Raw genomic sequence first — 57,671 nt, forward strand, 5'->3', positions numbered from 1 at the left:
AAGCAATCAATAAATACATCTTTTCTATTTATTCCATATTCCTCAGCTTTTTTTACTATTTTTTTAGCTATTTCAAATCTTTCTTCAGCTTTTTTAGGTATTCCTCTTTGGTCTAATGTAAGACCTATTACAGATGCTCCATATTTTTTTACTATAGGAAGTATACTATCTAAAACCTCATCTTCCCCATTTACTGAATTTAATATAGGCTTTCCATTATAATATCTAAGACCTGTCTCAATTGCAGCTCTATCAGATGAATCTATTTGAAGTGGTATATTAAGTATACCCTGAATTTCTTTTACAACTTTTCTCATAAGATATGGCTCATCTATTTCAGGAAGTCCTACATTTACATCTAATATATGAGCACCAGCATCATACTGGTCTATTGCCTTTTTTAAAATATAATCCATATCTTCATTTATAAGAGCTTTTTGAAACATCTTTTTTCCAGTTGGATTTATTCTTTCTCCAACTATTCTTACTCCATCTATCTTGACTACATTTGAAGGTGTACATACTGCAAAATACTTATTATCTTTTAAAGGTAGAATTTCTTTTCCTTTAACTTTTTCTTTAATTTTTCTTATATACTGAGGGTTAGTTCCACAGCATCCTCCAACTATTTTTACTCCGTAAGATACAAATTCAGAAATTGCATCAGAGAATTCTTCTTCATCTATATCATATACTGCTTCATTATCTTCATCTATCTTAGGAAGTCCTGCGTTAGGCTGAACCATAACAGGTATGCTCGAATTATCAAGTATTGTTTTTATAACAGGTTTCATTTCATTTGGTCCTAATGAGCAATTAATTCCAAGTGCATCTACTTGAAGTCCTTCAAGAACAAGAACCATAGCTTCAGGTGTACATCCTGTAAATGTACGCATATTTTCTTCAAATGTCATTGTTGCAAAAACTGGAAGATTGCTATTTTCTTTTGCTGCTAAAACTGCTGCTTTAAGTTCATAAAGATCTGTCATTGTTTCAAATAAAATCACATCAGCTCCAGCATTTTTTCCAGCTATTATCTGTCTTTTAAAAATATCATATGCCCTATCAAAACTTAAAGTTCCCATAGGCTCTATAAGCTCTCCTATAGGTCCTATATCAAGTGCAACATAAACATCTTTATTTTTAGCTGCATCCTTTGCAATTTCTACAGCACTTTTTATTATCTCTTCAACATTTAAATTACCGAGTTTTAATTTTAATTCATTTGCCCCAAATGTATTAGTTGTAATTACCTGTGCTCCACTTTCTATGTATTCTCTATGAATGCTTTTTATAATTTCTGGATGTTCTAAATTTAATCTTTCGGGATTATCTCCAAGTTTTAATCCTCTTTTCTGAAGCATTGTTCCCATTGCTCCATCAAAAATTAGTATATTATTTTTTATGTAATCTATAAGCTGCATTTATTTTCCCCCTCTTTTCTAAAAGTGCATGTTTTATAGTTTTTGCAATTTTTGCATTTATTATCACTTATTAATTGTTTTTTATTAGTAAAGCCTATTATCGCTGTAACTGATTTTCTAGGTATAAGAATATTTTTTTCAGATACTGTAAGTCCTATTCTCTTTTGTGCATTTAAAACGGCAAGAAACATCCCCTGAACATCAAGAGTAAGATCTCCATACCCAGGACTATATCTAAATGTTATATCCAAATTTTCTTTTAGAGCTTCATTTTTTATCCTTTCTTCTAATATGTCACATATTTTTTCAACAGCTGTAGTTGCGCATGAATCTAATATAAGAGCACGTGTAAGTTCAGTTTTTTCATAAAGCTTAATTTTATTTTCTATTTCATAACCAATAGTTACTGCCATAAAAGCTGCTTTTTTTGAATTTTTAAGAAGTTTTTTTATATCATTTCCTTCTAATATTAGATTAGTATCTTTAACACGTATGTTATTATCTAAAAATTCTAAGTTTCCATATTGAATAACATACCTCGGTTTTACTAAATTCAATGTTTCCTTTATACATTCATCTATAAGTTTTTCTATATAACTAGTCATACTCTGATTTTTATATCCAAGATATCTTAAAACTTCTTTTTTATCTATTTCAGTTAGTCTTATGTCATTTTCCATAATCATCTGCCCCTTTTGTGTTTAAAACTTTCTTATATCAATATAAATAATTCTCAAAAATTTTATACAAAAAAAGTTTAAAGGTATTTTCCTTTAAACTTCTTTAAAATACCTATCTACCAGTAACACTGCAGGATTTAGCACCTTATACTTTATTAAATATCGGTTGCTGGGTTTCACAGGGCCAGTCCCTCCGCCTCTCTTGATAAGTTTCAATATTTTATTATATAGTATCATAGATTAAAATATAAATCCACCATTACATATTATGCTTTTATATATAAAAGAAGAATTGAAATAAGACTAAATAATATACTTATTGACATAATATAAAATACAATCTGATTTATAGTAAAACCTTTTTCCTGAAGTCTAAAGTGAATCTGACTTCTATCTGCTTTATATACAGGTTTACCTTCAGAAAAACGCTTAAGAATTACAAATATATTATCAAAAATAGGTACTGCAAGTGCAAATAATGGAATAAAAAGGCTCATAACTGTAGCCTGTTTAAATGCACCATCAAGTGCAGTAATACTTAATAAAAATCCTAAAAAATTAGCACCAGAATCCCCCATAAATACCTTTGCAGGATATTTATTATATAAAAGAAATCCTAATATAGATCCACTAAGTATCATAGAAACTATAGCCGAATTGTCAGCCTGATTTAAAATAAGTGCTGCAATAAAAAATGTAATTGCTGAAACAAGAGATAGTCCCCCTGCAAGTCCATCCATTCCATCGGACCAATTAATTACCGTAGTAACTCCAAAAATCCATGTTATAGTAAGAAAAAATTGAAGCATTATATTAAGAGAAATATATTCTCCATTAAACGGGTTTGTAAAACCTACAAAAGCAATTCCTGATTTAAAAATTATGATTGCTGCAAAGAGTTGAACTACAAGTCTCGGAAAAATTTTAAATTCTTTTCCTCTTGTCTTATAATAATCATCAATAAGTCCTATAAGAAGTATCAAAGTTGAAGAAATAAATATAGTAAATCTCATTTTTATATTTTCATCAACAATAATAAAGTAGGGAATGAAAAATCCTATGTATAATGCAATTCCTCCACATAAAGGCTTTGGATTTTTATGTTTTTTTCTTTTATTTGGTTTATCTGTGAAGCCTACCTTTTTAAAAATCTTTATAAGCAGCGGCATTACTACTGCTGAAATGATAAATGCAATAACTGCACCTACAATATAGTTCATTCGTTTCTAGCTCCTTAGTTATTATTATCTTAAAATAAATCTTTTTTATTATACTATTATTCACAATTTATATCAATAATAATTAAATAATTAAAAAAGCTGCCGCAAAACGGCAGCTTCTATTCTATGCTCTTTCTTGAATCATAGACTTAACTTTCATAAGTCTAGTTGTTGCACCTCTCTCATTTTCTTCAAGCTTCATTTTTATATCTCTAATTGTTTCTTGAAGTCTTGGAATAGTCATGTATTCTAGTGCATTAACTCTTCTTCTTGTCTTTTCAATTTCATCAGCCATTAATTGACCTGATTTTTCAACTTCTGCTAGTTCAAGAAGTTTTGGAAGAATTCCATAAAGCTTAGCTATAGCATCATCAAGTTCAGATGATGTATTTGCAAATCCATAAGGATAGATGCTTCCTTCATCTCCTTCAAGCTGTCTCTTAAAGTTCATGACAGGAACATTTACACTCATGATATTTTTATTTCCTACATCAACTGTTATTTTTTCTTTTGGATAAACAATAGCTTCTTCAAGGAATTCAGAACTCATAACAGCCCTTGCCATAACAAAGTCTTTTAATGAGCCTGAAAGTTCATCTTCAACTTCTTTTCTGATTTTGTTATTATATTTTATCAAATTAATAAACTGTCTCATAAGCTCATCTTGTTTATCTTTTAAAAGCTTATGACCTTTGCTTGCTGTTTGAAGTCTCTTTTTTAGCTTTGTAAGCTCCATTCTTGTAGGATTAACATTTAGCTTTGCCATAGACTATTCTTCCTCTCCCTTAGGCATATACTTTTCAAGGTATTCATCTCTGATTCTCTTAAGTTCTGTTTTTGGAAGCATTTTAAGAAGTTTCCATCCTAAGTTAAGAGTTTCTTCTATTGATCTATTAGTTGTAAATCCTTGATTTACATACTGATCTTCAAATGCTTCTGCAAATTTAGCATACTTCTTATCAACATCAGATAATGCTGATTCTCCAAGTATTGCTGATAATTCTTTTGCTTGTTTACCTTGTGCATATGCTGAGAATAATTGGTTCATAGTATCTGCATGATCTTCTCTTGTCTTTCCTTTACCAATACCTTTATCTTTAAGTCTTGATAATGAAGGAAGTACATCTATTGGAGGCATTATACCTTTTTTGTATAAATCTCTTGATAAAATAATCTGTCCTTCTGTTATATATCCAGTTAAATCTGGAATTGGATGAGTTTTATCATCTTCTGGCATTGTAAGTATTGGAATCTGAGTTATTGAACCGCCTCTTCCTTTAATTCTTCCTGCTCTCTCATATAATGTAGAAAGGTCAGTATAAAGGTATCCTGGATATCCTCTTCTTCCTGGAACTTCTTTTCTAGCTGCTGAAACTTCTCTTAATGCTTCTGCATAGTTTGTTATATCTGTTAAGATTACAAGTACGTGCATATTCTTTTCATATGCTAAATATTCAGCTGCTGTAAGAGCCATTCTTGGAGTAGCTATTCTTTCAACGGCTGGATCAGATGCTAAGTTCATGAAAAGAACTGATCTATCTATTGCGCCTGTTCTCTTAAATTCTTCAACGAAGAACTGAGATTCTTCGAATGTAATTCCTATAGCTGCGAATACAACTGCGAATTTTTCTTTTGAGTTTAGAACTTTTGCCTGTCTTGCTATCTGTGCAGCAAGTTGTGCATGTGGAAGTCCTGATCCTGAGAATATAGGTAGCTTTTGTCCTCTAACTAATGTGTTTAGCTGATCAATTGCAGAAATACCTGTCTGAATAAATTCTGATGGGAAATCTCTGGCAGCTGGATTTATAGCTTCACCGTTTATATCTCTTCTCTCTTCTGGAATAATCTTTGGTCCATTATCAATTGGATTGCCCATTCCATCAAAGACTCTACCAAGCATATCTTCTGATACACCAAGTTCAAGTGGTCTTCCTAAGAATTTAGCTTTAGTACCTTTTAAATTAATACCAGATGATCCTTCGAATATCTGAACCATTGCTTTAGATCCATTAATTTCAAGTACTTTACCTCTTCTTTTTTCACCATTTTGCATTTCAATATCAACAAGTTCGTCGTACTTAACACCGCTAACACCTTCAACAATCATTAAAGGTCCAACAACTTCGGTAACTGTTTTATATTCCTTAGGCATCCTGAACCCCTCCTTCGCTGATTAATTTATCGATAGCAGCTTTTAAGTCTACGCCGATCTGATCAATTTTTGCTATATCATCTTCATGGATATACTTACTTCTTGCAATTCTATCCACGATATCATCTAATCCTTCAATCTTGTTTAAGTAAACTCCAGCATCTAATGCTCTGTTTCCTTCATCCATAACTGAAAGTATTAGTTTAAGCATCTTATACTGCTTACTAAGTGAAGCATAAGTATCAACTTCATGGAAAGCGTTTTGCTGAAGATAATCTTCTCTTAAAGATTTAGCAACATCAAGCTTTAATCTATCTTTATCTGATAATGCATCAATACCAACAAGACTTACTATTTCTTGAAGTTCTGATTCTTCTTGAAGAATAGTCATTGCTCTTGCTCTAAGTTTAGACCAATCTGGTGCTACTTCATCATTTAAATAATCATCAACAGTTTCCTGATATAATGAATATGAAGTAAGCCAGTTAATTGATGGGAAATGTCTCTTATATGCAAGTTGTGCATCAAGTCCCCAGAAAACTTTAACTATTCTAAGTGTAGCCTGGCTGACTGGTTCTGAAATATCTCCTCCTGGAGGTGATACGGCTCCAATTGCTGTAACTGCTCCTTCTCTTGCATCTTTACCTAAGCAAACAACCTTACCTGCTCTTTCATAATAATCTGCAAGTCTTGATCCTAAGTATGCTGGATAACCTTCGTCTCCTGGCATTTCTTCAAGTCTTCCAGACATTTCTCTTAATGCTTCTGCCCATCTTGATGTTGAGTCTGCCATTATGGCAACTGAATATCCCATGTCTCTGAAATATTCTGCAATTGTAATTCCTGTATATATAGATGCTTCTCTGGCTGCAACTGGCATATTTGAAGTATTAGCTATAAGAACTGTTCTCTTCATTATGCTTTCGCCAGTCTTTGGATCTTTTAATTCTGGAAATTCATTTAAAACATCTGTCATTTCGTTTCCACGTTCTCCACATCCAACGTAAACAACTATTTCAGCATCTCCCCATTTAGCTATCTGATGCTGTACAACTGTTTTACCAGCTCCGAATGGTCCTGGTACTGCAGCTGCTCCACCTTTTGCAACTGGGAAAAATGTATCTATAACTCTTTGACCTGTAGTCATTGGTTCTATTGGCTTTAACTTATTTTTATAAGGTCTGCCCTTTCTTACTGGCCATTTCTGCATCATTTGAAGATCCTTAGATCCCTTTTCTGTTTCAACAGTACAGATAGTTTCTACAATAGTGAAGTCTCCTTCTTTTATATCTGTAACTTTACCAGAAACACCATATGGTACCATAATTTTTTCTTCAACTATACTAGTTTCTTGAACAGTACCAAGTACATCTCCCTCTGATACCTCATCTCCTACTTTTACAGTAGGTTTAAATGCCCATTTTTTCTCTTTATCAAGAGATTCTACTGCAACACCTTTTGTTAAGAATGGTGATTTTGCAGCCTGCATAAATTTATCTAGTGGTCTCTGGATACCATCAAACATTGATTCGATTAATCCAGGTCCAAGTTCAACACTAAGTGGTTCTCCAGTAGTTAATACTGGATCTCCAGGTCCAAGGCCTGAAGTTTCTTCGTAAACCTGAATAGAAGCTTTATCTCCTCTCATTTCGATGATTTCACCGATAAGGCCTTTCTTTCCAACTTTACATACATCATATATATTAGCTTCATCCATACCTTCAGCAACAACTAAAGGTCCTGAAACTTTAATAATATTTCCGGTCTTCAACTTTTCTAACCTGCCTTTCTATAAAATATTAACGCCAACAGCTTTTTCAACGTTGTCACTTATTCTTTGCATTCCTATATTTAATGTTCCTTGATTACTTGGAATTAATATTACAGCTGGGAGTACTTCTCTATTATATCTTTCAATAGTCTCCCCTATAGTTTGTGCTACTTGCTCTGTTACAAATATTACTGCATAATCGTTCATGGCCATTTTATCAACAGTTTTTCTCGCTTCTTCAGCACCTATAACTGGAAATACATCTATTCCTAATGCTTTAAATGCTAAAACTGAATCTTTATCGCCAACTACTCCAATTTTCTTATACATAGATATCACGCAGCCTTTCTCTTATAACTTCGCCTGTAATATTATTAAGTTTCCCAACCATTATGATTCTGACAATTTTAATTTCTGTTTCTTTAGCATATATGTACGCTATTATAGGTTCAACTCCAAATGGAATAATCTTAGCTTCTTTCATCATATTCATGATAAAATTGTCTATAAGTTTTTCCAAAAGTCCTGCTGATCCTGTCTTTATATATGCTTCAATTCCTTCTTTAACAAACTCCGAATAATCTGACGATGAAAGTTTTGTAGAGATATTTTCAGGTACATCATTAAATAATGTAAGAAGTCTGTCTTTATCAATATATCCACCATCAATAATTACTGAATTAAAAAATTCTCTTTGTTTATTCTGTTTTTTAACTCTTAATAATGTTCTTATATTAGTTGAATCTATTGATGCAGATACATACTTATCTACAAATATATCATCTATTTTATTTTTTAAATCTGTTAATTCTTTAAACATATAATTATCTAAAATAATATCGACTCTTTGTGGATCTTTATTATTTTCGAAATCTTGAATTGTCTCTAAAACAGCTTCTTTTATAGTTTCAGGTAAATCCTGCATATCATCATTTAAAATTGCTCTTTTAATATCTGATACGTTAGCATTACCAATTGGAACTAAAAGATATGATAAATCTTTATTTAAAAATTTTCCCTTTAAAATTACTTTTATATTCTGATAAGTATATTTTATACTCATTAAATCTACAAGCATCTTTTCAGGACATATATCATACATTGTATTATAAAGTGCTTTAAGTGCTTCACTAAGCACTACTTCATAATCTTCAGCTCTTTTAGCACTGCTCATAACATTTGCATATTCTGTTTCCTGAAGCACTTTCATAGCTTCATCAGCAGAACTGGAATCAATCATTCTGTCAATTTTGGCTTTATCAAGGAGTTTTGTCTCATATACCCTAATTCTTGGGATTATTTGACCAAATTGCATCTTATCCATCGATTATCCTCCTTAATTAAATAGAACTTTTGCTACTTCAAACTCCAATTCATCTCTTAATGAATCTACTAAAGCTTCAAATGTATTGTTTATTTCAATACCATTCTTTTCTAAAATGAATCCACCTTTAAAATCAGAAGTTTCATCACTTATAGTAAGATTTCCTTTTTGTCCAAGCTCAGTATTTAATTCATTTAAAACATCTTTAGTTATTATTTTTTTACCTTCATTATTTAAGATGATTTTTTCGTCACCGTCAATTGCGGTATTTTTTATTGTCTCTTTAACAAACGATTTAAAATCTTCATCTGAAAGATTTGATAATTCTTCAACACTTTTTAAAAATACTTCATCAATTACATGTTGTTTTGCTTCAAGCTTATTATTTCTTGCTTTAAGCTCAGCTGATGAAATTATTCTTTCTTTTCTTGATGCTGCTTCTACTTTTGATTTTTCAATAACAGCTTCTTTAGCTTTTAGTGCTTCATCATTTTTCTTAGATAGGATTTTACTTTTTTGTTCGTTTGCATCTTTTAAAATATTTGCTTTCTTTTCTTCTGAATCATTTATAATTTTTGAAGTCAAATTTTTTATATTAGACATTACTCACACATCCTAATCCTAGAATAATTTAGTTACCATTAAGAATGAAACTACGAATCCTAATAATGCGTATGTTTCAACCATTGCTGCAAGAACCATACCTTTTGTATTATGTTCTGGTTTCTTAGCTAAAATTTGAATACCAGCTGCTGCTGCTTTACCCTGTGCAATTGCTGACCATAATCCTGCTATTGCAATTGGAAGGCATGCAAAGAATAAATAAAGACCCTGTGAAAGTGTTGTATCTGTAGAAAGTTTTAATAATACAACTAATCCAATAACGAATCCATAAAGACCCTGTGTACCTGGTAATAATTCAAGAATTAAGGCTTTACCAAATTTTTCTGGTTGTTCAGAAAGAAGTCCAGCTGCTGACTGACCAACAATTCCAACACCTTTAGCAGAACCTACTCCTGACATTCCAACTGCTAAGGCTACTCCTAAAGCACCAAAAATAAAACCTCCATTGTTTTCGAAAAAAAACTTAATCCAACTCATATCCATAATAAATTGTCCTCCTAATCTCTTTTTAAATTAATATATTTATTTTCAGTTTTAAACGGTTCAAAAGGTCTTCCCCCACCATCATAAAACTTAGAAAAATATTCTACATATGTTAATCTTAATGTATGAACATATCCACTTAATAATGATAATAGCAAGTTAATTGTATGTCCTATAACAAATATAAGTGGTCCTAAAATAATGAATCCAACACCTGGAATCATCTTCATGATCATATTCATAGCACCAGCGATTGATGCTCCTGAAAGTCCTATAGCCATAAGTCTTGTATATGATACAAGATCACTTACATAACTTGTAATACCATAAAGGCTATAAAGTCCTTGTGCAAGCTGTGCTGGTTTTGATTTCATCTCACGGCCTTGTGTAAGAATAATTACTATTGATCCAAAAATAGCCATAGCAATTGAGATATTCTTTATAGCTGGTGATACATTGAGCACAAAACTTGCACCGTATCCCATAAGTCCAACTAAAGCTAAAACCCATGAACCAACATCATAAAATGCATATAAATATTGATGATGTACTTTTATTAATATATATGCTTTCATTCCAAGTCCAAAGAATATCTGTATAAGACCAAATACTACTGACAAAACAAGTATTGTCATTACATCAGTATTAGTATCTATAAGATTTGGAAATTTTATAATATCTCCAAAAAATGATCCATAAATCAAACCAAATATAAAGCATGGAATACTTAAATATCTAAAGAACTTTAACATCTTTTTTGTTCCATCATTAAAATTAAAGAATTTCATTGCTAAAGTTAGTGCAACAAACATAACTATTCCATATCCCATATCTGCAACCATCATACCAAAAAATGCAAGATAAAATGGTGTTACAACTGGTGTAGGATCAATGTCATTATATTTAGGAAGGCTATACATTTCTGTAACGCTTTCGAATGCTGTATTTAAAGAATTATTTTTTAATTTTATTGGGACATCATCAATTTCTTCATCTTTAACATCTTCTAAATTTAAATAATAATCTTCTCCTGCAATTGTAGAAATTATACCTTCAAATTTTTTACTGTTTTCATCAGGAATCCATCCTTGAATCATAACAGTTTTTTTAGTTTTTAAAAATTTGTTACTTACAAATTTTCTTTTTGCAAGATTATTAAAATACTCATAAGCAAGTTCTAATACTTTTAATTCTTCTTCATAACCTGCAAGTTCTTCTTTTAATAGAAATTTATCAGAATCTAATAATGATACTTTTTCATTATAGTCCTGAATGAGTTTTAGTGGTCTTTCCTCTTCATTTGTTTTAAAAGGAGTAAAACCACATCCTCTTAATGACTCTTCGATACTATCGCTGTCATACTTGTTACATAATGCAAAAAAGTATGTATCCTGATTATCTTTTGAAATAATTTCAAGATAAGAATCATCATTTTGTTTAAAAATTTCTTCTAAAGTATCTGAATACTGATTTGCCATGCTTCCTAAAAATGCAACAGTATGCTTAAATCCATTTAAGCTTTCAAACGGTGCATCAAACTTTTCATAAGGTTTTAAACTTATGACAGCTGTCTGAAGTCTTGTTTTTTCATTTTCAATTTTAGAAAGCTTTTCTTCTTTTTCCTTCATCTTTTGACAAACCTGTTCCCAATTAGATGATAAGACTTTGTCTTTAAGTTCATCTATTGTATAAGAAGGAATCTCTTGACGAAGGCTCTGTATTAATGATTTTTTAGGTACATAATTTTCTAAAAACTGCAAGGCAAATTTTACTTTAGATAACTCGTCTTCACACTTAGCTAAATCTTCATCTGGTTCATCTTTTCTTAATTCTTTTAATTCCTCATTATTCTCAAGCATTGATTCATCTTGAAGATTAATAAACTCTGCATCAGAAAATGATTGAATTTTTTCAAGAAGTTGTTCCTTTTGAGATTCAAAAGCAAGGAGCGTGAATTTTTTCATTTTAACTATTGCCATGTAATTTCACTATCCTCTCAACCACTAATTTTACAGCATCTTTTTTCTTATTCTCAGATATATTTTCTATATCTGAAGAATCCTTTTTACCACCCTCAATTATAGGCTTAGCTAAAGATTCACCATCTTTTATAGCTTCGTTTATAATCTTTGTGGCCTCATCTTTCGCCTCATTTAAAGCAGAATCATAATTAACTTTTGCATCTTCTTTAGCTTTTTTAACAATTTCTTTAGCTTCATTAGTTGCATCTTTAACTGACTGTTCTGCATCAGCTTCGGCTTTTTTGATTTCTTCTATAGCTTCTAGTGCCAAAATATCACCACCTTTTTTCATTAAATACATGTAATAATATATATTAATACTTTATATAGTATTAATTACGTTGTTATTATTTATTATACACCAACATTCTATAATTTCAATTATATATGCCTATTTTCATATACATTTGAGTTTAAAATGTGCCTAAGTTTCCCTATTTCTTAGGTTTAACGAAATTTGTTAACATTTAGTGAACTTATATTTACATAACAATAATTAATGTTTATTTTGTATTGAATTACATCCTTTATTCGTTTCTTTTCTTCTTTTATACAATTATTTTTAACAAATTATAGGGCTTATCGTCTTTTATTATACAATAAATAAGTATATTTTGCTATTTCTTTTAATATTTGATTATTATTTAAATGCATTTAATATATTCAGTTTTATCATTAAATAAATAATACGTATCCTCTTCTACTATCTCTGAATCTTCTATATATTTTTCTATGTTAATTTTGAACTTTTCTAAATAATATTCTTTAAATGAATACTTTTCTTTTAGTTCTTCCTTTATACTCTTATCTTCTTCTTTTCCCATATCACTTCTTAAAAAATCTGGTAGTCCTCGTTTTTTATTAAATATTAAGTAATTAAATCTAAGTATTTCTTTTAAATATTTATTGCTTTCTTCTAATACAGTTTCATTAAAACCTAAAAATACTCTATAATATTCTGCATTTCCTATATTTTTATTGAAATATCCTTTCTTATCAAAATAAAGTGAAAGTAAATAATAAAAATCAAACGGCGTATCAAACTTATCTTCAAAATATTTAAGTATTAATCTAAATTTTTCAGAATTATAATATTTATCTACCATTTTTTCGACTTTTTTTAATTTTATCAGTTCCTCATACGAAATAGCATCTGTCTTTAGTATTTCATACGGTGGATATGGAGAAAATACCATGTTATATTTATAAGCTTCTTCTCTCATTGATGATCCTTTTAAAAGTTTTAAAAAGCCAAGCTGTATTTCATCTGGCTTTATTATATATAGATCATTAAATGATTTCTTAAAAGATTCATAGTTTTCTTCTGGAAGTCCAGCTATTAAATCTAAATGCTGTATTATATTTGTAAGCTTTCTTAATTCAATAACTTTTTCTTTTATATCTTCAAAATTTACATATCTATTTATATTATTTAATACTTTATTATTAGTAGTTTGAACGCCTATTTCAAATCTAAATCTTCCTTTTGGAGCTTTTTTTAGAAGTTCTATTTCATCATCTGTTAAAATATCTCCAGAAATTTCAAAGTGAAATTGTGTATTAGTATCTTTTTCTATAAGATACTTCCATATTGCCATAGCAAACTTTTTATTGCAATTAAATGTTCTATCTACAAATTTAACAAGTCTTACTTTTTTATTTATGAAATAGTCAAGTTCTGTGTAAACTCTATCAAGACTTAAAAATCTAACTCCATGGCTTGTAGATGAAAGGCAGTATTTGCAATTAAATGGACATCCTCTTGAGGCTTCATAATAAATTATTTTATTATTTAAATCCTCATCTTCTTCATACGGGAATTTCAAATCGTCCATAGACATAAGAGGCCTTTTTTCATTTTCAAATACTTCATCATTTACTTTGTAATAAAGATTTCTAACTTCATTAATGTTTAATTCTGATTTTTTGTATTTAATAAAATCTCTAAACGTCTTTTCCCCTTCACCCTGAATTACATAATCGCCACAGCTTTCTTTTAAAAATTTTCTTGAATCAAATGATACTTCAGGTCCTCCATAAAGTATTTCTATATTTTCATCAACTTTTTTTATAAGTTCTGAAAGTCTTTTTATAATCTCAACATTCCAAATGTAAACAGAAAATGCTACTACATCTGGTTTATTCTCAATAATCTTTTCTAGTATATGTTCTTCTCTATCGTTTATTGTAAATTCTTTTATCACGCACGTATAATCTATATCCTCTGTAAACTTTTTTAAAGATCTAACTGCTAGATTACTGTGAATGTACTGTGAATTTAATGCTGTAAGTAATATTTTCATTTTTTCTCTCCTGACAAAAATCTATTTATTAATGCATTTAATAAAGAAAATGTCTTCCCACATTTTAACTTCATCAATAACAAAATATTTTTGAACTATCTTTTGTGTTTCTTCTAAAGAAGAATCTATTAATATATTTAGATTTTTTAAGTCAAAATCCTTTATTTTTTTATTTGGTATGACAATTTTTATTTTATTATTAAATATTTTTCCTCTTGACTTATTTATATCCCATATATATAGTGTTCCATTTTGTTTTATATAATATTTAAGTTCTTTTAATATTTTTAATCTCTCACTATAGGTCCCTATTTTACTAAGCTGAAAAAACAATGTACAAATATCAAATTCTGATTTTTTCAAATTTCCCTTATTTTTTTCATCAACATAGTCTAATGAAATTTCTTTAGTTGAATCTTTACACAATTCATATATTATACCAGAATTCTTTTTGCCTACATCTAAAACATCCCCATCTATTTTTAAATCGTCCATTTTTATTACTAATGTTTTTCTCATACAGTTACCCCCTCTTATAACATATTACCATATTATGTAACTTAAAAGAATTATAAATAAAAGATGCTGCATAAATAAAACCATTTAAGTAGCATCTTTTATTTTACATATACTTTTTTAAATTATTTTCTATTTTTTTATTCTTATTATTTATAAGCATAATAATAAGTACAACTATAAAAAGTGTTCCGACTATTATAAGTGACGGAATTTTTAAATAATTTTTCATATAATTTCCTTCAATTTTAAATATATATCCATTACCACTATCTAATACATATATAGCTGAATCATCAGATATTATTTTTTTTATATCACTTTTATTATTAAGTCTTACTAAATTTAAAATGCTTAAATCATTATTTAAACATTTTATCATTTTTTCTTGTGTATCACAGAATATACATGAATCTTTTGATCCTATAAAACCTTCTCTATCAACTGCAAGAGATGATATTGATGAAAGATTGTAATACTCATAATATGGTGATGGAACTATATTTTGAGGCTGATTTAAAATAACCTTTTTTATATTTTTCCCTTCTTTTTCCCTAAATCTATCAGAGTCTATTGGATTTCCTCCAGAAAAATCTGGCCATCCATACCAAATACCTTTTTTTACTATATAGATATAATCACTATCATTATTTACTGGTCTATATCCTTCGTTATTCATTCCTTCTACAGCACATACAATTTCTCCACTACTATTAAAATCAATCCCCTTAACATTTCTTATTCCATAAGAATATAGTTCTTTCTTATTATCATTTAAATTTATAGAGTATATTGATGCATTTGCAATTTCATATGGTTCAACTTCTTGTCCTTTTATTGAAGAATTCCCATATGGCATGAACGCTCCAGTTTTTACATCTCCATAATTTTCTCCTGAAAGAGCTGCTTTAAATGGCATTTTATCATATGGTATTCTATTATCATCATACTCTTCACTTTTCTCTGCAATTCCCGAGTTTGTAACTGCTCCTATAGTAAGAAAAATTTTATTATCATTTATTTTTAATTTTCTGTCTAAATATCTTCCTTCTTCTGGTATTCCAGTTAATATTTCTTTTTTATCATTTTTATTTAAATCATATTTATAAAGCGCATCTCCATCAATAAAATAAATACAATTATCATAATATTCTATATCAGAAATTTGATTTGTATTTCCTGTATAGATAGTTTTTTCCCCTCTATCTTTATTATATACTTTAATTTTATCATCATAAGATATATAAAAATTATTATTTTCATCTCTGCAAAATGACTCTGCTTTTATACAGTTTTTCATTTCAATTCTTATTCTTATATCATCACTTAAAAGGTCTGTTTTATATTTAAATGAAATTTTTATCATTAAGAATGACAGAATTACTACAATTACAGTAATTATAGTCCATTTAATAAATCCTTTCACTAAAATGCCATCTCCTAAAAATTACTCCTTAATAATTTATATTCTATCATTTTACAATAATTACTATTAATAATAACATAATTTATTCATATTCAAATTGTTTTACGAATAAGTTTAACTGTAATATAAAGGAGTGGGATTCTTTGAGCAGAGATAACTTTTTTAAGAGTACTTTTTTACTTATTATATCAAATATTATAATAGGTTTTTTAAGTTTTCTTTTTTCAATATATATATCTAAAGTACTGTCCGCCGAAGGTATGGGCTTATACAATCTTGTTATGCCAATTTACAATTTATTCATATGTCTAATGTCAGCAGGTGTAGTAGCTTCGGTATCACAGATTACAGCTGTTTACATTCAAAAAAAAGAATACTGTAACATAAAAATGACGATAAGGACTCTATTATTTTTCAATATACTATGGGCTAGCATTATAGGAATTTCAGTTTTCTTTTTAGCTCCATATATAAGCAAATATGCAATAAAAGATGTTAGAACTCTTAAAGCTTTAAGAATAATATGTCCAGCAATGGTTTTTATTGCTTCTTCAAATATATTTAAAGGATATTTTTATGGTTCCTTAAAAATAAAAGTTCCAGCAGTTATTGATATTATTGAGAAATCAATGAGAATAGTAACTGTAAGTATATTTTTTCTAATTATAAAAAATAAAACTTTAGATAATTTAGTTGCCGCTGCAACTAGTTCTTTATGTTTTGGTGAATTTCAAAGTCTTATATTTTTATATATCTATTACTGCTATGAAAAATCTAAAATGCCTATTTCAAAATGCAGACATGAAAGCAGAATACAGCTTCTTTTTAATGTTATTGTAATTTCTGTTCCTCTTTGTCTTAATGGTTTTTTGACAAACATACTCGGCACAATTTCTACACTTATAATACCTAGAAGACTTATACACGCAGGTTTTACTTATTCTGAATCATTAAGCCTTATAGGACGATATAATGGAATGGCTCTTAATTTAATTACAATTCCTCTTATTGCAGTAAGTACTATTAATACACTCCTTATTCCCGATCTTTCAAAGTCGTTAAATGAGGGGAACAATATTAAGATTCAAAGAAGAATAAAAAAAGTAATTAAATCTGCATTTCTTCTAGGATTATGTACTGCAGTAATATGTAATATAATACCGCATGATTTAGGGTATTTATTTTATAAAAGGACTGATTTAGGAAACTATATAAGATTTGCATCATTGTCATCTCCAATTTTTTTTACTGCAACAACTATGTTTGGAATTTTAAATGGATTAAATAGACAAAAAATAATCTTAAGAAATTCTTTTATTGAAGCTTCTTTAGAACTTATATTATTGTATTTTTTTACAGGGATAAAATTTGTAAACATATATGGAGAAGTTTTAACTACAATAATCGCATGCAGCGTAGGATTTATTTTAAATATTCACGAAGTTAAAAAGCATGTTGATATAGACATAAATTTTACAAATGTAATAATCTATATTCTTCTTTCTATTCTTACTTTTGTCGTAATAAATATTTTTGCTAAAAATTTATTTTCTCAAATGATCTTTCTTAAAGTGTTATTTGTTACAGGAATAAGTGGATTTATATTTGTATACTTAAGCTTTTTTGGAGAAAATTAATTAAAAAGAGCTTATCACTATTTTGTCGTGATAAGCTCTTTAAATATATAATTCTATTTTAAATTCTTTCTTAAAAATCTAGGCATTATTCTATAAATTCTAGGCGAAACATCATATATGTCTTTCTTTTTTAACCCTTTTATTAATATGATCACATATAGATATGCTAACGCTCCAAATGATACCATTATGAGAGTTCCTATATCTTTTACTATAACTCCACAATTAAATACAACATACAACATAGATAAAGGATATCTTATAATACAAATCACAAATACCATTACAATAGATGCAATAAGTGGCTTTACAAAATATTTAATTAAGTGTGATTTTACTTTTAGTGATTTTCTAATTGCTATTTGATTTAAAACAAGCGGAATTATATACCACAAAAAATTACCAACTACTGCTCCTTTTACATTTATTGACGGAATTCCAACAAGAAAATAGTTTGCAGTTATTTTGGCTATAATACCTAAGCAGAATGTTCCAAGGACATAATATAATTTATTTATGCTCTGAAGAATAACACTCTGTATCTGAACAACCGACATAAGAATCAAAATAATAGATCCTATAAGCATAAGTTCATATCCTACATCAATAGTAAATAAAAGGATATAAATTTCCCTGCTAAGAACTGCTAATCCAAAAGATGCAGGTACAGTTATGATAAATACAAGTCTAAATATAAAATTAACTTTTTTTCTAATAGATTTTTTATCATGAACTGCCATAGCTGCTGACAATGCTGGCAAAACAGTCGTACTAAGGGCAGTTATTATTATAAGCGGAACTGATAACAATGTCTTATAACTACCAAGTATACCGTAAAGCTCATGACTCTTTTCACTTGAAAAGCCTGCAAAAAGCAATCTTGCATTTACGTTAACCATATCGACAAGACTTCCAAAATTCTGAAGTCCAGCACTTAATGTTATAGGAAATCCATATTTAAATAATTTCTTTATAATCTTTTTAGTTCTTGCTCTCTTTTTTACCTGATGAATTTTTTCTTTATGAATACATCTATCTCTTCTATATATAATCATCATATATAAAAAAGCAATAAGTGCTGCTATAGATGTTCCTACTGTTGCTCCAGCACTTCCGTATACAACACTTATTTTCATCAGTAAATATGCACATAAAAGGCTTACTACAATATTAACTATTTGCTCTATAACCTGTGATATTGCAATATGTGTCATACTATTTTTACCTTGAAAATACCCTCTATACGAAGATAACAAAGATGTTACAAATATACTTGGTGCAAGAAGTAATATTCCAAAAGATGCATCAGGATTATTTATTATCCTTCCAATAGGAAATGCAAAGGCCATAAGAAGTAGCGACAAAATACCACCTGCAAACGATAAAAGCATTTTAGATACTCTTAATGTATTTTCTGAATCAACTGGTCTTTCTAATGCATCAAATTCAGATACTATCTTAGCTATTGCTGGTTGAGTTCCTAAATTTGTAACTGCATATACAAATAAAAATACTTCATAACAGGTCTGGTATATTCCATATCCATCAAGTCCTATTATTCCTCTTAAAAAAGGTATATAGAATACAGATAATATTTTGCTTAAAATTCCTGCTATTGATAATAGCAAAAAACCTCTTCCAGCCGCTGATCTCTCTTCCATAACTTTCTCCTATCTAAAACTTAAATATATCATGCTTTATTTTTTTCAAAAATGGTGGAAGAGCTGCTGTTATAGTTTTATTCTGTAGATACTCTAATTTCCCACTCATAGCTCTAAAATTAAGCTTATATGCGTAAAGGAACTGATAATTGAGTCCATATTTATTTAAAAGGACTGAATTTATTTCTTTATCTCCATATTTAGAATCACCTGCAACTGGATTACCAAGATATGATAAATGTGCCCTTATCTGATGGCTTCTACCTGTAATAAGATTTATTTCTAATAGTGAATAAGCTCCATTACTCTGAATTGTTTTAACTTTCATAGTTATTTTTTTAGAATCTTCTACACTTTCTTTATATATTTTAGAAATATTTGTATCATGATTCTTTACTATATAAGCATTGTATACTCCATCAGATATTCTTCCTTTACATAAAGTATAATAGTATTTCTTTATTTTATCTTCTCTTATTGCTGCATTTATTTCTTTAAGTCCTTCATAAGTTTTTCCAAACATAACAATTCCAGATGTATTTCTATCTAACCTGTTACATGGTGATGGAACAAATGTTGTTTCTTTTTGAGGATCATAAAATCCTTTTTTGTAAAGATATGATAAAACATAATCTGTGAGAGATGGTTCCTCCTCATTTCCATCTGAATGTACTAAAATTTCTGGCCATTTTTCTACAATAATAATATTTTCATCCTCATATATTATTTTTAATCCATTAACCTCTACTTGTTCAAAATCTTTTTTGATATTCTGACTGTTTGTTTTTATGTATCTTATTTCTACAATATCTCCTTCTTCTAGAAAATATTTTTCATTCTTTTTACTTCCATTTACTCTTATGTCTTTCTTTCTTAATGCTTTAAATATAGCGCTTAACGGAACATCTTTAAGATACTTTCTTAAAAACTTATCAAGTCTTTGTCCTGCTTCATTTGGTCCTATCTTTATATTCAAATCTCTCACTCCCATATTGTGATATAATCTTAATTATTATAGACACATATATAATTTATTGTCAAATTTATTTATAATATATGTTTAAAATACTCCATAAATATTAAAAATTTAATCCTTTAATATCTATGGAGTACTTATTAAATCAAGATATAACGTTATTTCTTTTCTTTGTCATCTTTTTTATTCGATTTCTTTTGAGTACTGCTTTTGCTAGTACCTTCTTCTATTTTTTCATCTGTGTTTTCATTTTCATCCTTTTGAGGTGTTTGTGCTAATTCAGCTAAAGGGAGATCATATTTTGATCTTATTTTATTTTCAATTTCAAGTGCGACTTCAGGATTTTCTTTCAAATATGTCTTTGAATTTTCCCTTCCTTGTCCAAGCCTTATGTCTCCATATGAAAACCATGCTCCACTTTTCTGAACTATATCCTCTTTAACTCCTACATCTAAAATATTTCCATTTCTTGATATTCCCTCATTATACATTATATCAAATTCGGCCTGTTTAAATGGAGGTGCTACTTTATTTTTCATAACCTTAACTCTTGTTCTATTACCTATTATACTGTCACCTTGTTTTATAGAATCAATTCGTCTTATATCAAGTCTTATAGATGCATAAAACTTTAATGCTCTTCCACCTGTTGTAGTTTCAGGAGAACCAAACATTACTCCAACTTTTTCTCTAAGCTGATTTATAAATATAGCAACACAATTTGTCTTATTAAGTGTTCCTGTTAATTTTCTTAAAGCTTGAGACATAAGTCTTGCCTGAAGTCCTATATGGGAATCTCCCATTTCTCCTTCTATTTCTGCTTTAGGAACAAGCGCTGCTACTGAATCAACTATAAGAACATCAATTGCTCCTGAACGTACAAGTGCTTCAGCAATCTCTAAAGCCTGCTCTCCTGTATCTGGCTGAGATAAGATAAGATTATCTATATCAACACCAAGTTTCCTTGCATAATTAGAATCTAATGCATGTTCTGCATCTATAAATGCGACAGCTCCACCATGTTTTTGTGATTCAGCTGCAATATGAAGAGCTACTGTAGTTTTTCCAGAACTTTCTGGTCCATATATTTCAACTACTCTTCCCTTTGGTACTCCTCCAATTCCTAATGCTATGTCAAGATCAAGACTTCCTGTAGAAATTGCATCTATCTTCATTATATTGTGATCTCCAAGCTTCATTACAGAACCTTTTCCAAACTGCTTTTCAATCTGACCCATTGCACTTTCAATTGCTTTTAGTTTATTCTCATCTATATTTGCCATTTATTGCACCTCTCTTTATTTACGAACTTATGTTCTATATATATTATAATTACTTTACTTCATCAAGTCAATTAATATTAAAATAATTCCTCTACAAGAAGTAAAAGGAATTATTTTAATTATACCCATATTAATCTTTTTTAATCTCACTATTTATCAATTTTTAAGACGTCTCTATTCATTACAAAATATACTACTCCAGAAATAACAGTAACTAATACAGTTATGTTTACTAATGCTGGTGCAATATAATTAAATATTACTCTAAAAAAGCCAATATTATAAATTATATTTGTAAGATATATTGAATCTTTTATATTGACATCAATTAAAAGAGTAATTATTATTGTCATCTGAAGTACTGTTTTTATTTTTCCCCACCAGTTTGATGCCATTACTCTCCCTTGAGCAGCTGCAATTGATCTTAAACCTGTAACCGCAAATTCTCTTGCAATTATTATTATAGCTGCATATGATGGAATTGCATGAAATTCTACTAAACATATTAATGCTGTAGCTACAAGAAGTTTATCTGCTAAAGGATCTAAAAATTTTCCAAAATCAGTTATCTGATGTCTGCTTCTTGCTATGTACCCATCAAGTTTATCTGTAATCGACGCTGCTACAAAAATAAATGTAGCTATAAAACTTCCATACGGAATATCTTTAACTGCTATAAATATCAGAAAAAAAGGTACTAAAATAATTCTAATTATTGTCAACTTATTTGCAAGATTCATAACACAACAACTCCTAGTAAATCATAATCCAAATTTTGTACTACTTTTATATTAACAAAAGTTCCATTTTCTATATTTTTTTCAGATTTAAATAGAATATTTCCATCAATATCAGGTGCCATTTCATAGCTTCTTCCATAATAATACTCACCATCAAAGCCTTCTGTTAATACTCTATATACTTTTCCAATCTTAGAAGCATTTATATCTTTAGAAATCTTTTTCTGAACTTCCATTAATATTTTTTCTCTAGAAAATTTCACATTTTCTTCTATTTGTCCACTCATTCTAGCAGCTGCAGTATCTTCTTCCTGAGAATATCTAAATACTCCAACTTTATCTAATTTAAATTCATTTAAAAAAGTAATTATTTCTTTAAAATCTTCTTCTGTTTCATTTGGGAATCCAACTATAAAAGTTGTTCTTATTACAATGTTTGGAACTTTTTTTCTAAGTTTCTTAATTGTATCCATAATCTGTTCTTTTGTAGTTTTTCTTCCCATAAGCTTCAATACATGATTTGATATATGTTGAATAGGTATATCAATATATTTAGCTACTTTATCATTTTTTGCTATCTCATCAATTAAATCTTCATAGATTTCTTCTGGATAACAGTAAAGAAGTCTTATTATTTCTATTCCTTCAATCTGAGAAAGCTTTTCTATTAAAATATGAAGAGATTTTTTATTATATAAATCAGTTCCATACATTACAGTATCCTGTGCTATAAGTATTAATTCCTTAATTCCATTTTGTGCTAACTCCTCAGCTTCTTTTATGATATTTTCCATCTTTCTGCTTCTGAATCTGCCCCTTATTTTAGGAATTATACAATAAGTACAGAAATTATTACATCCTTCTGCAATTCTTATATATGCAGTTTTCCCTGAAGTTGTAAGAATCCTGTCCCCTTCGTTTATATTCTGATCTGAATACGAAATCATTTCTTGCTTATCTTCTAAACTATCTTTATTTAACTTTTCACTAATTTTTAAAGCTATTTTTTGATAGTCATTAACTCCAAACATCATATCTATTTCTGGAATTAATTCTAAAAGTTCATTTCCATATCTTTGAATCAAGCATCCAGTTGCTACAAGAAGTTTACATTTCCCATTTTTTTTATGCTGTGCCATCTCTAAAATTGTATCTATAGATTCCTGTTTGGCACTTTCTATAAAACCACATGTATTTATTATTATTACTTCTGCCTCTTTTGGATCTGAGGTTATATCAAATAATGAATTCACTCTTGCAAGAATAATTTCAGAATCGATTCTATTTTTATCGCATCCAAGACTTATAAGACCGACTTTTATTTTATCTTTACTTCTCATATTATAAGATTTTTCTTTTCTTATTGGTATACTACTCTTTATCAAGTGTCTAAATCCTCCTAATGTAACTCTCTTTTAATTATATCAATTTAAATAATTAAGTGCAATAACGTACAAATATTGCAAATATTATTTTTTTGTTAATAGTCTCCGTTCTCATACTGATCTCTTGTTATAAGTACATTCCTTGGTTTGCTTCCATCTTTTTTTGAAATTATACCTCTTCTCTCAAGTTCATCCATAATATTTGATGCTCTATTAAAACCTATTCTAAGTTTTCTTTGTATAAATGATGTTGACGCTTGATTAAAATCTATAACTGTATTTATAGCTTCATCTAACAATTCATCTTCTTCATTCATATCAGAATCTTTTCCTTTGCCTTTTGACATTTCCATTGCATTATTATTTATTTCATCAATTATATCAGACTGATAAGAATTTTCTTTTTCTTCCTCTTTTATATATGAAACAACTTTTTCAACTTCTTCTTCAGATATAAAACATCCCTGTACTCTTAAAGGCTTGCTTTCACCAACAGGATAATATAGCATATCTCCTTTTCCTAAAAGTTTTTCTGCTCCAGAACTATCAAGTATTGTTCTTGAATCTACCTGTGATGATACAGCAAACGATATTCTAGATGGTATATTGGCTTTTATAACACCTGTTATTACGTCAACTGAAGGTCTTTGAGTAGCAATTACAAGATGCATTCCTGCTGCTCTTGCCATTTGTGCAAGCCTTCCTATATAATCTTCTACATCATTTGGACAAACCATCATAAGATCTGAAAGTTCATCAACTATTATTACTATATAAGGCAGTTTTTTCTCTATTTGACCTTTTTCATAAAGTTCATTATAAGACTGCATATTTCTTACACCCATATCTGCAAATAATTTATACCTCTTTGTCATTTCATTAACTGCCCAGTTTAATGCTGCAGCTGCTTTTTTAGGATCTGTAACTACTGGTATTAAAAGATGAGGCACTCCATTATAAACATTAAGTTCAACAACTTTAGGATCTACCATAAGAAGCTTTACTTCATCAGGTCTATATTTATAAAGTATACTTATTATAAGAGAATTTATGCAAACACTCTTTCCTGATCCTGTAGCTCCTGCAATTAATGTATGAGGCATTTTACTTAAATCTCCTACAACACATTTTCCAGATATATCTTTTCCAAGTGCAAATGCTATTTTTTTATTTGTGTTTATAAACTCATTATTTTCAAGAACCTCACGTAAAAATACAGGTGTCTGTTTCCTATTTGGAACTTCTATTCCAACTGCCGCTTTTCCTGGAATTGGTGCTTCAATTCTTATACCTGATGCAGCAAGTCCAAGAGCTATATCATCTGATAAATTTACTATCTTGCTTACTTTAACGCCAGGACTTGGCTGAAGCTCAAATCTTGTAACTGATGGTCCTTTGGTCACCTGAGTTACTTTAGCATCGACTCCAAAATTTGATAAAATTTCTTCAAGTTTATCAGCATTTTCAATCAGTTCTTTTTTATCCGAGCTATTAAGTTTAGTATTTTTATTTATGTTAAGTAGACTAATATCAGGAAATCTATATTCCTTTTCATCACTTTTTTCATGCTGTATTTTCTCTTCAATTTCCTTGTTCATCACGTCTTTTGATTTTTCTTCTTCTTTATTCTCTTCTTTTTGATTTTCTTCTTGTTCTTTGCTTATTAAAGGTTCAACATCTGAATTCTCTTTCATAAAATCTAATATCTGAATTTTTTTATCAACACCATCTAAAAGTTTCTTCTTTTGATCATTAGTTTTATTATTTTCAGATGATTCTGTTTTATCATTAATATTTATATAACTTTTATTTTTCTTATTTTTCTTTCTCTTTATATTTTTCTCTTTAAGTGATCTTCCTTTACTTTCAAATTTAATGGAAAGATCATAAAGTGTAATATCAAAAATAAGCAAAAGAGATATAAGTGAAAGTGTAAATATAACTATATACATTCCAACTACGCCAATAAGTCTTATAAGTGGATAACATATAATATATAATGCAATTCCTCCAGCTAAATTTCCTGTTTCTCCTTTTATTAACATTAAAAAATGTGAAAAAAACTGGAATTCTTCTTTTGAATTTTTAGCAATTTGAATATCTATAGTTGCAAATGCAGCCATTATTACAATAATCAAAAGAGTAATTCCATAAAATTTCTTATTGATTAAAATATTTCCTTTAGTTTTTATATATTGCCATCCAAAATATATCAAATATAATGGCAATGCAAAAGCACCCACTCCAAGCAGTGCAAATAAAAGCTTCTGCGATAAAGTAGATAATACTCCTGCAAATGATGTGTATACAGCTATTGATAAAATAATACCTACACACATATATATTATACCTGATATATCAGGATTAGTTTTATTACTTTTTTTCTTTTCAGCTGTTTTTGTTTTAGCTTTCCTAGCTCTGCTCAATTAAAACCACCCCTAATTATTATTTCTTCACAGAAAATAATTTTCCTTTATAAGATAACACTAAAATAGAAAAACAGCCATACTTTATTTTAATTATTTTTTGTTAATAAGTTCTCTAAGCTTTTTAATTGCTTCTGAAATACCGCCAACTTCATTTATAAGTCCACATTTTACAGCCTGCTCACCTATAAGAAGAGTTCCAACATCATTCAAAAGATCATCTTTTTCTGACATAAACTTTTCTAATGTTTCTAATTTTATTTCAGATGTTCTTACAATAAATTCATTTATTCTCTCCTGCATCTTTTTAAAATATTCAAATGTCTGTTCAACACCAATAATAAACCCTGTCATTCGTATAGGATGAACTATCATTGTGGCAGATGGTGTAATAAAAGAATAATCTGCTGATGTTGCAAGAGGAACACCTATTGAATGTCCTCCTCCTATTACTATAGAAACAGTAGGTTTAGAAAGACTTCTTATCATTTCAGATATTCCAAGGCCTGCTTCTACATCCCCTCCAACCGTATTTAAAACTATAAGTACTCCCTTTACTCCATCATTTTGCTCAATATCAATAAGTTGAGGTATTATATGTTCATATTTAGTTGCTTTTGTCTGCGGTGGAAGAACAGCATGACCTTCAATCTGTCCTATTATAGGTATCACCTGTATTTCTCTATTTGGATAAGCTATATTTGTATTTCCAAGCTGTTTAATATTTTCTATTTTTTGATCCTCAATTTTTTCTTTTTCATTTTTGTTTGATAATTCATAATTCATATTAAATCACTCCTTGCATTTAGTATTTTACAAGAAAGATTTATTTATTCAGATGTTATTTAAACGCCTTGTGTATAGATCTTACTGCATTATCGGCATTTTTAGATTCTACAAGACACCATATTGTCATATTAGAATCTGCTGTTTGAAGAACATTTATATTATCGTTTTTAAGTGCTCCATAAATTGCAGCCATAACACCTGGTTTTCCACTCATTTTAGATCCTACTGCTGCAACAACTGTACAATCCTTAACTTCTGTATATTTTATATTGTTCTTATTAAATAATTTAATTGAAATATCTTCATCATAATTTTTTATTGTAAATATCTGTTTGTCAGGGAAAATATTAATTAAATCAAGACTTATATTATTTGCAGCAAGCAAAGATAAAATATCAAAATATTTTTTATTTCCTTTATTATCAGATTCTTTTATAGTAATCTGAATCCTATCTTTCTTACATGTAACCCCTGTTATAATTCTTGATGCTTTTATATCACCGCAATTATTTATTATAGTTCCTTTTGCATCAGACATTGTATTTTTTATATAAATTGGAATATTTCCTTCCATAGCAATCTTAACTGCTTTTTTATCAATTACTTTTGCGCCTTCAGAAGCTAACTGAAAAACTTCACTATAGCTTATTACATCAATAAGTTCTGCATCTTTTACTATTCTTGGATCAGCAGTCATTATACCATCAACATCTGTATATATCTCTACAGCAGCTGCCTTTAATGCTTTACCAAGTATTGAAGCTGTTGTATCACTTCCACCTCTTCCAAGGGTTGTGAAATATCCATCAGCTGTTTTCCCTTGAAATCCTGCAATGACTGGTACTCCGCCATTAGATAAAATTTTCATTATATTTCCTGTATTAGTTTCTATACATTTTGCATCTGTAAAATCAGAATCTGTAACTATACCTGCTTGGCCTCCTGTAAGAGGAACAGCATGTATATTCTTTTTATATAACTCATTTGATAAAACTACAGTACTTATTATTTCCCCGCAACATGTTAAAAGGTCAGAAGCCATTTTATTTCTTTTCTTAAAATCTTCATCTATAAGTCCAAGAAGAGTATCAGTTGCATATGGTGCTCCATATCTACCCATTGCTGAAACTACAACTACTGGACTAAAACCATTAAGTATAGCATTCTCAATTTTTTTTATAACATAGCTCCTCATTTTTTCATCTTTAACAGATGTCCCACCAAATTTCTGAACTAGAATTTTCATTGTATTACTTACCTCCATATTATAGTTTAACTTTTTTAAGATCCTCCTCAGAAGCATCTATTATAATTGTTCTAGCCCCTATTTTTTTAACACATTTCCACGGAATTTCAATAAAATCTCCATTTGAAAAGAATCTAAATTTCCCCATATTTAAATTTACTATAAGATACTTAAAATTTCCATCATCATCTATTATGATATCATTATTAATAAGATAATCATACTTCTCACCATCATTAATATTTATTAATTCATACTTCTCAATTTCACTTAAATATTTTATATTATTTTCTTCAGACATAAAAAAACCTCCTTCTTACATCACATAATTATATGATATAAAAAGAAGATTTAATACATAAGTATAATCACTTCTTAAATACTATTTGATCATAAATCCTTTTATCATCATCATTACTTAAATATGCAGCATTTATTACTCCTTTTTTAAAGCAACATGAAAGCGCATCGTTAATAGATGTCTGATTTATTTTATTTATTGAATCTATAACGTCTTCTTGTGTTCTTACTTTATTAAGGAATAGATATGTCTTGGCATTTTTAAACATTCTTGCAGTAGTGCTTTCAAGTCCAAGAACATAATTAGCCTTTATTTTTTCTTTATTAATATTCATAAGTTCATCAGAAATACCTTTTTTAGATAATTTATCTACTTCTGAAACTATAGAACTTAACGCTTCTTTAGAATATTTTTTATTTACGAATGCATAAATATTGAAAACTCCAATTCCTTGATAAGGCTGAAGATAAGAACCTATTGAATAACAAAAACCCATTTCTTCTCTTATCTTTTGAAAAAGAATTGATGATGCTCCTCCTCCAAAGATATTATTTAATAATGCCATTGAAGGTAATAACTTTTCATCTCCATATTTTATTCCATTTAAGCCCAAACTTATCTGAAGTTGTTCAATATCTTTTTTAGCAGAAATTGATTCATTTTCTAATTCTACTTTCTCATATTTAGGAATATACTCTTTACCAGTCCATTTTCCGAAATATTCTGTAATAACTTTAATAAGTTCTTTTTCATCAAAATTTCCACATACAGATATTACTGCATTATAAGGTGTATATTTTTCATTAATAAATTCTATTATATCCTGTCTTTTGAAAGAATTTACTGTCTCTTTAGTTCCAAGAATCGGGAAAGAAAGTGAAGTAGAACCAAATGCTGCTTTTGCAAATGTGTCATCAAGAACATCTTCTGGCTGATCACTACTCATCTTTATCTCTTCATTAATAACTTTCTTTTCTTTTTCTATTTCTTCTTCAGAAAATTTTGAATTAATAATAATATCTGATAATACATCTATTGTAGAATTAATATGTTCAGAAAGTGTTTTTACATAGAAACATGTTGCTTCTTTACTTGTAAAAGCATTTATCTGCCCACCTAAATTCTCTATATCTGTTATGATTTTTTTAGAATCTCTCTTCTCTGTTCCTTTAAAGAACATATGCTCTATGAAATGAGAAATACCATTATTTTGCAAAGTCTCATTTCTTGAGCCATTCTGAACCATAACTCCTATGCTTACAGATTCGAGATATTCCATCTTTTCGGTTACTATTCTAAGACCATTAGATAATTTATAAATCGAATACATTTAACTGTCTCCTCAAATTACTTACTTTACAAAAGAATTAAAAGGCAATCAAATTGCCTTTTTCATTTTTATTTTTCTTTATTTTCTTTTTCAATTAAAGCATCTTTTCTTGAAAGATTAATTCTACCTTGTGAATCAATTTCTGTAACTTTTACAAGAATTTCATCTCCAACAGAAACTACATCTTCAACTTTCTCAACTCTCTCTTTTGCGAGTTTCGAAATATGAACTAATCCTTCTTTATTAGGTAATACTTCAACGAAAGCTCCGAAATTAGTTATTTTAACTACTTTTCCAAGATAAACTTCTCCTGCTTTTACATCTCTTGTAAGTCCATCAATAATCTCAATTGCTTTATTTACTCCATCATGATCAGTTGAGCTTACAAATACAGTTCCATCATCATTTATATCGATTTTAACACCAGTATCCTCGATTATTTTATTGATGACTTTTCCACCTGCACCTATTACATCTCTTATCTTGTCTTTATCAATTTTTATTGTCTGTGTCTTAGGAGCATATGTTGATACGTCTTCTCTTGGCTTCTCGATACATTTATCTATAACATCAAGAATAGTAAGTCTAGCTGTTCTAGCTTTTCTTATAGCCTGTTCTACGACATTAAAACTAAATCCTTTAAGTTTTGTATCAACCTGTATTGCAGTAATTCCTTCTGTTGTTCCTGCAACTTTAAAGTCCATATCTCCAAAGAAATCTTCTATTCCCTGTATATCAGTTAAAATAAGTTCTTCACTTAAATCTTCTGATGTAATAAGTCCCATAGCAATACCTGCTGCAGGTCTTTTAATAGGAACTCCAGCATCTAAAAGAGCAAGTGTAGAACCACATACAGATGCCTGTGAAGTTGAACCATTAGAACTTAAGACTTCTGAAACAAGTCTTATTGTATAAGGAAACTCTTCTTCTGAAGGTATTAAAGGTAATAATGCTTTTTCTGCTAAAGCACCATGGCCTATCTCTCTTCTTCCTGGTCCTCTTAAAGGCTTTACTTCACCTGTTGAATATCCTGGGAAATTATAGTGATGAATATATCTCTTCTTTTCTATTTCATCAAGTCCATCAAGATACTGAACTTCACTTATTGAACCTAATGTAGCAACTGTCATTACTTGAGTAAGTCCTCTTGTAAATATTCCTGAACCATGTGTTCTAGGTAATACTCCAACTTCAGCTGAAAGTGGTCTTATCTCATCAAATGCTCTTCCATCTGGTCTTCTTTTATCGACAAGAAGCATATGTCTTACTATTTTTTTCTGCATAGTATATAATATTTCACCAATATCAGCGATATTATCTGGATACTTTTCATCAAACTCATCATGAACTTTCTGTGTAAGTGCATCTACTGCTGCATTTCTTTTATCCTTATCCATTATATACATAGCTTTTTTTACATCATCAGCTATAAGTTCTTTAACTTCTTTTTCAAGCTTTTCATCTGGTTTGTATAATAAAGGTTCATCCTTTTTCTTTTGAAATTCTTTCATAGCTTCAAACTGAAAATCAATAATTGGCTGACACTCTTTAAAACCATATTCTATTGCATTTATCATTGTTTCTTCAGGAACTTCATCAGCACCCGCTTCAATCATCATTACAGTATCTCTAGTCGCACATACTGTTAAATTTAAACTACTTTGTGCTCTTTGTTCAGAATCTGGATTTGTAACAAACTTTCCATCAATAAGTCCTACTTGAACTGCTGCTGCTGGAATTGTATATGGAACACTTGAAATACAAAGTGTTAATGATGCAGCATTTATAGCTAATATTTCAGGAAGTACATCTTTTTCTACTGAAACTACTGTACATATAACCTGAACATCGTTTCTATATCCCTTTGGGAATAATGGTCTTATTGTTCTGTCAACTGCTCTTCCATGAAGAATTGCTCTTTCAGAAGCTCTTCCTTCTCTTTTTATAAATCCACCAGGTATCTTACCTGCTGCATATAATCTTTCCTCATATTCTACACTTAATGGGAAAAAATCAATTCCCTCTCTAGGTTCTTTTGATGCATTTACATTTGTCATTATTACAGTATCGCCATAACTAATAAATGTAGCTGCATTTGATAACATACCAGTTTTGCCGTATTCTACTTTCATTTCTCTTCCGGCAATCTGTGTCTTTAGAATGTTATTCATTAATTGTAACCTCCTCTCAAGGTCTGTTTTAATTATATTTTCAAAAAATAGAGCGGACACAATCCGCTCTATAATTATTTTCTAAGTCCTAATTGTTGAATTAAGTTTCTGTATCTTTCGATATCCTGTTTAGCTAAGTACTGTAAAAGTCCTCTTCTTTGACCAACCATCATATATAATCCTCTTCTTGAGTGATGATCTTTCTTATGAACTTTTAAATGTTCAGTTAAAGATAAAATTCTTTCTGTTAATAATGCTATTTGAACTTCTGGAGAACCAGTATCATGTTCATTTCTGCCATATTTTTTTATAATTTCTAATTTTTTTGCCTTATCCATTATAAGCGCACCTCCATATATTTTATCGCCTAATTCTAAGTAAAGAGACGAGGCCCTCAAAACCTAGGGTTAGGTTCCTATGCAATTATATCAAAGTTTAAAATAAATGTAAATGACTTTATTAATTTATTACAATCTTTTGCTTAATTGCAAAGTTTTTATCTTTTTCAATTTGTCTTTTTAAATCATCTATACCTGAAAACTTCTTTTCATCTCTTATTTTATCTATAAAATAAAGATTCATTTCTATTCCGTATATATTTTCATCAAAATCTAATATATGAGTTTCAACTGTCCTTTTTTCCCCGTTTACTGTAGGATTATTTCCAACATTTGTTATTCCTCTATATATTTTATTATTAACACGTACATTTGAATAATAAACCCCATTTAAAGGTATAACATATTTTTTATCAGTAGATAGATTTGCAGTAGGAAATCCAATTGTTCTTCCAATTTGTCTTCCACATACAACTTTTCCTTCTAGTTCATAAGGTCTATCAAGCATTTTAAAAGCATCTTGTACGTTTCCTTTTTTAAGTTCTTTTCTAATTCTTGTACTACTTATAACCCCATCTTTATATATGCATGGTTCTAATATAAAAAGCTTATATCCATATTTAGCCTGATACTTTTTTAAAGTTTCTATATTGCCTTCATTCATATATCCGAATCTATAATTGAAACCTGCAACAATTCCTTTTGCATTATAATTAAAGACAAGATTTTTAATGAAATCTTCTGCTGTAATTTTCATAAATTTATAATCAAATGTTTTTAATACAATTGAATCCACATTATGATCTTCTAATATTTCTTTTTTTCTTTTATTGCTCATTAATAATTCTTCGTTAAAATTATCCATAAGCAGAGTCTTTGGATGATTTTTAAATGTAAACACCATACTATTACCACTATATTTTTTTGCCATAGCTACAGCTTCAGATATTAACGAAATATGTCCAGTATGAAGTCCATCAAAACTTCCCAAAGCTACATAGTTATCTTTTGGCATATCTTTCTTTAAACCATCTTCAATAACAATCATTATATACTCCCACTATAATAATAATAATTTTTCGATTTTAAATCCTTTATCGTTTTTCTTTCCAAGTCCAATAAAATTCTTATCTGCATCATAAACTCTATACAATACATCATTTTCTATTTTCATATATGAAATTCTTTTATCATATACTCGTACTCCATTTTTTAAAAGCTTGGAAAATCCTTCATTAATAATAACAGCAGGATACATTTTTAAAGCATCATCTATCTTTATAATATATTTTTCTATATTTTCTTCTGTAAGATCATCGATATTTACGCTATCACATTTATTAAATACAGAAGTTCTTGTTCTTTCAAGATCAGTCATAACAGCGCCAAGTCCTAATTTTTCTCCTATATCATGGCAAAGGCTTCTTATATACGTTCCTTTGCTACACTCTACTGTAAATGACAAATAAGGAAGATCAAGAACTATATCTTTTATACTTAATATCTTCACTTTTCTAGGTTTTCTTTCTACTTCTATACCTTTTCTTGCAAGTTCATAAAGGCGTACTCCATTTTGCTTTAATGCAGAATACATAGGAGGAATCTGATCGTATTCTCCAGTAAATGAAATTAATGCTTCTTTTACATCATTTTCTGTTAAATTATCAGTATTTTCCCTTTTTATTACCTTTCCCTCAAGATCATATGTATCAGTCTCTACACCGATTAAGCATTTAACTTTATATTCCTTATCGGATGTCATTATATAATCAATAATCTTTGTTGCTTTTCCTATGCATACAGGAAGAACTCCTTCAGCTTCTGGATCAAGAGTTCCTGTATGACCAACCTTCTTTTCATGTGCAAGTTTTTTAACTTTCCATACAACATCAAATGAAGATTTTCCTTTATTTTTATATACATTTAATATTCCATTCATTTTTCTATCTCATTTTTTAATAATTTAATTATTTTTTCTTCTGCACTATCAAGAGATATTCCTCTCATAATGCCTCCAGCAGCTTTAATATGTCCACCGCCGCCATATTGCTCTGCAACATTTCTTACATCAATTTTATCCTTTGATCGAAGACTTGTCTTTATACCTTCTTCAGTTTCTTTTAATAATATTGATGCTAAAACACCTTTAACGGAAAGACCTGTTGATACTATATCTGATGTATTAACTTTTTCAAGGTCAAGTTCCTTTAAAATGTTATTTGGTATTTTTATTATTGCTACTTTTGAATCTAAAACAAGTTTTACATTACTTAATGCATAACCTGTTAATCTTAACTTATTTAATGGTTTATTATCAAAAATTCGACTATGAATGTAACTATTGTCAATTCCAAGTCCAATTAATTTTGAACATATTTTATGTGTTCTTTCTGTAACGTTTGAATGTCTAAATGAACCAGTATCTGTTACTATTCCGGTATAAACAGCTGTTCCTATTTTAATATTTTCTTCAGTTTTTTTACTAAAATCCACACCAAGTTCTTCTGATAATAGATATGAAAGTTCACATGTTGCAGCTGAAGAACTATCTACATAATTTAATATGCCGTAATTTTCATTTGAAATATGATGATCGATATTTATTATATCTTTATTATATAAAGATAAGTCTGCAGCAATTCTATCCATATTTCCACAATCTAAAATAATAATAAGGTCAGTATCTTCATCTGGCTTTACTGTATTTCCATCAATTTCATCAGAATATGATAAAAAAGATAAATTATCTGGAAGAATTTCAGTAGATATTATATATGCATCTTTTTTTATAGTGCGTAGTGTATTTAAAAGTGCTAATGTACTTCCAATAGCATCTCCATCTGGAGATATATGAAAAGATAGGCCAATTCTATTGGCCTTCTTTATTTTTTTAACTATTTCCTTAAAATCCATTATTTTTTGCTGATTCTATTTATAAGTTCATCCATATGCATACCATAATCAATAGAATCATCTACCTCTATTAAAATTTCAGGAGTATATCTAAGGTTTATTTTCTGTCCTACACACTTTCTAATATATCCACTTGCACTTTTTAAAGCTTCTAAATTCTTTTTCTTTTCTTCTTCATCTTTACAGAATATACTTACATAAACTTTTGCATATCTTAAATCTTTTGTAACTTTTACACTTGTTACTGAAACCATTGCTGTAAGTCTTGGATCTTTGATTTCATTTTGAATAAGTGCACCTATCTCTCTTTTAAACTCTTCGTCTATTCTTCCTCTTCTATAATTTGCCATAAAAGTTCACCTCTTTATAATTCTTTTCTCTTTACAGCCTCCATAATGTAGCATTCTACTGTGTCTCCATCTTTAATGTCGTTAAACTTATCTATTGTAAGTCCACACTCATATCCTGCGTTTACTTCTTTTGCATCATCTTTGAATCTCTTTAAAGACGAAATAGTTGATTCAAATACCACTATTCCTTCTCTTATTATTCTTACATCTGCATTTCTCTTTAGCTTACCTGTCTGAACATAACATCCAGCAATAGTACCAACGCTTGATATCTTATATGTTTCACGAACTTCTGCATTTCCAATAACAACTTCTTTATATTCTGGTTCAAGCATTCCTATCATTGCAGATTTAACATCTTCTATAGCATCATATATTATTCTATATGTTTTTATATCTACTCCGTCTCTATCTGCTTGTGCAACTGCATTATTATCTGGTCTTACATTAAAGCCTATAACTATCGCATTTGAAGCTGCTGCTAAAGTTATATCTGTCTCTGTAATTGCACCAACAGCGCCATGTATTACTCTTACCTTTACATCATCAGTTGATAATTTTTCAAGTGACTGTTTTATAGCTTCAACAGATCCTTGAACATCAGCTTTAACTATGATATCAAGTTCTTTAACTTTTCCTTCTTTTATCTGATTATAAAGATCTTCAAGAGATACTCTATTTCCTCCAGATATAAATGATTCTTCTCTTTGTTTATCTTTTCTTGAATTTGCCATTATTCTTGCAGTTTTTTCATCTTTAACTTGGTTAAATCTATCTCCTGCTTCTGGCACTTCTGAAAGCCCTAATATTTCAACTGGAATAGAAGGTCCAGCACTCTTTATCTTTTTACCAGTATCATCAAACATTGCTCTTATTCTACCATATGTAGAACCTACAATAATTGAATCTCCAACATTTAAAGTACCATTTTGTACTAATAAGCTGGCAACTGGTCCTCTTCCTTTATCAAGCTTAGCTTCAATTACTGTTCCTCTTGCTCTTCTATCTTTATTAGCTTTAAGTTCAAGCATTTCTGCTGTTAAAAGAACCATTTCAAGAAGCTTATCTATATTAAGATTCTGTTTAGCTGAAACTTCTTGACATATAACGTCTCCGCCCCATTCTTCAGGAACAAGTCCTTGTTCTGAAAGTTCTTGTTTTACTCTATCTGGGTTTGCACCTGGTTTATCAATTTTATTAATTGCAACTACCATTGGAACATTTGCAGCCTTACAATGGTCTATAGCTTCTTTTGTCTGAGGCATTATTCCATCATCTGCTGCGACAACTAAAATTACTACATCTGTAATTTGAGCACCTCTTGCTCTCATTGCTGTAAATGCTTCATGTCCAGGAGTATCTAAGAATGTAATCTTTTCTCCTTTTATATTAATTGTGTACGCACCAATATGCTGAGTTATTCCACCTGCTTCATGCTGTGTTACTTTTGTCTTTCTTATACAATCAAGAAGAGATGTCTTACCATGGTCAACGTGTCCCATTACTGTAACAATAGGTGGTCTCTTTTCCATATTTTCTTCATCATCGTCTTCTGTTTCAACTTCTTCAAGTTCCTGATTTACTTCTTTCTTTTCAATCATTACATTATAATGTAAACATACTTTTTCTGCTGTTTCAAAATCGATTTCTTGATTTATTGCAGCCATAACTCCTGAAAACATTAATGTTTTTATAACATCATTTATTGGCTGGTTTAACTCTTCAGCAAGTTCTTTTACAGTTATACTTTCAGGAATTTCAATTGTTTCTATGCTGCTTTCATCTTCTTCAGAATCTTTTTCACTATCTTCAGATTTCTCATTCTTTTTCTTCTTTTTCTTTTTATTATTATTATTAAGTTCATCAGCAAGTATATCTTCGTATTCATCAACTATACTTTTATTCTCGCCTTCACTTTCCTCTTCTTTTGTATCGTCTTTCTTTTTACCTTCTAGAAGTTCTTTTATAAGATCAGCATCTTCCTCTTCAATTGTGCTCATATGATTTTTAACTTCTATATTAAATTCTTCCTTTAAAATGCTAATTAATTCTTTTGATGTTATATCTAATTCTTTTGCTAATTCGTGTACTCTTATTTTTGACATACAGTCACCCCCGTATTAATTTCTACTCATATATTTTTCCTCCTCATACAACTTTAATAATTTTTCAGAAATATTTTTATCTAATACTCCTAAAATTTTAATTTCGCTGCATCCAATTGCTGTAGCCAGCTCATATTTTGAGAAATCATTAATATATGAAATATTTTTTTCGTCACAATACTTAATAAATTTATCTTTTGACGACTTTGATAAATCATTTGACATTATTAATAAATATATTTCTTTATTATTTTTTGATTCAGTAAGTCTATTATAACCTTCAATTAATTTTCCAGCTTTTTTGGCAATACTTAAAAATCTTAGGAATCTACTCATTTTCTATTTCTTCCTTCAATTTATTATAAATATCATCATCTATCTGTATTTCAAGATTTCGGCTTAGCCTTCTAGTCTTAAATGCTTTTTCAAGGCAATCAGAATCTTTGCAGATATATGCACCTCTTCCAGATTTTTTGCCTGTTAAATCAACAGATACTTCACCATCAGAATTTTTTACTATTCTGATAAGTTCCTTCTTAGGTTTCATTTCCATACATCCAGTGCACATTCTCAATGGGATTTTTTTTGTTTTCATCAAAATCTCCCCCTTTATTTTTCCAAATCTTCTTCTGATTCAATATTTGAGTCAACATTTGATTCAATATTTTCATCATCATCTATATCAATTAACTGATCATCATCTATAGTTACTTCAGTATTTAATAATTCTTCTTCCTCTTCTTCAAGTTTTTCTTCTTGAGTTTTACTCTTTATATCAATTTTCCAATTTGTAAGTTTTGCTGCAAGTCTTACGTTTTGACCTTCCTTACCTATTGCAAGTGAAAGCTGATTATCATCTACAATTACCTTTGCACTCTTCTCATCTTCATTTGCAATAACATCAAGTACTTTTGCAGGACTTAATGCATTTGATATAAATTCTTTAGGATCTTTACTCCATTTTATTATGTCTATCTTTTCATTCTTTAATTCATCTACTATTCTTTGAACTCTGCTTCCTTTAGGTCCTACACAAGCACCCATTGGATCTACTTCTTCATTATTTGAACAAACTGCAATCTTTGTTCTTGAACCAGCTTCTCTTGAAATACTTTTTATTTCAACTAAACCATTAAATATTTCTGGCACTTCAAGTTCAAAAAGTCTCTTTACAAGACCTGGATGAGTTCTTGATACATGAATCTGAGGACCTTTTGTTCCATTTTTAACTTCTACAATATATAACTTAATTTTTTGATTGAATTTATATTCTTCATTTGGTATCTGTTCATTTGGAACAATAACTCCTTCAAGTTTTCCTAAATTAACAAAAACCATTCCTCTGTCTTTTCTTAAAACTGTTCCTGTTATTATATCAAATTCTTTTTCTTTATATTCATCATATATTATATTTCGTTCTGCTTCTTTTATTTTCTGTGTAATTGTCTGTTTAGCCTGCATTGCAGCAATTCTTCCAAAATTCTTAGGTGTAACTTCAATATCTATAATATCATCTACATCTTTTTTAGGATCAATTGCTTTAGCATCTTCAACTGAGATTTCTGTTACATCATCATATACTTCATCAACAACTGTTTTTTGAGAATAAACATGAATTTCTCCATTGTCTCTGTTCATTGTGACTTTAACATTTTGTGCATTTGAATTTACATTTGCATAATTCTTCTTATAAGCTGCAATTAAAGCATCCTCTATAGTTGTAAAAAGCACGTCCTCGCTTATGCCTTTTTCCTTTACTAATTCTTTAAGTGCACCTATAAATTCTTCATTCATTTTAAACCCTCCTAAGTTATATCTCCCCATCTAAATTTATTGTTTTTATTTTATCTTTAGGTATTTCTATTTTTTCATCTGCATCTACAATGATAATATTGTCTCTAAAATCCTCAAGTTTTCCAGTTATTGTTTTAGTACCATTTATTGCACTTCTTAATATTACTTTTACAAGGCTTCCAATAAATTTTTTTATATGTTCATCAGTAAATAACCTTCTATTAAGTCCTGGAGAAGATACTTCAAGATAATATGATTCACCTATAGGATCTTTTTCATCAAGGATGTCGCTTACCTTTCTTGAAACATTTTCACAATCATTTAGTGATATTGATCTTGCAGAATTATCTATATAAATTCTAAGATAATTTCTACCATCTTCTTTTACATATTCAACATGGTATAATTCATACCCTGAATTTTCGACTATAGGTTTTACAAAGCTTTCTATTTTATCTAATAAAACACTTCTATTCACAATCTCACCATCCTTTTATATTTATTAACATCTAATATATCTAACTTTTTTGTAATAAAAACGCAACTATATAAATTAGTTGCGTTACAAATAGAAAGAGCGGGTAAATATCCCCACTCCTTCTTCATCGCTATTAGCATTAATTCAATTTTAACATATCATAATACATATTACAATACTTTATTTAGAAATTCATGATAATATTTAAAGTTTCTCTATTTCTTTAATAAGTTCATCAACAAGTTCTTTTTCTTTTACTTTTTTTATTATTTTACCCTTTTTGAAAATTATTCCTTCTCCGATTCCACCTGCTATTCCTATATCAGCTTCTTTTGCTTCTCCAGGTCCATTAACAGCGCATCCCATAACAGCAACTTTTATTTCTTTTTTACAATTTTCTAATCTTTTCTCTACTTCGTTTGCAATTTTTATAAGGTTTATTCTCGTTCTTCCACATGTAGGACATGATACAAAAGTTACTCCGCCTTTTCTAAGTCCCAACGATTTTAATATCTCAATTCCTGTTTTTACTTCCAAAACAGGATCACATGTAAGAGATACTCTTATTGTATCTCCTATTCCTTCGGCTAAAAGAGTTCCTATTCCTATACTCGATTTTATTGTTCCTGAAAATTCAGTTCCTGACTCTGTAACTCCTAAATGAAGAGGATAATTACATTTTTTAGATATAAGCCTATATGCATCAATCATCATTTTTACATCTGATGATTTTATTGAAATAACTATATCATAAAAATTAATATCTTCAAGTATTTTTACATGTTTAAGTGCACTTTCAACTAATGCTTCAGAAGTAACTTTTCCATATTTTTCAAGAAGATCTTTTTCAAGAGATCCTGAATTAACACCAATTCTTATAGGAATATTTTTTTCTCTGCATTTGTCAGCTACCTTAATAACTCTTTCTCTATTTCCTATATTACCTGGATTTATTCTAAGAGCAGCCACACCATTTTCAATAGATTTAAGTGCAAGTCTATAATCAAAATGTATGTCTGCAACAACAGGGATTTCAGACTTTTCTGTTATATCTTTTAAAGCATCTGCATCTTCTTCATCTAAAACAGCTACTCTTACTATATCACAGCCTGCATCTTTTAATTCTTTTATCTGTTTTAAAGTGCTTTCTATGTCCTTTGTTCTTGTATTTGTCATAGATTGAACCGATATAGGTGAATCTAATCCAACATTAACACTTTTTACAGTAACTTTTCTTGTCATCTTTCTTTCAATCATTTCAAACACCTCTTCATATCTCTAAAACTTAATTGGAAAAAGAATATCTTTAACCGTTACAATAAGCATAAATGCCATAAGAAGCGCAAATCCTACAGTATTAATAACTCCTACTACTTTATCTGGTACTTTCTTTCCTGATATAAGTTCAATAAGAAGAATTACTGCCCATCCTCCATCTAAGGCAGGGAAAGGTAAAAGATTCATTACTGCAAGGTTAACACTAATAAAACCTGTAAAGAATATCAAATTCCATATACCTGATTTTGCAGTTTCAGCTGACATCTTAACAATTGAAACAGGGCCTCCGACATCAGTCTTTAAACTTAACTTTCCAGTAACTAAAAGTTTAAGACTTTGAAATGTCTGAGATACAAGCGATTTTGTCTGATTAAGACTTTCCGTAAAACTTGTAACTATAGAAGGATTCTGATCCACCTGAAAATAAATTCCAACCATATATAATCCTTCATCTGTCTTCTCTGGTGTAATATTAAATTCTTTCTTTTCTCCATCTCTTATTACTTCAACATTTACATCTTGACCTTTTAAAAGATTTATTCCTGTTGAAATATCTGAGTTTGAAAAAACTTTATGGTCATTTATCTTACTTATTTTATCATTTTCAAGTATTCCAGCTTCCTGTGCTGGAGAATTTGGAACTACATTATCAACAATAGTCTTCCTATATCCAAAGTTATATGTAATTGCCATAAATATCACTATAGCAAGAACATAGTTCATAAATGCACCAGCAAGTATTATGCTTATTCTTCTAAGAGGTGACTTACTTGAAAAACTTCCTTCTTCATCAGATGGCTGATCTTCACCTGTCATCTTTACATATCCTCCAATTGGAAGAAGTCCTATAGCATACGTAGTTTCCTTTCCTTTTATTTTAAAAAGATCAGGTCCCATTCCTATTGAAAATTTTTCTACTTTTACGCCGTTTATTTTAGCTAATGTAAAATGGCCTAGTTCATGTATAAGTATAAGAACTCCAAAAGCTAATATTGCCAAAATTATATACATTTAACTATCCTCCTTAATAATTTTCTCTTACATATTCTTTTACTTCTTTATCAATGTTTACTATATTTTCTATTGTTACCTCTTTATCAGCTTTTGTTTTAAAAGCGTCCAAAGCTTTCTTAACTATATCTGCTATATCTAGAAATGAAATTTTTTCCTTTAAAAACAAATCAACTGCTTCCTCATTTGCACCATTTAATATAGCTGGCATAAGTTTTCCATATTTCCCAGCATATATAGCTAGTTTTAAGCATTTAAATGTATCAAAGTCAGGCTTTTCAAAAGAAAGATCAAATAATTTATAAAAGTCTATTGTATCAGCTATTCTCTTTTTTCTATCACAATAATTAAGAGCATACTGTATAGGAAGCCTCATGTCCTGTGCTCCAAGTTCTGCAATTACCGCACCATCATTATACATAACCATAGAGTGAATAACGCTTTGCTTATGTATTACAACTTCTATATCATCAAATGGACAGTTAAAAAGCCAATGTGCTTCTATTATCTCAAGTCCTTTGTTCATCATTGTGGCTGAATCAACTGAAATTTTTCTTCCCATACTCCAGTTTGGATGATGCACTGTTTCAGACACGCTTACATTTTCTAAATCTTTTTTATTTTTTCCTCTAAATGGTCCACCCGATGCAGTAAGTATTATTTTTTTTACTTCTCTTTTATCATTTCCAAGAAGACATTGATATACTGCACTATGTTCAGAATCAACAGGAATTATTTTAACTCCATATTCTTTAGCCTTTCTCATTACAATTTCTCCTGCAACGACAAGAGTCTCTTTATTTGCAAGTGCAATATCCTTTTTGCTTTCAATAGCTTTAATAGTCGGAACAAGTCCTATCATACCAACAACAGATGTCACTACCATGTCAATTTCATCAAGTGATGCAATTTTATTAATTCCTTCAATTCCGCCTAATACAGATACTTCTTTTTTATTTTTCTGACAGTACTCTTTAATTTTTACACTACTCTTATAATCCATCATTGCAACATATTTTATATCAAATTCATTTATTATATCAATAACTTTCTCACATGACGTATTTGCAGTAATCCCTATTATTTTAATTGTTCCTTCGGATTTTCTTACAACATCAATAGTTTGCTCTCCTATAGACCCTGTAGCTCCTAAAATGGAAATTTTCTTTATCACAAATATCTCCTCATTTCTCTTCAATTGAAAATTATTTCTTTTGCAGCAATACTATATATTGGACCTATTATAATTCCTATCATTCCAAACATATTTATTCCAACATATATTGAGATCAGCATAACAAGAGGATGAATTGATAAGCTACTACTTAAAAGTTTAGCCTCAAGAACTTCACGTACAATTTGAACTAAAATGTAAAGACAGATAAGTCCACCTGCTAAAAAAAATTTCTTCATTACAATATTGTATATTATTATCGGAATAAATACAATTATTGTCCCTACATAAGGAAGTATATCTAATATACCACAAACAATAGAAATCATAAATGCATCAGGCACTCTTAAAATAATAAAACCACATAATATCTCTATCGTAGAAACAAGAACAAGAATAATTTCTACAATAAGCATCTGTTTTACACTTTCTTTTTGTGATTTTATTTTTTTTAAAATATTAAAAGGAATGATTATATCAAACATATCTATTATTTTGCTTCTATCTATTAATATAAAAAATGCTGCAATATTTGCAATAAAATACGCTAGAATTTTTTCTCCTGTTGACAAAGCTCCATTTTTTATATTTTCTCCTCCTATCATTGTAAAGAGGCTCTTAGTATAATCAAAATTGTCAAAAGCAACTTTATCAGCTATAAGTTTAAAATATTTATTAAGTAATTCAATATTAGAAATGTAAATTTTTTTTATTATATTTAAAATTTCATTTCCTAAATATAAAATTATGAGTATTGATATTATATTAATACTTATAATAGATAAAACAGCCGAAATATTTTTATTAATTCCAAGTTTAAAAAAAGTATTATACATTGGACTACATATAATAACTATAATAATCATGAATATAAATGGTTTAAAATATTCTTTTATCATAATTGCCGCAAAAGAAATAATTAAAAATGTCACTATAAGATATATGATTTTATTATATTCCTTCAAAATAAACATTACTCCTCTTTTCATGTTGCATAATAATATATGCTTTAAAAAAGATAATAAAAACTTTTAAATAAAAAAAACGCAAATCTGTATTTAAACAGATTTGCATTTTTTATAAACCTATAATAAATAATAAATAAAAAAATACTACCGCTGCAGAATAAATTATACTGTCAAATCTATCAAGAATTCCCCCATGACCTGGGATTAAGTTACTATAGTCCTTTATTCCTGAATATCTCTTAATTGAGGATGCTACAAGATCTCCAAATTGTCCAAATATTCCACATAAAAATCCTATTATAACGTAATGATACAAAGGCATTATGTTAACTTTTGATTGTACAAATATTCCAAATGCTCCGCAAAAAATCATAGCTCCTAAAAGACCTCCGACAGAACCTTCTATTGTCTTTTTAGGTGAAACTTTTGGGCATAATTTATGCTCTCCAAAATTTTTCCCTGCATAATACGCCGCTGTATCCGAAAGCCATGACCCTATAAATATAAGAAATACAAGATAATTTCCGTATGGCTTTGCATTAACAAGATATACAAAACTAAATAATATTCCTGCATACATAAATCCCAAAATTGTGAGAGAAACATCAACAAATGTAAATTTCAGATTTATTATTGGTATAATCATAAGTAGGAAAAAAGCTAATATAAGTATGTACATCATCTTTTCAAAATCATTTGAAATAATATAATATAATATAAGAAGTAAATACCCTGCTATGCTTATTGGCTTAAAATCAGCCTTTTTTATTGCATTATAAAATTCATACATTCCAAGTAAAGATAATATAAAAACAAATGTCTTTAAAAAAACTCCACCAAGAAATACAAATATAATAAATGGAGCAATCATAAAAGCACCAATATATCTATTATTAGATTTCATTTAAATCACTCCCTTACTTAATTTTTCCAAATCGTCTGTCCCTATTTTGATAATCATAAATTGCACGTCTAAGATCCTCTTCTTTAAAATCAGGCCAATTTATATTCGAATACCATAATTCTGAATAGGCACATTCCCATAATAAGAAATTACTTAATCTCTGTTCTCCTGAAGGTCTTATTATAATATCAGGATCAGGAATATTTTTAGTGTAAAGATATTTAGAAAAAATATCCTCAGTAACTTCTTCATTAAGTTTTCCTGATTTTGCATCTTGAACTATTGAATTTACAGCATTCACAATTTCATTTCGTCCACCATAATTCAAAGCAAGTACTAAATTTATATCTGTATTATCTTTTGTGAGATCCTCAAATTTTTTTATTGCTTTTTGTGCTGCTTCAGGAAGCTTAGTAATATCTCCTATTGTTCTAAGTCTTACTCCATTTTTATAACATTCTTTCATTTCAGAATTTAAATATAAAAGAAGAAGCTTCATTATAGCAGATACTTCCTCTTTGGGTCTAGCCCAATTTTCTGTAGAAAAAGTATAAAGCGTAAGATATTTAACACCTAATTTTTTTGCTTCAATTAAAATTTTCTTTACTGTTTTTACTCCAGCTTTATGTCCAGCAGAACGTGGAAGATTTCTTTTCTTTGCCCATCTTCCATTTCCATCCATTATAATGGCAACATGTTTGGGTATATTGTTAAAATCAAGTTCATGCTCTGTACTTTTTTCTTTAGAGTTAATAAACATTTTTATTTTCTCCTTCTTATCTTTATAAATGCATTAATAAAATAACAATATGGTAATACTTTATATAAGTATTACCATATAACTTAAAAAAATTTCTAAACAGATAAAACTTCTTTTTCTTTAGAAGCAATTACTTCTTCTATTTTCTTAACTATTTTATCTGTAATTTTCTGTACATCATCTTCGCCTTTTTTCATTTCGTCCTCAGACAAATCTAATTCCTTTTTTAAAGCTTTTATCTTATCATTAGCATCTCTTCTTACTGATCTAACAGCAACTTTTGCTTCTTCTCCAGCTTTTTTTACATTTTTAACTAAAGTTTTTCGTGTCTCTTCAGTTAATTCTGGAATTATTAATCTAATTATTGAACCATCATTTGAAGGATTCAAACCTAAATCAGATTTTAATATAGCTTTTTCTATATCTTTCAATAAAGTTTTTTCCCATGGAGCAACAACAAGCACTCTTGGTTCTGGTGCAGATACATTTGCTACCTGAGTTAACGGGCACATATTTCCATAATATTCAACTTGAATTCTATCAAGCATTGTTGGATTTGCTCTTCCAGCTTTCATTGTTTTTAAATCTGATTCCAATACAGAAACAGTTTTATTCATTTTTGTTTCTGCATTTTTTAGAATGTCTTTAATCATACTATTCCTCCTACTTTTTTGTAACTAAAGTTCCAATATTTTCTCCACTAATTACCCTTTTAATATTTCCTGGTTCATCAAGACCAAATACTATAATAGGAATATTATTATCCATGCAAAGAGATGTTGCAGTAGAATCCATTACTTGTAATCCTTGATCTAAAACCGCTATATATGATAGTGTATCATATTTTTTAGCATCTGCATACTTATGTGGATCTTTATCATAAACTCCATCAACTTTTTTAGCAAGAAGAATTGCATCTGCTTCTATTTCAGCTGCTCTTAATGCTGCTGTAGTATCTGTTGAAAAATATGGATTTCCAGTACCAGCTGCAAAAATTACTACTCTTCCTTTTTCTAAATGTCTCATTGCTCTTCTTCTTATAAATGGTTCTGCTACTTCTTTCATCTCTATTGCAGTTTGAACTCTTGTAAGAACTCCAACCTGCTCTAATGAATCTTGAAGAGCTAATGCATTTATACATGTTGCAAGCATTCCCATATAATCAGCAGTTGTTCTGTCCATTCCTTCTCCGCTTCTGCCTCTCCAAATATTTCCGCCACCTACAACTACACCGACTTCTACATTCATGTTAACAAGTTCCTTTATTTCTAAAGCTATTCTTTTTGCTACATTGAAATCAAGTCCAAATCCATTTACACCTGCTAAAGCTTCTCCTGAAAGTTTTAAAATAATTCTTTTGTACTTACAATCTGACATTTAAAATTACCTCCCAAAATGATTTAGATATATCTTTAAAAAAAGAGAACACAAAGTGTCCTCTTTGATTTCAATTATTTTCCCATTTGTTTTCTAACTTCTTCAGCAAAATCTTCTTGAACTTTTTCAATTCCTTCTCCACGTTCATATCTTGCGAATCTGTTAATCTTTATCTCTGTACCAGCTTCTTTTGATTTTTCCTGGACATATTTCTTTATTGTTTTGTCACTGTCCTTAACCCATAACTGATCTTCTAAACAAATTTCCTTTAAATATTTCTTGATTCTTCCCTGAACCATCTTTTCAACTATCTTTTCAGGTTTTCCTTCATTTAATGCTTGAACTTTGTAGATTTCTTTTTCTTTTTCTAAAGCTGCTTGATCTACATCGCTTTCATTTAAACATAAAGGATTAGCAGCTGCTATCTGCATACATACTTCCTTAGCTACTTCGTCAGCTTCTGGGCATTCTTTTGCACATGCAACTTCAAGTAATACTCCAATTCTTCCACCACCATGAATGTAGCTTCTAACAACTCCACTTTCAATTGTGTATTTTACGAATCTTCTAATAGTCATATTTTCACCAAGCTTTGCAATTAAAGCTTTTAATGAAGTTTCGATTGTGTTCTCACTATCAAATTTTTCTTTAAGTAAATCATCAACTGTTGCTACATTTGAATTTACAACTTTTTCAGCTAATTTTTCTGCAAATTCAATGAATTCTGCATTCTCAGATACGAAATCTGTTTCACAGTTAAATTCAACCATAGCTCCTGTCTTTTTGTCATCTGCTATGTATGTTTTTACTAATCCTTCTGCTGCAACTCTTCCAGATTTCTTAGCTGCATCAGCAAGACCTTTTTCTCTTAAAAATTCAATAGCTTTTTCTATATCTCCATCAGTCTTAACTAATGCCTTTTTACAGTCCATCATTTTTGAACCAGTTTTTTCTCTTAATTCTTTAACTAATTGTGCACTTATTGCTACCATTATTTAAATTCCTCCTTGAAAATATAAAATAATTATATTTAGAAAAAGGGTAACTGAAGTGAAACTTCACTTACCCATATATATTAGTTTTAAACTATTCTGCTACTTCTTCGCCCTGTTTTCCTTCTACAATAGCATCTGCCATTTTTGAAGTTATTAATTTTACAGCTCTTATAGCATCATCATTTCCAGGGATAACATAATCAACTTCTTCTGGATCACAGTTAGTATCTACAATAGCAACTACTGGGATTCCAAGTTTCTTAGCTTCTAATATAGCGTTCTTTTCTTTTCTTGGATCTACTATAAACATAGCTCCTATGTTTTCAGCATCTAAGTTTCTAATTCCGCCAAGATTTGCTTGAAGTTTTTCTAATTCAGCCTTAAGCTTAATAACTTCTTTTTTAGGAAGAACATCAAAAGTTCCGTCTTCTTCCATCTTTTCAATCTGAGCCATCTTCTTGATTCTGCTTTCAATTGTTACAAAGTTAGTTAGCATTCCACCTAACCATCTATTGTTAACATAATGCATGCTGCATCTTTTAGCTTCTTCTTCAATAGCTTCCTGAGCTTGTTTCTTAGTTCCTACAAATAATACATCTTTTCCTTCTTCTGCAACTGATTTAACAAAGTTGTAAGCTTCTTCAGCCTTTTTAACAGTTTTCTGAAGATCGATTATATATATTCCATTTCTTTCTGTGAAAATATATGGAGCCATCTTAGGATTCCATCTTCTTGTTTGGTGTCCGAAATGTACACCTGCTTCTAATAATTGTTTCATTGATATTACTGACATTTTAGTACCTCCTTGGTTTTTACCTCCATTATCTTCAGCTTTATATATCGTTTCAATTTGAAACACCACTATATAAATTAGATAATGTGTGAATTTGTTACCGTAGATAGTATATCACATGAATTCCATCATAGCAACAATAATTTATAATTTTTCAGTATTTTCTATTTTATTTTTTTTAATTCATCAATTAGCTTTTCATTAAGAACATGTATATATGTTCCTTTCATCCCAAGAGATCTTGACTCTATTACTCCAGCGCTTTCAAATTTTCGAAGTGCATTTACAATAACACTTCTTGTAATTCCTACTTTATCTGCTATTTTTGAAGCTACAAGAAGTCCTTCGTTTCCATTAAGTTCACTAAATATATGTTCTACAGCTTCTAATTCTGAATAAGAAAGTGTTCCAATTGCAAGTTGAACAACTGCTTTTTTTCTTGCTTCTTCTTCAAGTTCATCTTGCATTGAACGAAGTATTTCCATTCCTACAATTGTAGCACTGTACTCTGCAAGTACAAGGTCATCATCAGTAAATGTCTTTCCAAATCTAGCTAAAATAAGAGTTCCTACTCTTTCTCTACTTCCCATTATCGGAACAATAGTAGATAATTTGTCTAGATTTTTGCAATTTCCTACTTCCTGAAACACACATCTACCTTCATTTAGAGAGTTTGACACTGTATCATTTGTCTTAAGCAAAAGTTCATTATAATCTGATGGAAATTTTTTATCCTGAATTACTTTCTTTTTCATTGCCTCGCATTGAAATCCGTTACCAAAGGCATATCCCAATACTTTTCCTTTTTTACTTATTATATATACATTACATTCCATTACATCACTTAAAAGTGAACATATATCCTGAAATGCTATCGGTTCAGTTCCTGATCTTTGCAATATTTTATTGAGTTTCCTTGTTTTAATCAATAATGATGATGACATGTTCAATCCTCCCTGGTAATCTCTATAAATATCAAATTTTTGAATGTTTATATTCAAAAAATTCAAAATTTTCAAAATGACATCTTAATAAAGTTTACCATATCAAACTGCTCATTTCAACAATATTTTCTAATAGTCGACAAGATGCTATTTTTCTGTTTCTTCTTTAGGCATTTCTTTTTTATAATCACATTCTGAATTTGAGCATTGAACATATTGTCCTTTTGATTTTGAATATTTCATAACCATATATGAACCACATTTAGGACATTTTTCTTTTACAGGCTGATACCAACTTACAAACTTGCATTCTGGATATCCAGAGCAGCCAAAGAATTTCTTACCTCTTCTGCTTCGTTTAACTACAATATTTTTTCCACATTCAGGGCATGGAACATCTAATTTCTCTACAATAGGTTTGGCATTTTTACATTCAGGATATCCTGGACATGCTAAGAAATCTCCATATCTTCCATGTTTTATAACCATAAACCTTCCACATTTTTCACACTTTACATCACTAACTTTATCTTCAATAACTACTTTAGATATTTCTTTTTCTGCTTTATCAATAGCAACTCTAAGTGGAGAATAGAAATCATCAACTATTTTAGTCCAATCTTTACTTCCATGTTCTACATCATCAAGTTTTTCTTCCATATCAGCTGTAAAATCAACATCAACTATCTGTTTAAAATATTGACTAACTATATTATTTACAATTCCTCCAAGTTCAGTTGGAATTAATGTCTTTTTTTCTCTTTCTACATATCTTCTGCTCACTAAAGTTGAAATTGTAGGAACATATGTGCTTGGTCTTCCAATTCCTTTTTCTTCTAAAAGTTTTACAAAAGATGCTTCTGTATATCTTGGAAGCGGTTGAGTAAAATGTTTAGATGCATCTATAGTATCTGAATCTAATTTTTCTCCCTCTTCTATTTGAGGAAGCATCTTTGAATTTTCATCATCTTCTGTCTTATATTCATAAGCTTTCATAAATCCATCAAATGTTACATTACACCCATTTGCTTTAAATTTATAATCGCCATTTAAGATTTCTGCTGACACAGTATCTAAATCACATGATGCCATTTGGCTTGCTATAAATCTATTCCATATAAGTGAATAAAGTTTATACTGTTCAGGTTTAAGATTAGCTTTTGCAATTTGAGGAGTAATTTCTATATAAGTAGGTCTTATTGCTTCATGCGCATCTTGAATATTTTTTTTACTTTTATATATTCTCTCTTTATCTGGAATATATTCTTTTCCATATTCTTTTTCTATAAACTCTTTTGCACTGTTTCGTGCTTCTTCAGATATTCTTACAGAGTCTGTTCTCATATATGTTATAAGACCAACTGTTCCATAGCTTTTTATTTCTACACCTTCATATAAAATCTGTGCTATAGACATTGTTCTTTTTGTCATATAATTAAGTTTTCTATTAGCATCCTGCTGAAGAGTACTTGTTGTAAAAGGTGGAAGTGGATTTCTTGTTTTTTTACCTTTCTTAACAGTTTTTACAATAAAATCATTACTTTTAATATCTTTTAATATTTTTTCTGCTTCATTTTCGGTATTTATATCAATTTTTTTATCTTTATACTTTAAAAGTTTTACTTTAAACTTCTTTGCATGTTTCTTTAATACACAATCTATTGTCCAATATTCTTTTGGAACAAAATCATTAATTTCTTTTTCTCTATCGCATATTAATTTTAGTGCTGCAGACTGAACTCTTCCTGCACTTAGTCCCCATTTTACATTTTTCCATAATATTGGACTTATTTGATAACCAACCAGTCTATCTAAAATTCTACGTGCTTGCTGTGCATCTACAAGACTTAAGTTTATTGTTCTTGGCTTTTTTAATGAACCTTTAACCGCATTTTTTGTTATTTCGTTAAATTCTATTCTACATTTTTCATTATCTGGAATCTTTAAAATATTAGCTAAATGCCATGATATAGCTTCTCCCTCTCTATCAGGGTCGGTTGCGAGATAAACTTTGTCTGATTTTTTTGCTGCCTTTTTTAGTTTAGCAATAAGTTCTCCCTTACCTCGTATTGTTATATATTTAGGAAGATAATTCTTTTCAACATCAACTCCTAAAGTACTCTTAGGAAGATCACGTACATGACCCATGGATGCTTCTACTGTATAATTCTTTCCTAAATATTTACCTATTGTTTTAGCTTTAGCTGGCGATTCAACTATTACAAGTTTTTGACCCATATGAAGAGCTCCATAAATTATGGAGCATTCACCCCCTATTATTTTATATTACGCGGACATAGTAATTACCAGGAAGGCATATAATCTCATTTTTCATCTGCATTTCAAATAAAAGAGCATAGAGTACTCCTGCATCCATTTTTACTTTTCTAACTATTTCATCTACATGAATTGGAGAATTGTTAATAACATTTAATATATTAATTTTATCAACCGATATATTATTAAATGTTTCTTTTATAGATACCGAATCTAACGAAAGTTCATCTTTTATATCTTGAAATTCAGTTAAGACCTGTGCTCCATCCTGTATGAGTTTATTTGAACCTAACGCACCACTATAAAGATATGAGCCAGGTACTATAAAAACAGCTTTTCCTTTTTCCATTGCATACCTTGCTGTAATAAGCGCTCCACTCTTTTTTGCTGCTTCAGCTACAATTAAACATTTACTTAATCCACTAATTATTCTGTTGCGTCTTGGAAAATTATATTTATTTGGCATTGTTCCGGGAAGAAATTCAGAAACCAAAAGACCAGTTTCTGATATTTTATCAAACATTTTTAAATTTTCCCTAGGATATGCTATATCTATCCCACATCCCAATATACAAATATTTTTTCCATCACATTTTAAAGCCTGTTTATGTGCAATTGAATCAATTCCTCTTGCACCACCGCTTATAAGCGTTATATTATTAGTAATAAGTTCATTTGTCAAGAGTTTTGTTACTGCGATTCCATATTTTGAGCAATTTCTAGAGCCTACAATCCCAACACATTTGTCAAAAATCGTATTAATATTTCCTTTATAAAATAATATGTATGGCATTTGTGAAATATTGCTCAATCTTTCTCTATATCTAGAATCACAGCATGTTATGTATGATATCTTTTCATTACATATTTTTCTTTCAAGAGCTGAAATATCTCTTATAATACTTTCTTTATTAAAATTTTCAAACTTTTTTTTCAAGATATTATTTTTATTTATTATTTCTTCAAAATTTAAATATACATTTTCAGGACTTTTATATTCGTCTAACAATTTCAATTTTCTACTGTTAGTAATCTCTAAAATTGCAAACCATAATTCATAATTCATAATCTTTCACCCTATATAACATCTCCATTAATATTTTTTCTATACTGAATTGCTTCTATTATGTGCATATCTTTTATATCGTTTTCATTTTCTATATCAGCTATAGTTCTTGCAAGTTTAATAACTTTTCCAAATCCTCTTATGGAAACACCAGATGTATTATAATAATATTCAAGGATATCTTTACACTTTTTATTTATCCTGCATATATCAAATATTTCTTTTCCTTTTACATCAGAATTAAGTTTATATATTGTTCCTTTATATCTTTCTTTCTGCATTCTTCGCGCATTTCTAACTTTTTCTTTCATATCTTTAGAACTTATATTTTCTTTATCAATATTTTTTAGTTCTTCATATTTAAGCTTAGGTACATGATTCATTATATCAATTCTATCAAGAAGAGCATCTGATATTTTTCTTAAATACTTTCTGCTTATATTTGCATATGTATAACTACTTTTCTCCATGTCAATATCTTTATGTTCTGACGGATTAAATGCACCTACAAGTAAAAAATCAGCTGGCATTTTATACGATCTATTCCTTCTTATAATATTTATAGATTTCTCCTCTAATGGTTCTAAAAGCGCTTCTAAAGTTTCTTTTTTAAATTCAAGAAATTCATCAAGAAATAGTACACCTTTATGAGCCAAAGTAATCTCTCCAGGTTTTACATCCTTGCCTCCTCCTATTAACCCCATATTAGTTATTGTATGATGAGGAGATCTAAACGGTGGATACGAAAACTGAGATTCTTTTGTCATTCCTATTATGCTATATATCTTTATAACATCTAATTTTTCTTCATATGTAAGTTCAGGCATAATAGTTGGAATAGCTTTTGCAAGCATTGTCTTGCCACATCCGGGTTCTCCATATAAAATAATATTATGTCCACCACTCACTGCTATTTCAATAGCTCTTTTTGAAGAATAGTGACCTATTATATTTTCAAACCTTAAAGCATCTAAAAAATCCTTCTTTTCTGTTTTCTCTTTCTTTTCATATGGAAGAACATCATTATATGTTATAAATGAAATAACTTCTTTAAGAGTTTCAAATGGATAATATATTCCTCTATTAATAAAATCCACTTCATCAATATTATCTATTGGAAAGATTATTTTATTTATATCCTTTTCTATTGATTTTACTATTATAGGAACAACTCCACTAACTCTGTTTATCTTACCAAATAAAGAAAGCTCACCTAAAATTACAAAATCATCAAGATTTTTCTTTTCTATCTGATTTGATTCCATAAGTATCCCGATTGCTATAGGAAGATCAAGAAGTGTTCCTATCTTTTTTACATCTGCAGGAGCAAGATTTATCGTAATTCTCCCAAGAGGAAATTTATATCCTGAATTTTTTATTGCAGAACGCACCCTCTCTTTTGCTTCCTTTATAGATACATCAGGCAAACCAACAATCTGAAACTGAGGCATACCTTTACATATATCTATCTCAACATCTACAAGGACTCCATCTAAAGCAGTGTGAGTCCCACTTATTATCTTTGTTGCCATATATACATCACCCATTTTAATTTTTACCATATTTATTTTTTATAAACATACGATGTTTATTTTTTTATTTTATGTTAAAAATCAAGAAGGGAGGATTTTATAATGAAATATTTAAATAGAGCTATAGGTTCATTCTGTGAAGATATATGCTGCAATTATCTTAAAAATAATAAATATAAAATATTAGATAGAAATTTTAGAAATAGACTTGGAGAACTTGATATTATATGTTTAGACAATAGAACTATTGTCATAATAGAAGTGAAAGGACGTTTTTCTTTAAATTATGGAACACCTTTAGAAGCTGTAAATTATAATAAAAGAAATATTATTATAAAACTTACAAAATATTATTTATATAAAAAACAAATCTCAGATATGAATATAAGATTTGACATCATTGAAGTTTATCTTAATAACAAAAAATCTAAATACACCATAAATCATATAAAAGATGCATTTAGATTATATTAATTTTAGATATCTTCACATATTTTTTTTAAAAAGCTTTTTCTGTGGATATCAGAAAGACCATATTTCTTTATAGCTTCTATATGCTCTTTAGTTCCATATCCAGCATTATGCTCAAAATGATAGTATTTATATGCAAGTGCATACTTTTCCATAAGGTTATCTCTATAAACCTTAGCTACAATTGATGCTGCAGCTATAGAAGCACTTTTAGTATCTCCTTTTATTACATATTTATTTAATAATTTTATATTTCTTACTGGATATCCATCTGATAAAACCATATCAGGTATCTTTTTAAGACCATCTATAGAATCAAGAAACACTTTATTATTTGCATATGCTATACCTTTTTTGTCTATGTCTTTCGCTGAGACCTCTGCTATTGAATAAGAAACTGCTTTTTCTTTTATAATTGCAGATAATTTTTCTCTTTTCTTTTTCGAAAGTTTTTTAGAATCATTTAAACCTAAAATAAGTTCATCATCACAAATATTAAGGTCTAATATAACAGAGCATGCAACTATAGGGCCTGCAAGTGGGCCTCTTCCGACTTCATCAACACCTGCTATAAAATTGTAATTTCCAGAACTTTTATCAAAATTATACATAGTTTTAACACGCTGCACTTCATGTTTTTTCTTTTCTATCATCTTTTCAATTTTTAGTGCAATATTATTCACACTTTTTCTTTTATCTTTTTTTAATTCTTCTATAAAATTATCCAAATCATATTCTAAAAAAAGATCATTTAAGTCTTTATCTTTTATAAGATTTGAAATCTCGTGTGCTTTCATTTTTTTAATTAAATTTAAATCAAAACTCATTTTTTATTAGGAACTTCAAACGAAATCTTTCCTATCTTTCCTCCTCTAAACTCATCAAGAAGTGAATTTGCAATTCTATTATAATCAATTTCTCCACCTTTTATTAATGCTCCTCTTTTCTTAGCCATAGCATTTAAAGTGTCAAGTGGATTCTCAAATATTTCATCTAATTTATATCTTGCCTTAAGTATTTCAGGATAATCTTTTTGAAGTTTTTCTACAAGTTTAAGTGCAAGATATTCGTTATCCATTACCTCATCTTTTATAGCACCTGTAAATGCTAAATTAAGAGCTGTTTTATCATCCTGTAGTTTTGGCCATAATACACCTGGAGTATCTAAAAGTTCAATCTGAGCTTTAGTCCTTATCCATTGCTTGCTTTTAGTAACTCCTGGCTTATTACCTGTCTTTGCTGTACTATTTCTTGCAATCTTATTTATAAATGTTGATTTTCCTACATTAGGTATTCCAACAACCATAGCTCTTATTGTATAACTTTTTATTCCTTTTCTTTCAAGGCTTTCATATTTTTCTTTTAAAAGTTTCATAAGTGCTGGTTTTATTGAATTTATCCCACTTCCGTTTAATGAATTTGCTTCAATTGCCATTACTCCATCATTAGTAAGATACTCAATCCATTTTTTAGTTATATTTCTATCACTTAAATCGCTTTTATTCAAAATAATAAGGCGTTTTTTATCTTTTAATATTTTATCTATATCAGGATTTTTAGAACTCTCTGGTATTCTAGCATCTCTTATTTCAATTACTGCGTCAACCAATTTCAAATTTTCTCTTATTTCTCTCTGAGTTTTTCTCATATGCCCAGGAAACCAGTTTATTGCCATAAAATATTCCTCCTACATTTCATACTTTATAAAATCGAGTAGGAGCTAAATAATTATTTTATTTAGCGTCCTCTCACACCACCGTACGTACCGTTCGGTATACGGCGGTTCATCAGAAATTAATGTATCATTTGATATGTTTGTGTTAGACTAATAAATCCTAGAGATTCTAGGTATTTATTATTTAGAGAGTTGTTTAGTATAGGGCTTTTGGAGATTCTCCAATAGCCTTTTCTTGTATTTGCATATTCCCATGCTTTGTATTTATTGATTCCTAGTTTAGCTAAATTTCTTTGTTTAGTGCTAATCTTCTTCCATTGTTTCCATATGCAAGCTCTTAGTCTTCTTCTAATCCATTTGTCTAGTTCTACTAGCTTTCCGCGAGCGTTAGCAATTCCATAATAATTAATCCACCCTCTTGTGATTTGATTTAATTTTAATAGTCTGTATTCCATGCTAATTCCTTTATTTCTATTAGTATAGAATTTGACCTTCTCCTTAAATCTCTTTAGGGATTTCTCATGGATTCTTATTTCTGCTCCGCTTCTCGAAAAGTAAAACGAAAATCCTAAAAATTTT

The 57,671-nt window shown here is 29.2% G+C and carries 55 protein-coding genes and 1 riboswitch (2 of these 56 cut by a window edge); of the genes, 2 read left to right on the forward strand and 53 right to left on the reverse strand.

Going from position 1 to position 57,671, the window contains the following annotated elements:
• The 15 genes from MTX53_RS07580 to MTX53_RS07650 form a co-directional block, all read right to left on the reverse strand.
• Positions 1-1,424: the 5' portion of a homocysteine S-methyltransferase family protein gene (locus tag MTX53_RS07580; RefSeq protein ID WP_244833123.1), read on the reverse strand. 949 nt of this gene lie to the left of the window's left edge; the window shows 1,424 of its 2,373 coding nt (coding positions 1-1,424); its start codon is at positions 1,422-1,424; its stop codon lies beyond the left edge, outside the window.
• Complete coding sequence (locus MTX53_RS07585) at positions 1,412-2,104, reverse strand: vitamin B12 dependent-methionine synthase activation domain-containing protein (RefSeq protein ID WP_244833125.1); 693 nt, start codon at positions 2,102-2,104, stop codon at positions 1,412-1,414. Before MTX53_RS07585 ends, MTX53_RS07580 begins: the two co-directional genes overlap by 13 nt.
• Positions 2,105-2,213: 109 nt before the next feature.
• A riboswitch (SAM riboswitch) is annotated at positions 2,214-2,316 on the reverse strand.
• Positions 2,317-2,370: 54 nt separating this feature from the next.
• On the reverse strand, positions 2,371-3,324 hold the full coding sequence (locus MTX53_RS07590; RefSeq protein ID WP_244833126.1) for an MraY family glycosyltransferase: 954 nt from the start codon (positions 3,322-3,324) through the stop codon (positions 2,371-2,373).
• A 124-nt stretch (positions 3,325-3,448) separates the two neighbouring features.
• Positions 3,449-4,090, reverse strand: coding sequence for a V-type ATP synthase subunit D (locus tag MTX53_RS07595; RefSeq protein WP_244833128.1), 642 nt, complete (start codon positions 4,088-4,090; stop codon positions 3,449-3,451).
• A 3-nt stretch (positions 4,091-4,093) separates the two neighbouring features.
• Positions 4,094-5,476: a V-type ATP synthase subunit B gene (locus MTX53_RS07600; protein ID WP_244833130.1), complete on the reverse strand. Its 1,383-nt coding sequence runs from the start codon at positions 5,474-5,476 to the stop codon at positions 4,094-4,096.
• The gene (locus MTX53_RS07605) at positions 5,469-7,247 is read right to left on the reverse strand and encodes a V-type ATP synthase subunit A (protein ID WP_244833132.1); all 1,779 of its coding nucleotides are present in this window, start codon (positions 7,245-7,247) and stop codon (positions 5,469-5,471) included. The genes MTX53_RS07600 and MTX53_RS07605 overlap by 8 nt, the downstream gene beginning before the upstream one ends.
• An 18-nt stretch (positions 7,248-7,265) precedes the next feature.
• Positions 7,266-7,577: a V-type ATP synthase subunit F gene (locus tag MTX53_RS07610; RefSeq protein ID WP_244833133.1), complete on the reverse strand. Its 312-nt coding sequence runs from the start codon at positions 7,575-7,577 to the stop codon at positions 7,266-7,268.
• Positions 7,570-8,571 carry a V-type ATP synthase subunit C gene (locus tag MTX53_RS07615; RefSeq protein ID WP_244833134.1) on the reverse strand — a complete coding sequence of 334 codons (1,002 nt, stop codon included), beginning with the start codon at positions 8,569-8,571 and terminating at the stop codon, positions 7,570-7,572. Before MTX53_RS07615 ends, MTX53_RS07610 begins: the two co-directional genes overlap by 8 nt.
• Positions 8,572-8,583: 12 nt before the next feature.
• Positions 8,584-9,174, reverse strand: a complete 591-nt coding sequence (locus MTX53_RS07620) for a V-type ATP synthase subunit E family protein (protein WP_244833135.1) — start codon at positions 9,172-9,174, stop codon at positions 8,584-8,586.
• An 18-nt stretch (positions 9,175-9,192) separates the two neighbouring features.
• A complete protein-coding gene (locus tag MTX53_RS07625) occupies positions 9,193-9,678 on the reverse strand; it encodes a V-type ATP synthase subunit K (protein WP_244833136.1) in 486 nt (161 codons plus the stop codon).
• A 14-nt stretch (positions 9,679-9,692) separates the two neighbouring features.
• Positions 9,693-11,657: a V-type ATP synthase subunit I gene (locus MTX53_RS07630; protein WP_244833138.1), complete on the reverse strand. Its 1,965-nt coding sequence runs from the start codon at positions 11,655-11,657 to the stop codon at positions 9,693-9,695.
• On the reverse strand, positions 11,644-11,970 hold the full coding sequence (locus MTX53_RS07635; protein WP_244833139.1) for an ATPase: 327 nt from the start codon (positions 11,968-11,970) through the stop codon (positions 11,644-11,646). The genes MTX53_RS07630 and MTX53_RS07635 overlap by 14 nt, the downstream gene beginning before the upstream one ends.
• 373 nt (positions 11,971-12,343) lie before the next feature.
• Positions 12,344-14,002, reverse strand: a complete 1,659-nt coding sequence (locus MTX53_RS07640) for a B12-binding domain-containing radical SAM protein (protein ID WP_244833140.1) — start codon at positions 14,000-14,002, stop codon at positions 12,344-12,346.
• Between the two features lie 21 nt (positions 14,003-14,023).
• The gene (locus tag MTX53_RS07645) at positions 14,024-14,521 is read right to left on the reverse strand and encodes a hypothetical protein (protein WP_244833141.1); all 498 of its coding nucleotides are present in this window, start codon (positions 14,519-14,521) and stop codon (positions 14,024-14,026) included.
• Between the two features lie 103 nt (positions 14,522-14,624).
• A complete protein-coding gene (locus MTX53_RS07650) occupies positions 14,625-15,944 on the reverse strand; it encodes a PQQ-dependent sugar dehydrogenase (RefSeq protein ID WP_244833142.1) in 1,320 nt (439 codons plus the stop codon).
• A gap of 143 nt (positions 15,945-16,087) precedes the next feature.
• On the opposite strand from MTX53_RS07650, the gene spoVB reads away from it, so the two are divergent.
• Positions 16,088-17,581, forward strand: coding sequence for a stage V sporulation protein B (spoVB, locus tag MTX53_RS07655; RefSeq protein WP_244833143.1), 1,494 nt, complete (start codon positions 16,088-16,090; stop codon positions 17,579-17,581).
• A gap of 53 nt (positions 17,582-17,634) precedes the next feature.
• On the opposite strand, the gene MTX53_RS07660 is transcribed toward spoVB, so the two are convergent.
• The 35 genes from MTX53_RS07660 to MTX53_RS07830 form a co-directional block, all read right to left on the reverse strand.
• Complete coding sequence (locus tag MTX53_RS07660) at positions 17,635-19,242, reverse strand: polysaccharide biosynthesis protein (protein WP_244833144.1); 1,608 nt, start codon at positions 19,240-19,242, stop codon at positions 17,635-17,637.
• A gap of 13 nt (positions 19,243-19,255) precedes the next feature.
• Positions 19,256-20,218, reverse strand: a complete 963-nt coding sequence (locus MTX53_RS07665; protein ID WP_244833145.1) for an RluA family pseudouridine synthase — start codon at positions 20,216-20,218, stop codon at positions 19,256-19,258.
• A 158-nt stretch (positions 20,219-20,376) separates the two neighbouring features.
• A complete protein-coding gene (recA, locus tag MTX53_RS07670; RefSeq protein ID WP_244833146.1) occupies positions 20,377-21,501 on the reverse strand; it encodes a recombinase RecA in 1,125 nt (374 codons plus the stop codon).
• A gap of 149 nt (positions 21,502-21,650) precedes the next feature.
• The gene (pgsA, locus tag MTX53_RS07675; protein WP_244833147.1) at positions 21,651-22,241 is read right to left on the reverse strand and encodes a CDP-diacylglycerol--glycerol-3-phosphate 3-phosphatidyltransferase; all 591 of its coding nucleotides are present in this window, start codon (positions 22,239-22,241) and stop codon (positions 21,651-21,653) included.
• Complete coding sequence (gene rimO, locus MTX53_RS07680; RefSeq protein ID WP_244835477.1) at positions 22,238-23,581, reverse strand: 30S ribosomal protein S12 methylthiotransferase RimO; 1,344 nt, start codon at positions 23,579-23,581, stop codon at positions 22,238-22,240. The genes pgsA and rimO overlap by 4 nt, the downstream gene beginning before the upstream one ends.
• 140 nt (positions 23,582-23,721) lie before the next feature.
• Positions 23,722-26,052, reverse strand: a complete 2,331-nt coding sequence (locus MTX53_RS07685; RefSeq protein WP_244833148.1) for a DNA translocase FtsK — start codon at positions 26,050-26,052, stop codon at positions 23,722-23,724.
• Positions 26,053-26,145: 93 nt separating this feature from the next.
• Positions 26,146-26,838 (reverse strand): ATP-dependent Clp protease proteolytic subunit, encoded by a 693-nt coding sequence (locus MTX53_RS07690; RefSeq protein WP_244833149.1) that lies wholly within the window; start codon positions 26,836-26,838, stop codon positions 26,146-26,148.
• A 55-nt stretch (positions 26,839-26,893) separates the two neighbouring features.
• Positions 26,894-28,087, reverse strand: coding sequence for an aspartate kinase (gene dapG / locus MTX53_RS07695; protein ID WP_244833150.1), 1,194 nt, complete (start codon positions 28,085-28,087; stop codon positions 26,894-26,896).
• A 19-nt stretch (positions 28,088-28,106) separates the two neighbouring features.
• Entirely contained in the window at positions 28,107-28,388 is a 282-nt protein-coding gene (locus tag MTX53_RS07700) for a YlmC/YmxH family sporulation protein (RefSeq protein ID WP_244833151.1), read from the reverse strand.
• Between the two features lie 67 nt (positions 28,389-28,455).
• Complete coding sequence (locus MTX53_RS07705) at positions 28,456-29,718, reverse strand: pitrilysin family protein (RefSeq protein ID WP_244833152.1); 1,263 nt, start codon at positions 29,716-29,718, stop codon at positions 28,456-28,458.
• A 68-nt stretch (positions 29,719-29,786) separates the two neighbouring features.
• On the reverse strand, positions 29,787-31,889 hold the full coding sequence (locus MTX53_RS07710) for a polyribonucleotide nucleotidyltransferase (protein ID WP_244833153.1): 2,103 nt from the start codon (positions 31,887-31,889) through the stop codon (positions 29,787-29,789).
• A gap of 74 nt (positions 31,890-31,963) precedes the next feature.
• Positions 31,964-32,227 carry a 30S ribosomal protein S15 gene (rpsO, locus tag MTX53_RS07715; RefSeq protein WP_244833154.1) on the reverse strand — a complete coding sequence of 88 codons (264 nt, stop codon included), beginning with the start codon at positions 32,225-32,227 and terminating at the stop codon, positions 31,964-31,966.
• A gap of 121 nt (positions 32,228-32,348) precedes the next feature.
• Entirely contained in the window at positions 32,349-33,275 is a 927-nt protein-coding gene (locus tag MTX53_RS07720) for a bifunctional riboflavin kinase/FAD synthetase (protein WP_244833155.1), read from the reverse strand.
• 12 nt (positions 33,276-33,287) lie between these two features.
• A complete protein-coding gene (gene truB, locus MTX53_RS07725) occupies positions 33,288-34,166 on the reverse strand; it encodes a tRNA pseudouridine(55) synthase TruB (protein ID WP_244833156.1) in 879 nt (292 codons plus the stop codon).
• Positions 34,163-35,140: a bifunctional oligoribonuclease/PAP phosphatase NrnA gene (locus MTX53_RS07730; RefSeq protein WP_244833157.1), complete on the reverse strand. Its 978-nt coding sequence runs from the start codon at positions 35,138-35,140 to the stop codon at positions 34,163-34,165. The genes truB and MTX53_RS07730 overlap by 4 nt, the downstream gene beginning before the upstream one ends.
• Positions 35,140-35,490 carry a 30S ribosome-binding factor RbfA gene (rbfA, locus tag MTX53_RS07735; protein ID WP_244833158.1) on the reverse strand — a complete coding sequence of 117 codons (351 nt, stop codon included), beginning with the start codon at positions 35,488-35,490 and terminating at the stop codon, positions 35,140-35,142. Before rbfA ends, MTX53_RS07730 begins: the two co-directional genes overlap by 1 nt.
• A 14-nt stretch (positions 35,491-35,504) precedes the next feature.
• Positions 35,505-37,595, reverse strand: a complete 2,091-nt coding sequence (gene infB, locus MTX53_RS07740; RefSeq protein ID WP_244833159.1) for a translation initiation factor IF-2 — start codon at positions 37,593-37,595, stop codon at positions 35,505-35,507.
• Between the two features lie 15 nt (positions 37,596-37,610).
• Positions 37,611-37,931 carry a ribosomal L7Ae/L30e/S12e/Gadd45 family protein gene (locus MTX53_RS07745; protein ID WP_244833160.1) on the reverse strand — a complete coding sequence of 107 codons (321 nt, stop codon included), beginning with the start codon at positions 37,929-37,931 and terminating at the stop codon, positions 37,611-37,613.
• A complete protein-coding gene (locus tag MTX53_RS07750) occupies positions 37,924-38,190 on the reverse strand; it encodes a YlxR family protein (protein WP_244833161.1) in 267 nt (88 codons plus the stop codon). Before MTX53_RS07750 ends, MTX53_RS07745 begins: the two co-directional genes overlap by 8 nt.
• Positions 38,191-38,204: 14 nt before the next feature.
• Positions 38,205-39,389, reverse strand: coding sequence for a transcription termination factor NusA (gene nusA / locus MTX53_RS07755; RefSeq protein ID WP_244833162.1), 1,185 nt, complete (start codon positions 39,387-39,389; stop codon positions 38,205-38,207).
• Positions 39,390-39,405: 16 nt separating this feature from the next.
• Positions 39,406-39,867, reverse strand: coding sequence for a ribosome maturation factor RimP (gene rimP / locus MTX53_RS07760; RefSeq protein WP_244833163.1), 462 nt, complete (start codon positions 39,865-39,867; stop codon positions 39,406-39,408).
• Between the two features lie 204 nt (positions 39,868-40,071).
• On the reverse strand, positions 40,072-41,121 hold the full coding sequence (gene ispG, locus MTX53_RS07765) for a flavodoxin-dependent (E)-4-hydroxy-3-methylbut-2-enyl-diphosphate synthase (protein ID WP_280527290.1): 1,050 nt from the start codon (positions 41,119-41,121) through the stop codon (positions 40,072-40,074).
• A 24-nt stretch (positions 41,122-41,145) separates the two neighbouring features.
• Positions 41,146-42,156: an RIP metalloprotease RseP gene (gene rseP / locus MTX53_RS07770; RefSeq protein ID WP_244833165.1), complete on the reverse strand. Its 1,011-nt coding sequence runs from the start codon at positions 42,154-42,156 to the stop codon at positions 41,146-41,148.
• 13 nt (positions 42,157-42,169) lie between these two features.
• Positions 42,170-43,327, reverse strand: coding sequence for a 1-deoxy-D-xylulose-5-phosphate reductoisomerase (dxr, locus tag MTX53_RS07775; protein WP_244835478.1), 1,158 nt, complete (start codon positions 43,325-43,327; stop codon positions 42,170-42,172).
• A gap of 23 nt (positions 43,328-43,350) precedes the next feature.
• Complete coding sequence (locus MTX53_RS07780) at positions 43,351-44,304, reverse strand: AI-2E family transporter (protein ID WP_244833167.1); 954 nt, start codon at positions 44,302-44,304, stop codon at positions 43,351-43,353.
• 103 nt (positions 44,305-44,407) lie between these two features.
• Positions 44,408-45,202, reverse strand: coding sequence for a phosphatidate cytidylyltransferase (locus MTX53_RS07785; RefSeq protein WP_244833168.1), 795 nt, complete (start codon positions 45,200-45,202; stop codon positions 44,408-44,410).
• 13 nt (positions 45,203-45,215) lie between these two features.
• Complete coding sequence (locus MTX53_RS07790; protein WP_244833169.1) at positions 45,216-45,962, reverse strand: isoprenyl transferase; 747 nt, start codon at positions 45,960-45,962, stop codon at positions 45,216-45,218.
• A 95-nt stretch (positions 45,963-46,057) separates the two neighbouring features.
• Positions 46,058-46,615 carry a ribosome recycling factor gene (frr, locus tag MTX53_RS07795; RefSeq protein WP_244833170.1) on the reverse strand — a complete coding sequence of 186 codons (558 nt, stop codon included), beginning with the start codon at positions 46,613-46,615 and terminating at the stop codon, positions 46,058-46,060.
• Between the two features lie 10 nt (positions 46,616-46,625).
• Complete coding sequence (pyrH, locus tag MTX53_RS07800) at positions 46,626-47,339, reverse strand: UMP kinase (RefSeq protein ID WP_244833171.1); 714 nt, start codon at positions 47,337-47,339, stop codon at positions 46,626-46,628.
• A 74-nt stretch (positions 47,340-47,413) separates the two neighbouring features.
• Positions 47,414-48,331, reverse strand: a complete 918-nt coding sequence (tsf, locus tag MTX53_RS07805) for a translation elongation factor Ts (protein ID WP_244833173.1) — start codon at positions 48,329-48,331, stop codon at positions 47,414-47,416.
• A gap of 94 nt (positions 48,332-48,425) precedes the next feature.
• A complete protein-coding gene (gene rpsB, locus MTX53_RS07810; RefSeq protein WP_244833175.1) occupies positions 48,426-49,127 on the reverse strand; it encodes a 30S ribosomal protein S2 in 702 nt (233 codons plus the stop codon).
• A 164-nt stretch (positions 49,128-49,291) separates the two neighbouring features.
• Positions 49,292-50,071, reverse strand: coding sequence for a GTP-sensing pleiotropic transcriptional regulator CodY (gene codY, locus MTX53_RS07815; protein ID WP_244833177.1), 780 nt, complete (start codon positions 50,069-50,071; stop codon positions 49,292-49,294).
• Between the two features lie 147 nt (positions 50,072-50,218).
• The gene (gene topA, locus MTX53_RS07820; protein WP_244833179.1) at positions 50,219-52,309 is read right to left on the reverse strand and encodes a type I DNA topoisomerase; all 2,091 of its coding nucleotides are present in this window, start codon (positions 52,307-52,309) and stop codon (positions 50,219-50,221) included.
• A 43-nt stretch (positions 52,310-52,352) separates the two neighbouring features.
• Entirely contained in the window at positions 52,353-53,414 is a 1,062-nt protein-coding gene (dprA, locus tag MTX53_RS07825; protein ID WP_244833181.1) for a DNA-processing protein DprA, read from the reverse strand.
• 11 nt (positions 53,415-53,425) lie between these two features.
• On the reverse strand, positions 53,426-54,946 hold the full coding sequence (locus MTX53_RS07830) for a YifB family Mg chelatase-like AAA ATPase (RefSeq protein ID WP_244833183.1): 1,521 nt from the start codon (positions 54,944-54,946) through the stop codon (positions 53,426-53,428).
• 102 nt (positions 54,947-55,048) lie between these two features.
• Between MTX53_RS07830 and MTX53_RS07835 the strand changes: the two genes are divergently transcribed.
• Positions 55,049-55,420, forward strand: coding sequence for a YraN family protein (locus MTX53_RS07835; protein WP_244833184.1), 372 nt, complete (start codon positions 55,049-55,051; stop codon positions 55,418-55,420).
• Between the two features lie 2 nt (positions 55,421-55,422).
• Here MTX53_RS07835 and MTX53_RS07840 read toward each other — a convergent pair whose 3' ends face one another.
• From MTX53_RS07840 to ltrA, 3 genes are all read right to left on the reverse strand, one after another.
• A complete protein-coding gene (locus tag MTX53_RS07840; protein ID WP_244833185.1) occupies positions 55,423-56,244 on the reverse strand; it encodes a ribonuclease HII in 822 nt (273 codons plus the stop codon).
• Positions 56,241-57,092: a ribosome biogenesis GTPase YlqF gene (gene ylqF, locus MTX53_RS07845; protein WP_244833186.1), complete on the reverse strand. Its 852-nt coding sequence runs from the start codon at positions 57,090-57,092 to the stop codon at positions 56,241-56,243. Before ylqF ends, MTX53_RS07840 begins: the two co-directional genes overlap by 4 nt.
• 119 nt (positions 57,093-57,211) lie before the next feature.
• Positions 57,212-57,671 carry the 3' portion of a group II intron reverse transcriptase/maturase gene (ltrA, locus tag MTX53_RS07850; RefSeq protein WP_244833187.1) on the reverse strand. The gene runs 956 nt beyond the window's last position, so 460 of the gene's 1,416 nt are visible here — the last part of the coding sequence; its start codon lies off the right edge, out of view; its stop codon occupies positions 57,212-57,214.

The sequence above is a fragment of the Clostridium sp. BJN0001 genome, from assembly GCF_022869825.1.
GTDB lineage: Bacteria > Bacillota > Clostridia > Clostridiales > Clostridiaceae > Clostridium.

Excerpts from the sequence above, each read along its gene's own strand:
- MTX53_RS07720 (WP_244833155.1), bottom strand. The coding sequence starts at position 33,275 with ATGATTGTTATTGAAGATGGTTTAAAGAAAGATATGCCAAAAGATAAC.
- MTX53_RS07700 (WP_244833151.1), bottom strand. The coding sequence starts at position 28,388 with ATGTCTGAAGAAAATAATATAAAATATTTAAGTGAAATTGAGAAGTAT.
- truB (WP_244833156.1), bottom strand. The coding sequence starts at position 34,166 with ATGAATGGAATATTAAATGTATATAAAAATAAAGGAAAATCTTCATTT.
- MTX53_RS07640 (WP_244833140.1), bottom strand. The coding sequence starts at position 14,002 with ATGAAAATATTACTTACAGCATTAAATTCACAGTACATTCACAGTAAT.
- MTX53_RS07745 (WP_244833160.1), bottom strand. The coding sequence starts at position 37,931 with ATGAGTAGATTCCTAAGATTTTTAAGTATTGCCAAAAAAGCTGGAAAA.
- infB (WP_244833159.1), bottom strand. The coding sequence starts at position 37,595 with ATGTCAAAAATAAGAGTACACGAATTAGCAAAAGAATTAGATATAACA.
- MTX53_RS07595 (WP_244833128.1), bottom strand. The coding sequence starts at position 4,090 with ATGGCAAAGCTAAATGTTAATCCTACAAGAATGGAGCTTACAAAGCTA.
- dapG (WP_244833150.1), bottom strand. The coding sequence starts at position 28,087 with ATGAAAATTCTAGTTCAGAAATTTGGTGGGACATCTGTTAAAGATGAA.
- topA (WP_244833179.1), bottom strand. The coding sequence starts at position 52,309 with ATGGGTCAAAAACTTGTAATAGTTGAATCGCCAGCTAAAGCTAAAACA.
- MTX53_RS07785 (WP_244833168.1), bottom strand. The coding sequence starts at position 45,202 with ATGAAATCTAATAATAGATATATTGGTGCTTTTATGATTGCTCCATTT.
- tsf (WP_244833173.1), bottom strand. The coding sequence starts at position 48,331 with ATGGTAGCAATAAGTGCACAATTAGTTAAAGAATTAAGAGAAAAAACT.
- pyrH (WP_244833171.1), bottom strand. The coding sequence starts at position 47,339 with ATGTCAGATTGTAAGTACAAAAGAATTATTTTAAAACTTTCAGGAGAA.
- MTX53_RS07690 (WP_244833149.1), bottom strand. The coding sequence starts at position 26,838 with ATGAATTATGAATTATCAAACAAAAATGAAAAAGAAAAAATTGAGGAT.
- MTX53_RS07840 (WP_244833185.1), bottom strand. The coding sequence starts at position 56,244 with ATGAGTTTTGATTTAAATTTAATTAAAAAAATGAAAGCACACGAGATT.
- MTX53_RS07730 (WP_244833157.1), bottom strand. The coding sequence starts at position 35,140 with ATGGATTTTAAGGAAATAGTTAAAAAAATAAAGAAGGCCAATAGAATT.
- MTX53_RS07590 (WP_244833126.1), bottom strand. The coding sequence starts at position 3,324 with ATGAACTATATTGTAGGTGCAGTTATTGCATTTATCATTTCAGCAGTA.
- MTX53_RS07705 (WP_244833152.1), bottom strand. The coding sequence starts at position 29,718 with ATGTATTCGATTTATAAATTATCTAATGGTCTTAGAATAGTAACCGAA.
- MTX53_RS07790 (WP_244833169.1), bottom strand. The coding sequence starts at position 45,962 with ATGTTTATTAACTCTAAAGAAAAAAGTACAGAGCATGAACTTGATTTT.
- MTX53_RS07835 (WP_244833184.1), top strand. The coding sequence starts at position 55,049 with ATGAAATATTTAAATAGAGCTATAGGTTCATTCTGTGAAGATATATGC.
- codY (WP_244833177.1), bottom strand. The coding sequence starts at position 50,071 with ATGTCATCATCATTATTGATTAAAACAAGGAAACTCAATAAAATATTG.
- MTX53_RS07625 (WP_244833136.1), bottom strand. The coding sequence starts at position 9,678 with ATGGATATGAGTTGGATTAAGTTTTTTTTCGAAAACAATGGAGGTTTT.
- MTX53_RS07615 (WP_244833134.1), bottom strand. The coding sequence starts at position 8,571 with ATGGATAAGATGCAATTTGGTCAAATAATCCCAAGAATTAGGGTATAT.
- ylqF (WP_244833186.1), bottom strand. The coding sequence starts at position 57,092 with ATGGCAATAAACTGGTTTCCTGGGCATATGAGAAAAACTCAGAGAGAA.
- rbfA (WP_244833158.1), bottom strand. The coding sequence starts at position 35,490 with ATGGCAAATTATAGAAGAGGAAGAATAGACGAAGAGTTTAAAAGAGAG.
- MTX53_RS07630 (WP_244833138.1), bottom strand. The coding sequence starts at position 11,657 with ATGGCAATAGTTAAAATGAAAAAATTCACGCTCCTTGCTTTTGAATCT.
- MTX53_RS07600 (WP_244833130.1), bottom strand. The coding sequence starts at position 5,476 with ATGCCTAAGGAATATAAAACAGTTACCGAAGTTGTTGGACCTTTAATG.
- dprA (WP_244833181.1), bottom strand. The coding sequence starts at position 53,414 with ATGAATTATGAATTATGGTTTGCAATTTTAGAGATTACTAACAGTAGA.
- rpsB (WP_244833175.1), bottom strand. The coding sequence starts at position 49,127 with ATGTCAGTAATATCAATGAAACAATTATTAGAAGCAGGTGTACATTTC.
- MTX53_RS07710 (WP_244833153.1), bottom strand. The coding sequence starts at position 31,889 with ATGAATAACATTCTAAAGACACAGATTGCCGGAAGAGAAATGAAAGTA.
- MTX53_RS07620 (WP_244833135.1), bottom strand. The coding sequence starts at position 9,174 with ATGTCTAATATAAAAAATTTGACTTCAAAAATTATAAATGATTCAGAA.
- MTX53_RS07750 (WP_244833161.1), bottom strand. The coding sequence starts at position 38,190 with ATGAAAACAAAAAAAATCCCATTGAGAATGTGCACTGGATGTATGGAA.
- rseP (WP_244833165.1), bottom strand. The coding sequence starts at position 42,156 with ATGTATATAATTTTGGCAATATTAGCTTTTGGAGTTCTTATACTTATA.
- MTX53_RS07830 (WP_244833183.1), bottom strand. The coding sequence starts at position 54,946 with ATGGCAACAAAGATAATAAGTGGGACTCACACTGCTTTAGATGGAGTC.
- rpsO (WP_244833154.1), bottom strand. The coding sequence starts at position 32,227 with ATGGATAAGGCAAAAAAATTAGAAATTATAAAAAAATATGGCAGAAAT.
- recA (WP_244833146.1), bottom strand. The coding sequence starts at position 21,501 with ATGGCAAATATAGATGAGAATAAACTAAAAGCAATTGAAAGTGCAATG.
- frr (WP_244833170.1), bottom strand. The coding sequence starts at position 46,615 with ATGATTAAAGACATTCTAAAAAATGCAGAAACAAAAATGAATAAAACT.
- rimO (WP_244835477.1), bottom strand. The coding sequence starts at position 23,581 with ATGAGAAGTAAAGATAAAATAAAAGTCGGTCTTATAAGTCTTGGATGC.
- MTX53_RS07585 (WP_244833125.1), bottom strand. The coding sequence starts at position 2,104 with ATGGAAAATGACATAAGACTAACTGAAATAGATAAAAAAGAAGTTTTA.
- MTX53_RS07610 (WP_244833133.1), bottom strand. The coding sequence starts at position 7,577 with ATGTATAAGAAAATTGGAGTAGTTGGCGATAAAGATTCAGTTTTAGCA.
- MTX53_RS07660 (WP_244833144.1), bottom strand. The coding sequence starts at position 19,242 with ATGGAAGAGAGATCAGCGGCTGGAAGAGGTTTTTTGCTATTATCAATA.
- pgsA (WP_244833147.1), bottom strand. The coding sequence starts at position 22,241 with ATGAATCTTGCAAATAAGTTGACAATAATTAGAATTATTTTAGTACCT.
- MTX53_RS07645 (WP_244833141.1), bottom strand. The coding sequence starts at position 14,521 with ATGAGAAAAACATTAGTAATAAAAATGGACGATTTAAAAATAGATGGG.
- nusA (WP_244833162.1), bottom strand. The coding sequence starts at position 39,389 with ATGAATGAAGAATTTATAGGTGCACTTAAAGAATTAGTAAAGGAAAAA.
- MTX53_RS07780 (WP_244833167.1), bottom strand. The coding sequence starts at position 44,304 with ATGTTTATTTTGAAGGAATATAATAAAATCATATATCTTATAGTGACA.